This is a genomic window from Salinigranum rubrum (assembly GCF_002906575.1).
GTDB classification, from domain to species: Archaea; Halobacteriota; Halobacteria; order Halobacteriales; family Haloferacaceae; genus Salinigranum; species Salinigranum rubrum.
The window spans coordinates 115343-173013 of sequence record NZ_CP026310.1; the positions used below are offsets into that span (position 1 = coordinate 115343).

The following is a 57671-nucleotide window of genomic DNA, read 5'->3' on the forward strand; positions in this document are numbered from 1 at the left end:
TTCATACACTAACATGAACCAATGTTTGCAGCGCTAATTTGTAACAAGCATTTGTAACACATATTTTGAAGGAGAACTCACTCTTGCATCGCTAGACGCGAGGCGGGCTTGTCGACACGGTTAACCAACAAGGTGATAGAGAGAGCCAATTGTTGGTTAAGCTTGGCGCTCTTACGTAAAGCTACGGAGACGCAACAGAGCAAGCGTCCCGATTCGCTGCTGTCTATCGATGTCTCATATGCTACCCAACATAGAGACTCCAGATCGACTCATTCCGTAGCTTTGCGTAAGAGCGAAGCTTGATCTGCAATAGAAACGCCGGACACGACCCTAAACCCAGAGTTCCACTGCATGGGTCTACGGGCCTGCAACCGTAGAGTGAATGAGAACCGTACGATGTTGTATCTCCTCCCTGCTCGCATCTTTTCTTCGTCGCTCTCTGAAGAAGGAGGCTAGCGCCTCGATTCGGCTAAATCCATCCGCGTACCGATCGCAGTATATACCCAAGTATCACCCCTGTAAACAGGACCAGCGGCCCGTCAGACATCTCGCCTCGATAAACTAGGAAAGCTATGCCGATGTAAAGCACGAGTACGAGTATCGTAGCGGTAATAAGGACAATTACTCGCCAAGCTGTAATTCCTGCATCCTGCAGTCGAGTCTTGGCTACGTCTGTTTGCATATCCATGAATTCTGTTGAGTAGTCATCAAACTCGCGGTTACTCTTCCGAAACAGACTTCCAGCCGATCCTCACTACTCAAGTGAGATTGAACATATATCAGACAACGACTCTCCGAAAACACGGAGCGCCGAATTAAGTGAGTTCAAATCACACAAGAATGGATAATCTCGTGGTATTATGGACATAGCAAGTTCTGCAGAACAAAAGAGTTCGTCAACCGAGTCGCGCTGCGGAATCATGATGACGAGTGTTGCCTGAGGGAGGAAATGCGTCAGCTCAAAGCGTTCATCCGGCTAAATCTACGGTTGGTTGAGGAGGATGCCTTGTTCAGACTGAGAATGACAACTACAAATCGAGGGGCAACTGAAATAATGACAGAAATGGTCTCGAGTGGCCTCACGCCCCGCGCTCAGTAACGAATGAGGAAACTTGGTGGTCAAGTAGTTTCATCAGTGTCCTCGACATCGGAGAGGTTGCTGAGTGCCTCCTGTTGTCGTGCCGTAAGTCCTTCACTCATCCGACCGCGAGACGCTTTGACTGCTTGCTCAAGTTCTTTAGTTTCGTCCGCGTCAAGCGTCCCGAATCCTTCACGCCAATCGGCTGCCGTCTCGTCCAGAAGCCGAGTTATCAAGTCTGTGAAACTCTCATCGTCTCGTTTACGAGCTTTCAGACGTTCATACACGTCTTCTGTAAGATCGATAGTTGTTCCCATGACTTGTGTTTACCCCCGTGGACACAAAAGCAGTGACAAAGCCATCGGAACACCGGGGCGTGGAGCCTAGTTGAGAAGATGCGATGGAGAAATTGAGGCGGATGGAACCTCCACGCGCTGTGTGCGAGAAGAATTCTCGAATTGAATAGGGTATCTTAATCGATGCATCCAGATGCGCACAGGGCGACAACAAGGTCGAAAGAGAGGCTGGCTAGGACTACCAGGACGAGAGGGGCCAAGGACGAACTCCAGTCACCCTGGCAACCTACCAAGAAGCAAACCTGTCGTGGGGAGACTGACCCCCCCACGTTTCCGACGTCTCCGCCGGACCCATCGAACCCCACGTTTCCGTCGTAACTTTTGGCCCCCTCATTTCCGTCGTTTCCTTACGCCTCACCCCACATTTCCGTCGTTCAGGGAGTCCAGTGAGTGGGGAGAAGCTACTCTCGAGTCCAGTCCTGCATCCGACTGTCCTCAAGGATCGTTTCGCGAACGACTTGCAGGTCTTCGATGAGACGGTTCTGAAGATGAATTCCACCTGCACTACCCTTGTTGATCTTTTCAATTTCGATGACCCCGAGGAACGCTTGTTCTTTTAGAATGTCGCGGAATCGTCGAACCGAGAGGATGTCCATATCGAGGTGGTTGCAGATTCGTTCGTACTGGTCGTACACCCGGCTCGTGAGGAAGGCTTCGTCGTTGGAGTTGACGCTTAATTCGGTCAGTGCGAGTAGCGCGGCTTTCGCTTGCGTGGGCGCACCGTTCACGAGTTCTCTAAACCGGTCCTTTTCGGCATGTTGCTGAGCTTGCCGAACGTGTTCCTCCGTCACTTGCTCTGCACCGGCCTCAAATGCGACCTCCCCAGCATGACGAAGAATATCAATCGCCTTCCGAGCGTCGCCGTGTTCCTGCGCAGCAAAAGCAGCTGAGAGCGGAATCACGTCCTCGGAAAGAACGTCGTCCTGGAAGGCGTCCTCCCGATTGAACATGATTTCGCGAAGCTGGTTCGCATCGTACGGTTTGAAGAACAGTTCCTTGTGCTGGAAGCTGCTTTTCACGCGCTCGTTGACGTTATCGACATACTGAATCTTGTTACTGATCGCGATGATGCCTACACTACAGTTAATCTTCCCTGCTTCCTCAGCTCGTGAGAGTTTCATCAGGACGCTATCGTCATTCATTAGATCGATCTCGTCCAAGATGATGATCACAGAATCAAATTGTGCGTCAAGCGTCTTCCAGAGGAGTTTGTAATACTTCGACGTGCTGAGACCAGTGTGAGGGACGGTGATTCCAGTAGTTGATTCATCGTTCAATTTCGCCGCAAGAGATGAGACAGCTTGAGTCTCGGTATTGTCCTCAGCACAATCAATATACGCTGTTCCAATCTCTACACCGTCTTGGGCGGCATTTTGCGCCCGTTGACTGACGTGTTTTGAAACAAGAGATTTACCAGTCCCTGTCTTCCCGTAGATCATCACGTTCTCTGGAGAGTACCCGTGGACAGCGCCGTTGAGACGTTTGGCGAGTTTCGAGATCTCCTCATCGCGACCGACGATCCGGTCAGCTTCCGGAACGTGACCGATTTTCAGGAGATCCTTGTTCGCGAAGATACGATGCCCGGATTCAAACAGTGGGTCGTCGACAGAACTGGGTGAAGAGTCGGGCGTCATTAAGTATCACACGATGTGAGCGGATGGAGTATAAATCTAGTGGAGGAAACCACCCCACGTTTCCGACGTTACTTATCCAGGATCAGCCGTAAAATGGCTTAATTCGGTGAAATCGGACTACTGATAATATAACCGCATTTCCGACGTAGGGGTAGAAAACCTAGAGACGGTAGCGTGGTCATGATTTCGAAGCTCGTACCCACACACCCTACATTTCCGTCGTAATCGCATACCGGCAGGGGAGGGGAGTTGAAGAGGACGTCCACGACGGAAGAACCGGGACAAGAGCGCTATTGCCGTCCACAAATAGACGTCTGAAGGAAGATCTAAAGAGGTTTGTTTCGCCTGAGGAGAGCGAAGTACCTCTTCTCCTTATACCAAGCGAAGCATGCTTAATGAGCGTTTCTCACTGATACTATTTTAATCTATGTCAGACAGATCTTAGTTTATATCTAGATAATCTTTAACATAATATTGCTAATATCTGTATACTACTGATCTTGGTCTCGTCCTACGCTGTCGTAGGGAAACGACGGAAACATGGGGGGTGTGATGGACTTAGTATCGGTCCTACCTCCTTCACAGCCTCAAGTTACGACGGAAACGTGGGTGGGTGTCTTCCCTCCCCAATCGGTCTGATATCTCCTCGAGACGACTCTCACATTCCTTTTTCCCAGACAGCGCTTCGTCTTACGTGGCAACGTCCAAGTCTCTATTGCGAGGCTCGTCGGTGTTACGAGGTTCGCCGGGGGCCGGTGGTTCGTAGGACATCGGTTGCTCTCGCGTCGTTCGTACGTAGCAGCGTGGAGCAGCCCAATATTCGGTGCATTCCGGCGAGTATCGGCGGAATATTTTTTATGTCAGCAGCGTCCGGCCGGTTGATTCGCCAGCGCGGCCAGCGCGTCGAGTGTGGCGTGTTCGAACTGAGAGGGAGCCACTTGATGTGAGCATCGAGCGGCGACTCAAGGAGTTCTGGACGCAGATGACGTGCCCACGTTGTACCATCCGAGCATCCACACGTGAGAATCCTCTGCTTATGGCGTTTCAGTATCTGGATCGTGTCGCTGAGTTGATGCGGGAGGAGAGATTCGGTGCTCTTGATTGAATTGAAATGAGCTGTTGGCAGTTGGTGGTGCGAGGAGTGAAGTCAGACGAACGGCCTTCATCTCTGCAATGGTTGAAGTCACGTTAACTTTGCCGTGAGTTGTGGTAGACTGTTGTCTCCATCGCGGAGACCGTGGAACCAACACCGTGACAATCTCATATTTTAAATCTTCACCCGTCATTAATAGATATCATCTGTCTATTCTGTTTGAAAATAAACATATATAAGGTGTCGACGAATATGTAACTCAAATAGCAAGGCTATGTGAAAGCAATTCGGTGTGAAATTTCACACGCTTTTTCGCTAAAGCCTTTGATCGAGTGTGCAAGAGTGTATTGAAAAGACAAAAATACCTACTAAATTAAAGGTTTTTCATAAAAATGGGATAGTTCTACTAGGGTTTTAACTTCTATCACTCCATACCAGAGACTAACAATGGCAATATGAGAAATGAACGGCCTGGCTGAAATCCAGGTCAACGGCCAGGTTAGTGCTCTCGCTTTGAGAGGCTGTGGAGCACTAACCCGATCGCCACCTCTGTGATAGAGGCGTGCTGGGGCTATACCAGCCCCGTTTAGCGTACGCTTTAGACGGTTAAAAACAATCGTGCATGGAGAGGGGGATTCATCCTGCTTTCTCAATTCCGGAGGTGAAATAGATTCAAATCTAGGAAATTGAACGAACCACAGGCGGATATGGTAGCTGAACTGACGCAAGAAGAGATAATTCTGGTCGGCCTTCGAGCAACTGGGATCAGTGTTTCAGAGTTACAAAAATTCGATATTTCAACTGTTGATGACCTCGGAATAGTTCAAGGGGATACATTGAAAATTGGGGAAATTGATGTGGATAATTCGTCCGAGAAGCAGCGGCTAGTGAACCTGCTCTTGAAGAGTATCGAGAGCAGCCAATTGGCCAGATTTGATATACCATCGGGGAAGGTGCCACGCATACGGTTTCGGGATGGCGCCATCCGCGTAGGTGGACTCGCCCAGCGCGCCGAATTCATCGAAGAACTCGTCGTGATCCATCATCAGTTCGTTCAATCGTTCGCGCTCACCGTCGGACTCCTCGGGCCGTATCGGCGTCGACTAAGCCGATGTTGGAAACGGTTTCGGTGGCCCGTCAGGAGAGAGCGCCGCTTTGCCCTCACGTCTCCGCTGTACCGCGCTTCGAGTGATGTATCGAGATAAGTGTTTAGATATCAAAGCCTCTCTTCGAGGTCCTTCCGTTCGAGTTCGGACGTGATTGCGGTAGGGCAGCGCTCATCGTTCTTCCATCGTGACATTTCACGATCTCGCTCTCTGACGGGAGTCGAAAAAATCGGAATCGGTCGTGTAGTGGGCAACGTATCCCGAGGAGTCCAAGAGTGATCCCACTCAGTATCGCTGGCGAAAATCGTTTTCGGTTCCGACTTGTTTCTCATCACCGGGAGACTGTTCCTCTTCTGTCTGGATACTGCTGTCAAAATTTGGCAGCGAGATAATATACAGAGAGTTCTGTATTCTTAAGTTCGGCACGGCGCTGTTCTCGATCGGACCTATCTATCATACACACATTCGAGTCGTTTTTCATCGACTCGGAAGGATGACGGCGGCGGTCGCCCGACGGCCTGACTACAGGCGCTCGGCGACCGCTTCGATGGGGTGTGGCGGGATATCGTCGGTCCCGTCGCGATCACCTAGCTGCGAACGACACGACCCGCCGGGTGCGACGACCCGTTCGCCATCGCTCTCGTCGACCTCCTCGAACAGGAGGCGACCGATGGCCTTCGAGAGGTCGTAGTGCTCGTCGTGGTACCCGAAGCTCCCGGCCATCCCGCAACAGGTCGAGTCGAGGGGGGCGACGTCGTACCCGACGCGGCGAAGGACGCCAACCGCGTGATGGTCCTTGTTCGTCGCTTTCTGGTTGCAGTGTCCGTGATAGCTCAGTGAGCCCGCCACACCGGACGTTCTGTCTTCGACCGGGAGCGACTCGTCGAGACGGTGAACGTCGAGATACTCCAAGACCCCGTAGGCGCTCTCGGCGACGAGTTCGACGTCTCGGCCGTCGAGCAAGTCTCGGTACTCGTCTTGGAACATCACGGCGTCGGACGGTTCGACGAAAACGATGTCCCAGCCGTTGGCCACGGCGTTCGCCATCCGGTCGACGTTCGTCCGCGCTCGCTCGGCGGCGAGGTCGAGCATCCCCGTCGAGTAGGCGGCCCGACCCGACGGCGCGGTGTCGCCGGGAATGACGACGTGTACGCCCGCCGCTTCGAGCGCTTCGACGGCCGCTTTGCCCGCCGCGGGATACGAGTAGTTCGTGTACGTGTCGGGGAACAGGACGACTCGACGCTCGGCGTCGGCCCGGTCGATCGACGACCCGCCGCGCGCCGCGAACCAGTGCCGAAGGGTCTCCCGGCGGAAGCGAGGCAGTTCCCGCTCCGGTGCGATACCGAACAGTCTCTGCATGACGGTCCGCGCGCCCGGTATCTCGGTCGCCCAGTTCGAGACGGGTGCCAGCATCGATCCCACCTTCGACGCGGTGTCGATGTTTGCGAACAGGCGCTCGCGGAGGTCGACGCCCGCCTTCTCGTGGTGCTGGTGTTTCACTTCGGTCTTCAGTTTCGCCATGTCGACGCCGGTCGGACAGTCGCTCTTGCACCCCTTACACCCGATGCAGAGATCCAACACCTCCGACTGGAATCGATCCGAGTGAATCTCCTCTTCGGGCAAATCGCCGCTGATGGCCGAGCGCAGGAGGTTCGCCCGCCCGCGCGTCGTCTGCACCTCCTCTTTCGACGCGCGGTACGTGGGACACATCACCTCTTCGCCCGTCTGCCGGCAGGTGCCACAGCCGTTACAGAGTTCGACGAGGTGCGAGAATCCCCCCTCCTCGGAGAAGTCGAGCGTCGTCTGCGGCTCTATCGACTGGTACGCCGCCCCGTACCGCAGGTTCTCGCGCATGTCCGCGCCCACGCCGCGGTCCGTATCCGGTCCGACGTCGTCCGAACCGTCGCGGTAGACGACGTTGCCGGGGTGCATCCACCACTCGGGATCGAACGCGGTTTTTACCTCCTTGAACGCCCGCCAGAGGTCGTCGCCGTACATCTTCGGCGTGAATTCGGTGCGAGCCATCCCGTCGCCGTGTTCGCCCGAGAACGAACCGTTGTGTTCGAGGACCAGGTCGGTCACGTCGTCGGTGATGGAGTGCATCGCCTCGATTCCCGCCTCTTCTTTCAGGTTCAGAATCGGTCGGATGTGGAGCGTCCCCGACCCCGCGTGCGCGAAGTAAGCCGCCGACGTGTCGTGATTGTGGAGGACGTCTTCGAACTTCTGGACGTACTCGGCCAACTCGGCCGGTGGAACGGTTGCGTCTTCGATGAACGGGTAGGGTTTCGGGTCGCCGTCCATGCCCATCAACAGCGGAATCGCGGCCTTACGGAGCTTCCAGATGTCGGCTTGCTCTTCGTCCGTGTACGCTTCGACGACGGCGAACGCCTCGCCGTCGTCGAGGAACCGGTCGTTCGTGGCCGCGATGGCCTCCTCGAAGTCCGCGTGGAGTTCCGAGTCGTATTCGAGCATGAGGGCCGCCTCCGTCCCCTCGGGGATCGGTTCGACGTACTGCGCGTAGCCGTCGGAGTCGGCGGCGAGTCGGAACACCTCGTCGTCCATCAACTCGACGGCGCTCACGTCGTACTCGAGTGCGACCGGAACGGCCTGCATGGCCTTCACCAAGTCGTCGAAGCAGTACAGCGCGAGCGCCGTCTCCTCGGGAACGGTCACGAGCGAGAGTTCGGCCTCGACGATGACGCCGAGCGTCCCTTCGGACCCGACGAACAGTTTCGCGAGGTTCATCACGCGCTCTCCGTCGGTGTTCTCGTAGACGACCCGGTCGAGGTTGTAGCCCGTGACTCGCCGTTTCAGGTCGGGGTACCGGGTCTCGATCTCGTCCGCGTTCTCCTCGACCACCTCGCGGACGGTGCGGTAGATGTGCGCCTCGCGGTCGTCCTTCGAGACGATGTCCTCCCACTCCGGAGAGTCGATCACGACTTCGCGGGCGTCGATGACCGATCCGTCCGAGAGAACGGCCGTCACGGCGTCGGTGTACGCGTCGGTGATGCCGTAGCGGACCGAGTGCGCCCCGGTGGAGTTGTTCCCGATCCCACCGCCGACCGTCGCGCGGTTGGACGACGCCGGGTCCGGCGCGAACTTCAGGCCGTAGTCCGCGAGTTCGTCGTCTAAGTCGTCCTGAACGACGCCGGGTTGGATCCGTGCGGTCTGTTCTTCGGGGTCGATATCGAGGACGCCGTCCATGTGCCGCGAGACGTCCAACACGACACACCCGGGACCCACCGTCTGTCCCGCGAGCGACGACCCCGTCCCGCGCGGGAGTATCGGGACGCCGTGGTTCGTCGCCACCTCCACCGCCGACTGCACGTCGTCGATGTCCGTCGGGTACACGACCCCGGCGGGTCGCGCGCTGTAGATACTGCCGTCGGTCGCGTAGAGGACTTGCGTGTACTCGTCGAACTCCACCCTCCCATCGACTCGCGAGCGCAACTCGCTCGCCAGTTCGCGGTACTCCGCGACGTCCGGGCGAGGCTGGTCCAACTCTGTGGCAGACCAAGTAGCTGCGCCGTCTTCGATAGTCATGAATCTTTCTCGTATTCGACAATAAATAAACATTGTGTTGGGGAGGCACACGCGACGTGCTGATATCCCACACATATTTCACGCGCCATCTCTGACATGGGATATGTCCGACGCAACGATACTGCACATGTGTCTGAACGTGGCAGACGCCGCGGAGTCGATCGCGTTCTACGAGCAGTTCGGATTCTCCGAGTCGTGGCAGTTCACCACGGCGGACGACGAGACGACGAACTACTACGTGGCCGACGGGAGCGGCGTCGAACTCCAACTGTCCGAGACCAAGAACGAGACGGAGTTCGAGATGGGTACCGGGTGGGACCACCTCGCCCTCGGCGTCGAGGACGTGGACGAGACGGTCGAACGGATCGACCACTACGGGGTCGAGAAAGAACCCGGTCCCCAACCGGAGGCGGGAGCGTACACCGCGTTCGTGGAGGACCCGGATGGCCACCTCGTCGAACTCATCGAACCGCTCGACGACTGAACAGGCCCGCTACCCCCGTCGGAATCCCGTAACGCGGGAACATCCCGTCTCGCTGGCTTCGAGGAGAGACGGAGACGCTCCCTGTAACGCCGCTCAGTTACCGACGTCGGTCGCGCGTTCGACGACGTCCGATCCGTACATCTCCGCGAGTTCGTTGTGCTGGTCGGGACGGTGCTCGTAGACGTCTTGGAACAGCGTGATCGGTGTCTGCGCCGCCTGATAGGTGGCTTCGTCCCACATCCGGTCTTTGCGTATTTCGACTTCGATGCCGTCGATGACTATCGTCGTCGACTGCGTCATGGCGATAGCGCCCTTCCCGGCCTCCTTGGCCGCCTCGAACTCCTCCATCGAGTCCACGATGTCGTCCATGCTGGGGACGTACGCAGTCATGTCCAGCAGCGTCTCGCGGAGTTCGTCGTCGTCGAGTTCGTCTTCGTCGCTCCCGACGCGGAGGGTGTAGCCGTCGCCCGTCTCTTCGAGAGAGACGTCGTCCCCGTCGTAGACCTGCCGCCCGTCTTCCTCGACGAGTTCGACCGATCTGTTATCGACTTCGAGGAGCCAACTCCCCGTCTTCGGCGGGAGCGGTGCCGTGTTGGCTTCGACCACCTGACCGGGCGTGAGCGACCAGATGCCGAGCATCCCCTTGGCTTGGTTGTCCCGCATCCGTTCGTGGTAGCCTTCGACGTCGCGGATGTCGTCGTAGGGACCGTCGACGGCGATGAGACCGGCCGCACTCGCGCCTCGCGAGGTGTTGTGGCGGAGTTCCGGCCACGCCGGGAGTTCACCGGTCGGCGTCATCGCGCGCATGTCCTTCGTGTAGTCGACTTCGCCGTCGACGAGGAGGAACAGGCGTTCGAGGTTGTTCGAGGGCTTGCCCATCTCCTCGCGGAGGTCGCCCATCGCCAACTCGGCTTCCCCGCTCTCGACGATGACTGACATCGAGAGACTGCCTTCTTCGAGACCGTATTCGTTCTCGACGATGGTGAAGAACTCGTCGGCCTTCTTCCAGTCGTCGATGTCGCCGACTTCGGGGATGACGAAGCCGTCGATGTGTTGGATCGCTCCCTTCTCCGGGTCGGCTATCTCCAGCATGTGCTGAAAGCCCTGATAGCGAGTCGCCGGCGACTCGCGGTGCCACACCATCCGCGGGTGAATCTCACCGGGGAAGTCCGCGCCGTTCTCCGAGACGACGTCGACGATGTTCTGGACACCCTCATCACGCATCGATGGTGCCGTTGCGTCCTCGTTGTCTGGAACCCAGACGTCGGGCGCGCTCATCCCGCTGAGTTGCGACGCGCTTCGGATCATCTTCGCGGAGTCGTCTTCGCCCTTGACCGCCGTCGGCGAGGTGAAGAACGTTCTGACGAACTCTCGTTCGTAGTGCCGTTTAACGCTCATGTGACGTGTGGTCCACCTCACTCGAGACGATTAAAGATATCGCATGGGGGACGAGCGTGTTTCTGCCGGAAGAACTGTTCATCTCCGAGCACGTTCGACGTGAGGAAATAGGAAGGGTTGACTAGATAACTATCGGCGGGGAACTGCTAGTCGTCTGACCGCACGAAGCCCGTACTTATCGATAAATCAGCAGGGAATCGAACGGCGATAGACGGATTTCACCGGATTTTAACGTATTACTGTCGAGTGCGTATACTCATCAGCCATGAGGCTCGTTTCCCCATTCCGAACGGATGCGAGGAGGGGTACATCCGCGTGCGGTCGGATCCGCCGAACAGTATCGCCGACAGAATCCACGCACGGGTCCGAGAGAGGTGGAATCGGATCCCGACGACAACACTTATTCGGTCGGATCAAGATTCGCAAAGTGATGAGAAAGGCAAAGACGGACTCGGTCCGAGCGACCGAGACTTCGTTGGCGGTGCTCTCGGGGATAGAGGCGCGTGACGGCGGGGCGACGCTCTCGGAACTGGCGGCGGATCTCGATTTCGCGAAGAGCACGATCTACAAACACCTCAACACGCTGGAAGAGGGTGGATTCGTCGTCTTCCGCCACGACGAGTACCGCATCGGTCTGCGCTGTCTCGAACTCGGCGGGATCGCACAGCGCTACGACGGCATCTACGAGGTGGCGAAACCCGAGGTGCGGCGGATGGCGGTCGAGACCGGGGAACTCGCCAACCTGATGGTCGAAGAACGCGGCTACGGGATCTACATTCACACGACCAGCGGGGACCGGGCGGTGAGTCTGGACACAAGTCTCGGGAAACGCGTCTATCTCCACCAGACGGCGATCGGTAAGGCACTCCTGTCGAGTCTGTCGGACACGCGCGTCGAAGCGATACTCGAGAGGCACGGACTGCCCCAGGAGACGGACAACACGATCACCGACCGAGAGGCGTTGTTCGACGAACTGGAAGTGATCCGAGAGCGCGGGATCGCCTACGACAAAGAGGAGCGAGTGGACGGAACCGGGTGCGTCGGCGTTCCGATCGAGACCGGTGACCGGCGCGAGGCGGCCATCAGTATCACCGCGCCGATCAACCGGATGACGTCGCCCGACGCCGAGAGCGAGATAATTGACACGGTCAAACAGGCGGCGAACGTCATCGAAGTCAATCTCGTGTACGACTAGCCTCTCTGTTCAGACGAGTCCCGACGGGCGTGTTCTGCCGAGTCGCACGAACCGACGACTGACGAGGTCGCTCCAAGGTCGGTCGACGAGATCAAAGCGTTACAGACGTATGGTCGTAATACCACTGGCGGAGTCGCGTCGAGAACCGGGCCGGTGAACGCCGACCGACGAATTCACGTCCGGATTGCCTGAAACGACCGTCTGACGCCAATAAGCCGAAGAACCGTGTCTGTTTCACCGAAAGAAAGTCCCGCGTCAGGCGTTAGACGGCGAACGTCCTGACGGGCGTCCGCTCCCGCTGCCGACAGTCGAGCGTATCGGTGTCTACCAAGTGTTTAAACAGGTCTGGGAGTACATGCGTCACTAGCTCTTCGACCTGTTCATTCCTTCACTAGACGGTGCCGCCGTCCACACCGAGTCAGCGTCTCCGGGCAGGTACCGGTCGAGCAATCACACGATTCGCTAGACGAGGTGAACGGGAATCGACCGATTCAGCGGATTCTCGGTGCGATTTCCTACAGGGATGGCGCCACCCAATGGATGCACGCCGAACATAACGGTGTCTCGCAGAAAACGAGGTGTAGTCTCAACTTCCCTCGGCCGCGAATTGGTATAGCATCCTCCCGCTGTGAACGGTGGTTTCACGTACGCAGGTGGGGCATTCGACGCGTAAGGAGGTCTGACATCGTGCCGTTCGCGCGGCACCGTCCAGTTAGACCAGTTTGAGACGCGAGCCTCAGAAATCTACGATCTCTGAGACCGGCGCAGCCGACGTGGTCGCGGACGACGAACCCGCTGATAAAAATGGACGGCGAATGGTCGTGGTTGTATACGGCAATACAGCTGACTCGACGTTGTTGCTCGCTGTCGACCGCTTCTACACGTGGGTCGGAAGTCGGGTTCTCGTCGCCCGTGATATTGCATTTATCTTACGCTTCTACCCCGTTCAACGACCGCAGCGAGCGCTCGATGAGCGACCGCCAGTCGACGTCGTTGGCGAGACAATCCTTCGGCTTGTTCCAAGTAATCTGTCCCGCGGTGTCGCGGGGTCACACTCTTCGTGATATCTGCGGAGCGAGTCGAGGTCCTACAGGCAAAAACGGTTCTATTCTCTTTCCTGGTCTCATAGCAGATAAGCATGTGCTCACGAGGGTGAAGCCGTTGGTCATCTCGAACCCTATACTTACAGTTGTATGCGTGTAATCTATGGCCGCACCAAGAAATTACACCTAAACGTAAGTAATTCTCTGCTCTCTCCGTTATCTGACAGCCTGCTCGACGCTGTAGACTGCAGCGGCGAGTGTAACTTCACGGAGACACTTCAGTCGCGACCGAGCATCGGTCTTCGAGAGTGCTAACGGCGCACTCTCGTGTTCTCATCGAAGCGGGTGACGACACCGAAGAAGGAGACGAAGCGTTCGTTCACCAGACTGGTCGGGCGTGACGGTGCCGCGGAACTCGATATCGAGGGCCGAGGGCGATAGACAATCACTTTCACAGTGATTTGATAATAACAATTCGATACAGATCAGTAATCGAACCGATATTTTTCCCACTACATCTATTACTAGTTCGTATTTCACACGGTATATCCAGAAAAATCTCCTGGAATTTGTCTGCACTGTATCTAATGATAAAATATTGTATTTGGTATAGTCAATAACATCGACTCGGCGGTCGTTGCGTCCTCGATCGCGAGTGTGGACGGTGGATACGAGTAATCACCCCCGTTCGGAACCTGTTTCGTCCGATTGAGCGTTGATTTTCGGCCAACGAGTGGTGATATTATCGCCGACTCTCCGGCGTCTCGTTGTATCCGATCGAATCCATATGGAATGAAGATGAATATTTGGTATTACCAATACACTCTCGATATGGGCTTTCGGACTGACACACAGGTCGTGGTACGGTATGGAGAAACCGACGTACGTCGAAAGGGTCGACCGGGATCGGGGGGCCTCGTGTTTACGCTCGTCTCTGACACTGACACACGACGATCACCGATCCACGCGGAGAACGGGTTCTCGGCGGAGCAGGTGTCTCCTCGGTCCCGACACGGGTTGCGTTATCGCCCGCCAGACGGCGAGTGGCCCTTTCGATTTGATATTACCAATACACTTTTGCCGGTTCCCCTCCAAGCGATGCCGTGACGAACAATACCAACCCCCGGACCATAAAATCCGTCGCTCAGACCACCAACATCATCAAACTCATTCGGGAGCTGCAGGGAGCGACGGTTTCCGAACTGACCGAACGGGTGCCCCTCTCCCAGCCGTCGGTTCACACCCACCTCGCGACGTTGAAACTGGCGGGGTTCGTCGTTCAAGACGGCCACACGTACGACCTCGGTCCGCAGATGCTCACCCTTGGAGAGTACGTGCGCAACCGGTCCGATCTCTATCAGGCGTCGAAAGATCAGGTCGAAAAGTTAGCCCGAGAGACGGGCGAATGTGCTCACCTCGGTATCGAGCACAACGGCCAGATGTTCTACCCCTACGAGCACTACGGTTCGGAGGCAGTTGGGGCCGAGTACCACGAGAAGAAACGGGAAGGGCCACTTGACCACCTCCACTGTACTGGTACTGGAAAGTGTATCTTGGCCTCTATGTCTGACGACGAGGTACATGCCATACTCGACGAGCGGGGGATGACTCAGTACACCCGGAACACGATCATCGACCGCGACATCCTGTTCGAGGAGTTAGACGAGGTCCGAGAGCGGGGCCACGCCTACGGTGATCAGGAGTTCATACACGGCATACGGGCGGTCGGTAAGTCGATTGTCGGACCCGACGGCGATGTCGCCGGGGCGATCGCCGTCACTGGCCCGGTGAGTAGGCTCCAGGGCGAGCGGTTCGAGGAGGAACTGCCACAGCAGGTGATCAACGCGGCCAACGTGTGCGAAGTCAACCTCCAGACCGTGACGTACGAGTAAGTGTCCGCTCCTCTCGGTGGCGTGGATCCACAGCTGTTTGGTGTCGCTCCACTCGACCAGTGAGCTTTCGGCCGTCAGCCCTTCCTCACACCGCAACCGGGTCGGTTCGGTGTCGAACCGTTCGGCGAGCACGTTCCCACCTTCCGTCTAATCGCTCCTTGGTTCACCCTCGACGAGGAGCGGCTTTTCGAGACGGAGGGAGAGCCAGACGATTGTGACGACGTCGTCTTCTCCGACGTAGTCCCCCTCGTCCATGACCTCTCGGAGACGCTCCTCGGGAAGATTCGTCGATGCCGGCGACGACCTCCGGGAGGTCATTCACGGGACCACGATCGGCCACTGTCACCTACGTGTATTCGAAGTACAGACCCAACAGGACACCGAGAACGCTGCCGGCTGCTGGGCCCCACGGACCGCCCAACGTCGAGACGTCTCCCACCGATATCGCCGCTTGACCGACGATGAGTCCGAAGACGAGGCCGAAACTACCGAGGATGAGCGGCCAACCGAGGAGGCGCGATGTCATGCGTAGTCAACTATTCGTACGGCGAAAATAAGTGTAGCGGCGATTCCGGACGAGCCGCGAGGAACGGTGTGTAGGACGGTTGCATCGGTTTCACGCCGTTCGAGCCGTCGAACTGGACTGGAGAACCCAAGTTTCACTCTCGTGCTGGCGACTGGTCGGACACGCGTACGAGAGAAGCCGAAACTACCCGGCGGCCATCAGGATACTGTTCACCTCCCAACCGTGATTTTACGAACTATTAAATAGTTGAACGCCAAGATTCGTCACATATATAATGTTGTGTGTATACATCCCGGCAGGGTAATCCCCATGGTAAATGATAGCAATCGAACTGCGCGGACCGACCGTAGCGTAAACCGGCGAACGTTCCTGAAGACCACCGGCGTGGGTGTCGCCGGAATCGGTCTCGCGGGATGTACAGGCAGCGATGGTGGCAATGGTGGGAGCGGTGGTAGTAATGGCGGCAATGGTGGAGACGGTGGTAGCGATGGCGGCGGTGGTAGCGGTGGTGGCGGTGGTGGCGATGGTGGCGACGGAGGAGGCAGCAACGGTGAATCGACGGGCGGCGGTAGTAACTTCCCCGACGAGGTGACGATTACCTACCCACCGACGGGATGGTGGGCGGTTCTCGGGGACATCATGGAAAACGAGGACCTGATACAGAAGTACAAGGACGAACACGGTGTCGATACCACGTTCAACGACGAGCGAACGTGGGACGACGTGCCGCTGTTCTCCTCCGGCCAGGCCCAAATCGCCCAGTTCGGTTCGCTCGAAGCGAGTCGACTCGGGCCGAACGAGGACATCCCGATCACCGTCTTCGGCAAAGTCGTCCCGCAGGCCGCCGAACTGGTGGTCGCGGGCGGCGGCGACTACGACCCCGACAACACGGGAAGCGTGGAAGCCTCCATCGACGCCCTCGCCGAGTCGGGCGAACCGTTCGGTATCGACGGGTGGGGGTCCGGTTCGACGCTCGGTGTGCAGATCACCATCGAGGAGAACTACGACTACACCTTCCAGCAGGAGGATGCCGACTTCAACATCGTCACCGCGGACTACTTCGCGATGTGTCAACTGGTCGTGGAGGGCGAACTGGCCGCCGGTCTCTCCTCCCCGATGCTCGGCGGCGCACCGTTCTATTCGACCTCCCCACCCGAGGCAGTACCGCTGTTCCACTTCGGCGAATCGCTGAGCGAACTCGGCTTCGGTCAAGTCCCGCTCGAAAACCAGGTGACTCGAACGGAGTACTTCGAGGAGAACACCGAGGTCTGTCAGGTGTACCACGACGCGATGCGCGAGGCGATGAAACTCTTCCACGAGGACCCGGTCGGGATCGTCACGCAGAGCGACGCGATGATCGAGGCCCTCGGCGTCGCAAACGAACAGGAGGCGACCTTCGCGACGGAGTACGAAATCCTCCTCGAGAACAACACGAACGACCTCGAACCGCCCGAGATGCCGTCCGTGTACGAGGAGTACGCGCTCGACGACGAGTGGATCCAGACCGACCGGAACGCGCTCGACCGGTTCGTGGAGATCGGCCAGACGAACGAGAACTGGGCCGAATACATCACCTACGAGTCGATGGCCTAACGGTGACGACCGAACCGCATTCGGCGTGACCTCGAAAAACCGGACGACTTCACGGCAGCCACTTGGTCGCCTTGTGGCACCATCGATCCGTACGTCTCGTCACATCCATCGTCGTGACGGGGACGCCATCGACGCTACGAGAGTTCGAGGGGAAAGCCCCACCTTCGGTGTCGATCCTCCGCGTTGTCACTCCGACGGGGTCTTCTGACTGGCCGTCCCGATCGGTGTGACTCAGCCGCTAGCCGTCGCCTGTCGGTCCGAAACTCCCGCATCCTGTTCGTGATCCGACCAGAACGCCCGAGACTCAGGCACCCGGAACGAGGACGGCCCTGAACTCGACCGCCTGATCCTTCATCCGTTGATAGGCAGTCTCGGCCTCGGCGAGGGGAAACGTCTCGACCATCGGCGCGATCGATCTGAGAGCACTGAATTCGAGCACGTCCTGTGACTCACGTGCCGTCCCGGACGAGTGACCGTGCACCGATCGCTGGTTCTCGATCAGGTCGACGACGTCGACGCCGAACCGGTTCTCGGGCACGCCCAGCGGATAGAGCTCTCCTTCAACTGCTAGTCCCGGGAGCGCTGTTTCGATCGCCTCCGTGGACGGCGCGGTCGCGATGACGACTGACGCGCCGCCGAGAGCCATCAGTTGCTCGGCCGGGGACGACGCAGCCGCGTCGATGTAGTGATCCGCCCCGAGGTCCAACGCGAGGTCGTGTTTCTCTCTTCCCCGTGAGATCGCGACCGTTTCGAATCCGCCCGCCCGGGCGAACTGGATGCCGAGGTGACCTAGCCCCCGATCCCGACGACTGCCGCCACGTCGCCGATCCGTGCGTTGCTCTTCCTGAGGACGTTGAAGGTGCTGACCCCCGCACACAACAGCGGTGCGGCGTCGATCGAGTCGAGGTCGTCAGGAACCCGTGCCAGTGCGTGCTGTGACGCGATCACGTACTCTGCGTAGCCGCCGTCGGTGTCGATACCGGTCACCTGCTCGTTCGTGCAGTCGATGAACTCCCCGCTGCGGCAGGGGGCACAGGTGAAGCAGTGAGAGCCGTGCCAGCCGACTCCGACCCGCTCTCCCGCGGACCACTCCTCCACGGCATCGCCGACAGCGTCGATGCGGCCGGCCACCTCGTGGCCGGGAACGCGGGGATATTCGATACCGGACCACGATCCTTCTCTGACGAACGTATCGCTGTGACAGACGCCGCAGGCTTCGACGGAGACCCGGACCTCGTCGGGACCCGGGACCGGAATCTCGCGCTCGACCAGTTCGAACTCCGCGCCGGGGCTGGGCACCTGTGCGACCTGCATGGTATCACTACTCATCGGCTCTCTCTCCACCTTTGGGTGCTAAAGTCGTTGTGTTTGCGCCCACCTCACACACGTCCGGACGGATCGCCAACCGAGACGGGGTGATGCTCGGTACTGGTTCCGCGAGAGCGTTGTAACGGACGATGGGTGTTGAGGAACGGACGAAGGGATCCACTGGGAGCCACCGTCTCCAGCATAAAAACATCAAAAACACAGTCGAACGCGACCGACGGCGACCTGATCGTGAAGGCGATGAACTCGTCGGTCGGAGATGGTCCCCTGGCAATGCGATTGGGAGTACTCGGCCGGTTGTGGCCAGATACGAAGGGTGGTATGACTGCGTTGGCAGGTCGTGTTCCGAGAGTCTCCCCGTCGGATCTCACCGTTCTGCCCGTCCGACCCTCCCACAATTTTATCATAGCCGGGTTGGATACCGTTCCCATGCGGATAGATGTGCACAACCACTGTACGCCGGAACCGTTCGTTGATCTCCTCCTCGAGTGGGAGACGCCGGTCGGTATCGAGTCGGTTGACGACCAGCTGTATATGGTCCATCAGCGGTCCGGTGCGGCCGGTATCGGCGGCAACCGAATCCCCCTCGACGAGGGGTTCTACGACATGGACTCGCGACTGGAGTGGATGGACGAACACGATATCGAGAAGACGGTGGCCTCGGTCTCGACGCCGAACCCCATCTCCGACGCGTTCACCCCGAGCAGTCGACAGAACTGGTCAGGGCTATCAACGACGGGTACGCCGATCTGGAGTCCCGTTATCCGGACGCGTTCGCCGGACTCGGTATGCTCCCGCTCCGCGAACCCGAGCAAGCCCTCGTCGAAGTCGACCGGATCGCCGGCGATCTGGATCTGAGCGGCATCGCGTTGCCCACTTCGATCAACGGCGACAGGTTGTCGGCCCCGGAACTCGCGCCGGTGTTCGACAGGGTTGACGAACTGGGGCTGACGGCGTTCATCCATCCCCACGGTAACGTGCTCAGCGACACGCTCGGGCCGGCGGAGACGATCCTCAATCCGCTCGTGATCTTTCCGACTGATACGACCCTCCAGGTCGCCCGGCTGATCTACGACGGCTTCTTCGACGCCCACGACTTCGACCTCGTCATCTCGCACATGGGCGGCGCGTTGCTCCATCTGGCCGGCCGGATCGACAAGGGCCGCCGCGAGATCAACGACCCCGACGCGCCGCCGACCAAGCCGTTCGTCGAATACCTCCAGGAGTTCTACTACGATACGATCTCGTTCCACCAACCCGCCTTGGAAGCGGCCCTCAAGACCGTCGGAATCGACCGCTTCGTGTTCGGGACGGACTACCCGTTCGACATGGAGGAGTTCGACACCGCCGTCGGGGACGTCGAAGCCGTCGTCCCGGCGGCGGCCGACCGGGAGAAGATCATGTCGGAAACGGCCAGAGACCTCTTCGACTTCTGAGGGTGGGTATCACCCGACCGCCCGGTTCCGCGGCGGTCCTCGAAACCCTAGAACACCTCGATGAGAACGGACCCCCCGACGATTGCGAGGACGCCGACGAGCACCGTCGCGGACCGGGGGACCTCGCGTGCGATGGCGTACGTCAGGACGAGCACGAGCAGTGGAAAGGTGTTGAATAACGGGATCACGGTGACGGCGCTGCCGAGATCGAGCGCGAAGAAGTTCGCGAGTTGCGCGCTGGCGGTTACGACGCCGGCGACCACGAACAGCCCCAGCGCGGGTCGGTTGACCGAGCGGACTTGACGCCTGGCCCCCGGCGACCATAGGAAGATGCACAGGAACGCGGCGAGGGCTGTCGTCTGCGCGACAGCGGTTCCGGCGACAGGGTCCGGGAACCGGTTCAACCCGAACTTGATGACGACGTACGAGATACCGAAGACGGCCATCGCGACGACGGGAGCGAGGAGCGACCGGGTATCGGCCGCCGCCACGTGCCGCGCCACGAGGTCCAAGTCCCCGCTCCCTTCGCCTCCGTTCTCACGCTCGCCGGCAGCGTTCTGTACCGACTGGATGATCACCCCGCCGCCGACGATGCAGAGCATCCCCAGACCGGTCGCCGCCGTCACCGTCTCGCCGAGAACGGGAACGGCGAAGACGGTCGCGACCAGCGGGTTCATCGCCATGAGCGCCGCCGCGACCGGGGCACCGACTTCGTCGATTCCCTTGAAGTACAGCAGCCGGAAGACCGCCGGATTGAGTATTCCGGCCACCACGAACGGACCGGCGTTCGCGAGCGAGAACACGCCCCTCGGCACCCCCTGTGCGAGCAGCAACGTCCAGAAGATACCCACGCTGACGACGATGGTCGTGAACGCGGCCGTGAAGGCCGGTGACGCCGTCGTCGTCTCTCTGGCTTTCGCACTCCCGTACTTGATCGTGACCGCCTGAATCGCGGTACAGACCGCACCGGCGAACGCGAGTGCCGACGCAGGGGCAATAGGTGCCATCCGGACGCACGTTCACCACCATCGCATAAAACGATCGAGGGTTCCCGTCCGGTCCGGCGACGTAACGGCCCGCGCGCTCGGTCGACGGAGACGCCGGTCACGACGACTCCGACACGGTTTCGCCTCGGCCCACGCTTTCTCTTCGCCTCACGTCGCGTCCTGCCGGACGCTTCCGTTCGACCGAGACGGAGTCCTCACCGACATCGTTAATATTCGCCCCCGTGAGAGTACGTTACAGTCACGGTCGACGACAGAGCCGAACTGCGGGCTGTCCGGCCGTTTCAGCAAACGAAACCATGCTTCAACGGGAACGCTTCATCGAACTCGGCCTCGCGATCGCTATCTTCTCGGTCGCATCAGTGGTACTGGTCGCCCCGACCTGGATCGTCGGGGTGTTAGCGCTGGCACTCGCCATCGGACAACTCGTTCGCGCCCGGCGTGCGGAGGGCTGGGCTATCGTCGACACGGGCTTCGGCGTGTTTCTCCTCCTGCTCGGTGGGACGACCGTCGTGACGCCGGAGTGGGGCGTTCCGCTGCTCTATATCGCCGGCGGAATCCAGCTCACCCGGGCGATCGGTGAGGTGGGGATGGCGATCAACCTGGCGCTGCTGGCCGCCCTGGCCTTCGCACGAGAGACTCCCGATTGGGCAGTCGCGATACTCGTCATCGCCGCCGTCGGGAAGGCCCTCTGGGTACTCCAGGAGTCGCTCCGTGACGGGTCTTTCGCCGAATCGATGGCGACGTAGCCGCTCACTCGTCGGGTTTCGGTTCGCTCTCGCGTGTCACTCCGAGCGGCGTCAGCAGGAGTGTCCGGATTCGATTGGGCGCGTCATCAGAGACTCGGATTCGTCCCGTCGATACGGGTGACTTCGGCGCGCTGACGGCGGTCGTGCGGTTCGGTCCTCTTCGCTCCTCTTTGTTCGTTTTCGACCTGTCCGGGCCTTGAGTGCCCGGGTCTACTGTCACGAAGCCTCAGATAACGATGAAAAGGTTTAAACCAGTTTGTGTGTCTCTTTCTAGCGAGATGAGTCAGGACACGAGAGACGGATTGGTATATACCTTGGCTAGGATCCGGCTGACCGACTCGCGGGTGATCTTCGTCGAGTCGGCAATCGTCGTCGTCCTGTCGTGGACACTCGCAGCCCACATCTTCGACATCACGAACGTGATCTCTGAGCCCACCGCGATCGGGGCCGTGATGTACGAACTGGTCGTCACACGGGAGTTCCTCGACCACCTGGTCCCGACGCTGCGGCGGACGGTGTACGGCCTTCTGGTCACGATAGTCATCGGGACGGCATTAGGCATCGCTATGGGGATGCGTGAGTGGGTCGAGAAGGTCTTCCAAGACTACGTGACCGTGGGACTCGCGATGCCCGGCCTCTTCATTGCCATCTTCACGGCGATGTGGTTCGGGATTAGCGACGTCACGCCGACGGTCGCGGCGGCGATAATCTCGTTCCCGTTTCTCACCCAGCAGGTGTACGAAGGCGTTCGAAATATCGACAACGACATCCTGCAGATGTCGAGTTCGTTCGGCGTCTCGAACTGGCGTGCCATGCGTCGGACCGTCATCCCGGCGGTCATGCCGGAGTGGTTTGCCGGCACCCGGTACTCGCTGGCGATCGTCTGGAAAACGGTGACGCTCACCGAACTCGTGGCTGCTTCGGACGGGATCGGCTGGATAATCCGATCTCAGCTCGAACGGTTGGACTTCACCGGCGCGATGGCGTGGACCATGCTGTTCGTGGTCGTCATCCTGACCGTCGAGTACGGGATCGTTCAGCAACTGGAGAATCGCATATTCAAATGGCGGCAGGAGGTTAGCGGAGTGATGGCACTATGAGCTCATCGAACCAGAAAGTAGACGGGGCGTCTCTCGGCGTCGACAGCGGTCGAGCCGGGTGGATTCACATAGAGAACCTCACCAAGGAGTTCGACACCCAGCAGGGGCACGAACTCGTCTTCGAGGACCTGAACATCGACATCGAACCGGGAACGTTCGTCACGCTCTTGGGCAAGTCCGGCAGCGGGAAGTCGACGCTGTTGAACATCATCAGCGGCGTGCTCGAACCGACGGCGGGACAGGTCCGGTTCGAGGTCGAGGGCGCTCCGGGTGACGTCACGCTCGGGCACGTCTTTCAGTCCCCGCGGCTCCTCCCGTGGAACACGCTGATCCAGAACATCGAGTACGTCCACGAGAACAACCCCGAGTACTCTCGGGAGCTGGCGGAGGACTACCTCGATCTGGTCGAACTGACCGAGCACTACGACAAGTACCCCACCCAGATCTCCGGCGGACAGAAACAGCGGGTGGGGATCGCTCGTGCGCTCAGCATCGATCCCGAGATCCTGCTGATGGACGAGCCGTTCAGCGCGCTCGACGAGATCACGGCCGAGGAACTGCGAACACAGCTCATGAACATCTGGAAACAGCTCAACAAGACCGTCTTCTTCGTGACCCACGACATGACGGAGGCGATCGAGCTGTCGGACCGGATGTTGATGCTCGGTGACGGGCGGATCTACGCCGACTTGGAGGTTCCGCTCGACCGCCCCCGTCGACTCGACTCCGACGAGTTCCTCAAGTTCAGGCAGAAAGCGCTCGATAAATTCCACAGCATCGAGGACTGACATGGCGACACGAGACAAGCGCGTACGGCTGCCGGCGCTCGGAACGGTTGACGGCTGGATGGCTCGCGCCGGCGGTGTCTTGCTGTTCTTCGTCGGGTGGACGGCGCTTGCGTCCGTGTTCCCCGAAAACCTGATGCCGTTTCCACAGCAGGCGCTCGGGGACGCCTGGGAACTCGTCCAGAGCGGGCAGGTCTGGAGACACCTCGCGGCCACGATGGCGGCGATGTTCTGGGGGTTCATCGGCGGAATGGCGCTCGGCATCCAGATGGGCGTGTTCATGGGAATCGACGACTACCAGCGGAAGTTCCTCACCCCGCACGTGATTCTGAGCCTCTCGATCCCGCACATCTCGTGGGGGATTACGGCGACACTCGTCTTCGGGTTCGACATCTTATCACCCATCTTCGCGACGATCCTCGTCGTCTTTCCGTTCGTCGCGGTGACGATCTGGAAGGGTGTCGAGAACATCGACGCCGACCTGCTGAGAATGAGCAAGTCCTTCGAACTCTCGTTCGGTCGGACCCTCCGGCGCGTTATCATCCCGAACATCGCGCCGTCGCTGCTCTCCGCATCGCGTCTGGCGCTGGCGCTGTCGTGGAAAACCGTCGTCATCACCGAGGTGTTCGCGGCGGGGCAGGGCATGGGATACAAGATCTTCTCGGCGTACGAAATCATCGACTTCGACGAGGCGTGGGGGTGGGCCGTGATCTTTATGATCGTCATCCTCATCGTCGAGTACGGTATCTTCAAACCCGTTCAGCGGAAGGTGTTCGCGTACCGTCAGGACGCGGACTTCTCGATGTTGAGCTGAATCGGTGTTCGCTCCTCCCTTCTCGGCTCTCTCACGGTCGATGCGCCGGAGCGGTATCGACCGCCATCGGACGCGTCGATCGGTCCTCGTCACACGGGAACAAGGCACGAAGATTTAATTACGTGGCCTGCAATGGCAAACCTGCGCATGAACGTACTACCACCGTGGTTACTGGTCGTTAGGAGGTGGTGATATGCCCGTCGAAGCGTATCATCGTCCGACGACACTCGACGACGCCCTCGCACTGAACGCCGAACACGCTTCGCTCGAAGTCATATCCGGTGGCACGCTCACGATGCCGGCGGTGAACGAGGGCCACCTGTTTCCGGCTCACGTGATGGACCTTCGGGGAGTCGGCCTCGACTACGTCGACGAAGCCGACGGCCACCTTTCCCTCGGGGCCACGCTCACCATGACCGAGGTCCTCGACCGGATCGACGTACCGATCTTACGACAAGCGGCCCGCCACACGGGCAGTTGGGCCGTCCGGAACATGGCGACTGTCGGCGGGAACCTGTTCGCGCCCCCACCGCTGGGAGACTTCGCTGTGGCGCTCCTCGCCCTCGACGCAGCAGTCGAAGTCCGAAGTAGCGACGCTGACCGACACCTCCCGATGGCGGACTTTTACACCGCGGACGGCAACGCGCTCGCCCCCGACGAACTCGTCACGGAGATCCGAATACCGGTGCCCGCGGGCGAGACGGCGTTCCTGAAACTCACTCGCAAGCAAGAGCCCGCCCCGCCCGTGGTCACGGTCGCAGTCGACCTGATCCGCGACGGCGACACCGTCGACCGGGCCCGCATCGCGATGAACGGTGCCGGCCCCCACCCCACCCGGATGGCGGAAGCCGAGTCGGTGCTGGAGGGATCCGGTTTGTCCGCTTCGACGATCGAACGCGCGGCCGACGCGGCCACCGAGGCGGCGAATCCCCCGGAAGACGCCGTGGCGAGCGCGTGGTACCGCCGGAAGATGGCCGGGACCTATCTCACGAAGGCGCTCGATCAGATCTCTCACGGGGAGGACACACAATGAGTTCACAAACCACCAATTCCAAAGTTGTCGAGTTAGAGATCAACGGGCGCACGGTCGAAGAGCTCGTCGAACCGCTGGAGCCGCTCCAGTCCGTCCTCCGGGACAAGCTGGGAAACACCGCGACGAAGATCGGCTGCAAGCAGGGAGGCTGTGGGAGCTGTACCGTCCTCGTCGACGGCGAGCCCGTGGTCTCCTGTCTCCTCCCGGTCGAGGAGGCGCAGGGCCACGAGATAACCACGCTGGAAGGCATCTACAGCGGCGACGACCTCCACCCCGTTCAGGAGGCGTTCGAGGAACACTTCGCTATGCAGTGTGGCTACTGTACCCCCGGGATGATCATGGTCGCCAAGGCGCTTCTGGATCGGAATCCCGACCCCTCGCGGGAGGAAATCGAAGACACCATCTCCGGCAACGTCTGTCGGTGCACCGGGTACGATCCGATCGTCGACGCGGTGGAGGCGGCCGCCGAGACGATGAGCGGCCAGGACGGTGAGTAACCGATGAAAGAACTCAAATCGGTCGGGACGACGATCAAGCGCCGCGACGGTGAGGGCCACATCAAGGGCCAGACGGAGTACGTCGACGACATCCCCTTCCAGAACCTGAAACACCTCCACGCCGTCCGAAGCCCGGTCGCACACGCCGAGATCAAGGGGCTAGACTTCAGCGCCGCCGAGGAGGTCGACGGGTTCGTCGACTATCTCACGCACGAGGACGTGCCCAACAACCTCTACACGATTCTCCGACTCGTCGGCGTCGGGCCGGACGAGGAACCGTTGCTGGCCGAAGACCGGGTCCGATACGAGGGCGAACCCATCGCCGCGGTCATCGCGGACTCGAAGGGGGCCGCGATGGAGGCCGCCTCGAAGGTCGAGGTCGACTTGGAGGAGCTACCGGCCGTCTTCGACGTCGAGGAGGCCCTCGAAGACGACGCACCGATCCTCAAAGACTGGGGAACGAACCACTTCGAGTTCGAGGGACACCACTGTCGGCGCGTCCGGCGGGGTGACGTCGACGCGGCGTTCGAGGAGGCGGACCACATCGTCGAGGGCAGATACCAGACCAGCCCCATCGAACAGGCCCCGACGGAGACGACTTCGGCGACGGCGAAGCCGGAGGCGAACGGTCGCTTCACCGTCCACACGAACACCCAGGCGCTGTTCTTTTCGCTCGACAACACCGCGATAACGCTCGATATCCCCTTCGAGAAACTCCAGTTCAAGGGCGGGACCGTCGGCGGCGGCTTCGGCGGCAAGGTCGACGTCATCGTCGAGCAACTCGCGACGCTGGGGGCCAAGAAGACCGGCTACCCCGTACGGTACAAGTTCACTCGCGAGGAGGAAATGAAAGTCTCCTCGCCGCGGGGCGCGTGGCGGATGTACTTCAAGGACGGCGTGACCGACGACGGCGAGATCATCGCACGCGAGGTCACCAGCTACGCCGACGCCGGTGCGTACAACCGGCACACGCCGTACGCAGTGACGAAACACGCGGCGAACCTGGCGGGGCCGTACAACATTCCGAACGCCAAGTTCGACTGCTACTGCGTGTACACGAACAAGCAGCCGTCCAGCGCGATGCGCGGGTTCGGGGTCACACCCTGTTCGTTCGCCATCGAGAACCACATGGACAAGATCGCCGACGAACTCGGTCTCGATCGATGGGAGGTCCGCTTCAAGAACGCGTACAAGAACGGGGACATCACGCCCCACCGCAAGGAGGTCGAGGACGCGAGTCTCATCGAGTGTATGCAGTCGACCGCGGAGATGATCGACGTCGACCTCCCGGAGGAATTCAAGCAAATGAGTTCGCTCGAAAACACGGAGGAGCACAATGTCTAAGCAACGCGGCCGCGGCATCGCAGCGGTCAACTATCCGACCGGGATGAACCTCGGTGGCGACCCGACCCAGGCGCTTATTCACAGCACGACGACCGGTAACTTCGTCATCACCATCTCGAGCACCGATCTCGGGCAGGGAGCGAAGACCGCCCTGGCGCAGATCGGTGCCGACGCGATGGGAGTTCCGGTCGAGAACGTCATCATCGACACCGGTGACACCGACACTGGTCCTCACTGTATGGGGACGTTCGCCAGCCGACTCACACACCGGGCCGGGAACGCCATCATCGAAGCCGCCGACGAAGCGCGGGAGGTCATGATGGAGGTGGCCGCCGAGGAACTCGAGTCGTCCTCCTCGGACCTGGTCACCGACGGCGAGGGGAACATCCACGTGAAGGGCGCCCCGGGTCGCTTTATCACGGTCATGGACGTCGCGATGGCCGCCCACTTCCAACAGGGGAAAACCATCTCGGGGCGTGGTATCGGCTTCAAGCCCAAGAGCGACGTCGATCCCGAGACCGGCGAGATGGACCCGGACTCCTCGGAGGCTCACGCGTGTATGATCGCGGACGTCGAGGTCGACACCGAGACCGGTGAAGTCGACGTCCTCAAAATCGCGTGCACCTACGAGATCGGGCAGGTGGTCAATCCGGCGCTCGTCGAAGGCCAGATCGTCGGCGGCGCCTGGATGGGTATGGCTCACGCCCTGTACGAGACGACCGAGCCCTACTACCCGTATCCGGACAACAAGCCGAGCAACTTCGGTGACTACAGCCTCCCGGGTCCCTCCGAGGTTCCCGACATCGAGCACCACGTCCTCGAAATGGGCTCGCATACCGGTCCGTTCGGTGCCAAGGGTATCGGCGAGATGTCCGCCACGCCGCCGATCCCGGCCATCGTCAACGCGATCAACGACGCCATCGGCGTCCGGATCACGAAGGTTCCCGTGACGCCCGAGGACGTCCTCAGGGCGTTGGAGGAGAAAGAGGAGAACGACGGGGGCGACGCGTCCGAAACGGCGGAGACACAGGAAGCATAAGAATCATGTCCGAACGAGATACGAAGGCTCGAATTCGAGGTGGTCGATGACGCGAATCGTCGATCTCTCCGTGACTATCGGCGAGGAGACGCTCAGTCCTCCCTCGGTCGACAAGCGTCTGGAACTGACGACCCACACGATGGAGGGCAAGAGCCACTGGCAGGGGAGCGAAGTCAGCATGCTGTTGCACACCGGTTCGCACGTCGACTTCGAGTCCCACACCGTGAAAGGAGGTGAGACGGCCGCGGACGTCTCGCTGGACCGCGTCTGTGGCGACGCGTTCGTCGTCGACCTCAGTGACGGCGGACCGAACTACGAGATCACTCTCGCGGACGTCAAGGAGCACGCTGCTCACGTCCGCGACGGCGACATCGTGTTGATCCGAACCGACTGGTCCGACGCCGAGTGGGGTAACTACCCGACGTACTACATGGACTCGCCGTACTGCGCGCCCGAGGCGGCCCAGTGGCTCGTCGACAACGGCGCGAAGGCGGTCGGCTTCGACTGCTTCAGCGAGTATCCGGCTCGTCTCCCCGACTTCGAACCGGAGGACTTCCAGATTCACAAGGTGATTCTGGAGAACGACGCCATCCTCATGCAGCACCTCACCAATCTCGGTGCGCTCCCCGCGGCGGGCCGGTTCCAGTTCTTCGGCCCGTTCATCAAGATGGCCGCTGCGGAGGGGGCACCGAGCCGGTTCTTCGCCGTCCTCGAATCCTGACACCCACCACAGACCACGTGATGTTCACCCCACCACGTGATATTCACCGCTGATGCCCTGTTCGGCGCCGCTTCTGGGCGTCCACGTTTCGTTCCGTTCTTCGGCCGGCGCTCGCGTAACGCGAGCCGTCAGCTTCGCCGCGTTCGGTCGCTTTTACGATATAGTAGATCCGTCCTTCCGATATCTTTATGTGTCGTTGTTGATTCATTGAGAACGAGCAACATGGCTTACCAACCAAGAGTACGTGTCTCTCAAGTGATCCCGAGTTCGGCGCCCGCCGTCTGGGACGCCGTTCGCGAGTTCGACAGTATCGACGAGTGGCATCCCGTGATCGAAGACTGTACCATTGACGAGGGCAAATCCCCGGTACAGATCGGCGCAGTCCGGGACTTCACGGCCGGCGACCGGACCGTCCGGGAACGGCTCGAGGCTCACTCGGACGTCGATCGGTACTACCAGTACTCCATGGAAGGGGAAGGCGGCGACAAGGTCGACTACCTCAGTGAGCTTCGGATCCAGCCGATCACGGAGACGAACGAGTCGCTGGCGACGTGGACCGCCCACTACGATGTCGTCGAGGACGGTGATCCGGAGGGAGAAGCCGAACACCTGACCAAGGTCTTCTCCGGCGGACTCAACACGCTACGCGACCAGTTCTCGGAGTGAGACCCACTACGCTATCGAGCCGCGTCTGACGGCACCGATCCGTGTGAGTAGCTCATACGACGGACTTGCAAGCACTCTCCCGTCAGGTCCGACCGTCGGTGGCGTTCGCTCATCGAGCGCTCGATGCGGTCGTTGAACGTCATAATAGTACGAGAGATGTGCAAGACCGAGGGTGACGAGAACCCGACTTCCGACCTCCGGGTGATCGACGCGGTCAACCCTCGTTTCGAGCGTGCGAAGCCACTGTACGACGCGGTTTCGGCCCACGTCGTCCAGACAACCGACCTCGTCTACTCGAATGCGGGCGGTCGGGTCGTCGTCGCTATCGACGAGAGGGTCGGTGTCCGAGAGGTCGTCTCTCTCGGTGAGTCGCTGGAGAAACGCTGTTACTGGACCGATGTCTCGTCGTTCGAAGCGGTCGACGCCGGGAGTCGCTTCGAGCCGTCTATATTGCAGTGTACGATCACGACTACTCGCCGTCGATTTTACACGCGGTCCCGCCGACAGCGACCCGCGTCGGTCGTGCCGTTCGCGGGAATTCGTCACTCACGGCGACAACGACAGCTGGAACGTCCGCGAGGGCGTACTGTTCGAGCCGTCTCTCGATGCGCTTCGTGATCTCCAGCGGAGACAGACGACGTGACACCGGGGGTGAATCGGTTTCGCAGATAGCGAGTCGCGTGAGGCGTTCTACGACCTCCTGCACGACCTGAACCACGAGGGTATGACCGTCCTCCTTATCGAACACGACATCGGAATCGTCACGACGCACGCCTCGGAGGTGGCCTGTCTCAACCACGAGTTGTTCTTCCACGGCGACCCCGAGACGTTCGTCGAGACCGACGCGCTGTCGAAATCATAGTAGTGGACGAGCACTGCAAACCACTGGCGGACGCTCAGCCGACTGCCGACCCACGAGTTGTGGAAGCGGCCGACGTGCATCTTCGGTGTTTGAAACCACTTTCAATCAGGTTTCGGTCGGTGTAGTCGACCTGGCCGGACAGTCCTAATCGAGCAAATGCAGTCCGGTAGCCGAAGGCATCGGCCAGAAACACTGTGTTTGTACAGTCGTGTTTCTCGGTGACTGCATGGAGAAATGCAGTCGCCGGACCGGTTCCATGTTGCTCGAACACGGCGACGTGCAGAATCAACTTTGTGTCGACGTTCATTGCAACATATGAACAAGACCATTCGCCGTTGATCTTGACAGCGGTCTCGCGACCGCCTCGGCTGCGCCGTCCTCAGAAATCGAAGATTTCTGATGGGCTGCACGAGAGCTTTGCTCTCGTGAACGACGTCGGGTCGCAACCACTGTCAGCGATTCGATGTATCCATTGGTGAATCGTTTGAAACGAGCGTTTGACGCCGCGAATTCGAAGAACCGCTTCTGTTTCTCGAAGCGAAAGTCCCGCCGCGTGGAACCGGACGGCGAACGCCCTGATGGGCGCCGCCGTCCGCTCACGCTCCCAACATTCTTCGTAATCCGCCGCAAAATAGTGACTGAGCAGGTCTGCGGGCGACATTCCAAATTAACTTACCATCTGCTCGTTCCTCAAACTGGCCTAACTAGACGTGCCTGCATGTTCCATGTAGAACAGCGAGCAATAGATCCAGTGCAGAGGGGTTCTTCAGTCGTCAGACGACTCCGTGGAGAAGTCACGATGGAACATCTTGTACGAGTTGGTGATCGGAACGACCGAGTAAGACTCCGCGATGTCGTTATCGTGAAGCAACTCGCGGACGTGTGCGTTAATCTCGCTGAGCGAGGACTCCCAGACACGAAGCATTAGATCGTGTGTCCCCATACACTCGGCCACCTCGTACACGAGGCCATCGTCGAGCAACTTCTGGATGAATTGGTCGATTTGCTCTTGGCTCGCGGATACCGCATACGTTATCTGGACTTCGGCGTACGTGTAGTCGGCCTGTTTGAACACGAGCAGAGCGAATATCTCGAGGATTCCTTCCTCCTGTAACCGTTTACGACGCCGTCGTGCCGCGGATCGAGAGAGTCCGACCCGTTCTGCGAGTTCAGTGTCGGAGAGTCGACCGTTTTCGTTGAGTTCGCGGAAGATGAGGTAATCCTTGTGGTCCATCCGCTCTTCGAGCAGGTCGACGACACGCGGGTCCTCGATCCACTCACGCGCATCAGGCATACTCATATCTATGGTCATCCGTACATAGGTCCTGTCGTTGTGTTCGGCTCGACGGGCGCCTTCCTGATCTCACGGCCACGACGCTGCGTCCGTGTTGTGGATCGATCGTGCTCCACGGGTGTGATCGGCAAGTGAGTGCTCGTGGGTGAAATGCGGTGCGGTTTCGGCGGGCGTCGGCCGCCATGTCACTTGTCCGGCTCTTCGTGGGTGAACGCGTAGACGACCTTCCCACCGGATTCGATCGTCTGCATCCCACCAGAGGTGGCGAACTGTTGGGCGCCGGCGTACGCCCACAGGTAGCCATCTTCGGGCATTTCGACACGTTCGATGCGTTCGCCGTGAAGGTTCACGACATCGGCTACAACCTCGCCAGCCTCGATGAACGTTCCCGTCTCCGCCCGGGGATAGAGCAGTCCGCCGTGTTCGTTTCGGAGCATGCCGTACGCCCGGTTGACGCCACTCCCACCGGTGTACCGACAGGGGACCAGCGAGATATCCTCCTGTGGGCCCTCCTTGGCAGCACCCGGTAGGACGTCGAATTCCCGGAGTACGTTCATCGTGCCGGTGACACCGACGTCTAGACTCTTTGAGTCGAGGTATCGGCCGTCGATGAATTCGATCATCAGCTCGGGGATTCCTTTCGCGGCACCCTTGTTGCTCAGGGTCGGGATACGGTCCGCACCGATCGGACTCGGCCCCGATTCGACGAGGTTGTCTTTTCGGATCGTCGTCACTCCGAAGGCCTTCGCTGCCCGCTCAAGATCGGCCTCGGTCTCCGCCGTCGGCTCGATGATTTGGAAGTACAGCGAGTCTGGATGGTCGTTACAGTGGAAGTTGAGGACGATGTCCGCGTCGCTCCACGCCTCGCTCCAGATGGCGTTCGCCATCCGCTCAGTCGTGTTCCCGTGTGGGTTCTCGACACTCACATAGCCCAAGTCGCGGTTATCTATCCACGTCCGGTAGGTAGCGTGCATAAACGCGAGTGGGTTCGCGACAGGGATGCCCACCACCGCACCGGCGACTAATTCAGGCGACAGTTCGTCGTGCATCAGGCGGTGGACCACCTGTGTCCCCTGGAGTTCTTTCCCGTGTTGTGTCGAGAACAGAAGCGCCGTCGGACCGTCTTCAACTCCGTTGAGCACGATGACGGGGATGTCGATTCGGTCGCCGGTCGTCAGTTCGACTCCCGGGATGTGGCCTGTGGCCAGCTCGCCGGGGGCCGCGGTCGCGTCACCGACCTGAATAGTGTCTGTCATGGGTGTTCGTGTCGCGTTGACGTTCGGTCAGTCGTCTCTTCACCGGGCCGTACCGCGGCCGCCGCTATCGCCCCCATCGCAACGACCGGGTCGATGATTGGAACGCCTGCCCGTCGTTGGATGTCCGCCAGCACACCGGATGTTGTGAGTCCAGTGCAACTCGGAGCGACGACGTCACAGCCGGCCTCTACGAGGCGCGTGATGGCCTCATCGATCGCCGCTCGGCCCTCTCGAGTCGTCAGGTAGTTCGTCGTCTCTGCGCCCTCGACCGTCTCGGTAGCCTGTAGCTGGTCACCCAGGATATTCCTGATCACGCTCGGCGTTCCGCCCTCCAGTCCGAGCGTTCCGACATTCCTCCCGCGTGCGAGGGCGCTTCCAGCGACACTCGCACCAGCCCCGACGACGGGGATATCTAGCCGTTGGTCGAGCGTTGAGACCCCCGGGTCGAGTGCACAACTGATCGCCAGCGCGTCGACCTGCGCCCCCATATCGGTACCCAGTTCAAGAACGTACGGCAGCGCGTCGACCTCGGCCTCTGCGCTGGGGATTCCGTCGGGATGGTTGGGGATACACCGCGAGCGCGTCGATGCATGCGGGAAGTGCTGCTCGATAATCCGCCCATGTAACGCGACGTCTGCCTGGTCGTCGAGAGTCAGTACCCGGAGTACGCCAAGTTCAATTGTCTCGGCCCCCGTCATGGCTGTGTAGTGTTCTCGTCTGCTCGTTCGTCGATGCCGCGGGCGGCGAAGAAGCCCTGCTGGCGGAGCGCATCGAGCAGCGTCCGTTCACGCCTGTTCATGAACCCTTCGGGACCCCAGTAGCGTTCGAGGGTCTCTTGCCATTCCCGCGTGGAATCGCCGTAGACGCTCTCGCCGTACATCGCGTTCATCGACCGGTAACACTCCTCCAGCAGTTCCGTGGACGGGTCCTCGTATCCGTCCTCATGGAGGACGGCGTCGAGGGGGACCCGCGGCGCGTTCTCGGTCGCTTCGCCGTGTTTGGGCACGCCGATGCAGAGTCCGTAGAGAGGGAGTACCCCGGACGGCAAGTCGAGTGTCGAGGCTATCGCACCGAGGTTGTTCAGGATGTTCCCGATTGGACAGACGCCGTAGCCGCGACTTTCGGCGGCCACCATTATCCCCATCGCCGCCAGCGAGGCGTCGATAGATCCTTCCAGGACCCCCATCGTCGGGGCTAGCTGGAACTCCCGGTTGCGGTGTGTGAGGAGGTGCTCTATACGGCGCAGGTCGATACAGACTACGAGGAAGTGACTCGCCTCCTCGATCTGGACCGTCCCACGGTCACAGAGGTCGTGAATTTGCTCGCGGACCGACTGGTCCCGGACCCAAACGAAACTGTACATTTGGGTCGTTCCACTCGTCGGCGCTTTCCGGCCGGCGTCGACGAGTTCCCGCACCTCCGACTCGGAAATCGTCGCCTCCGTGTCGAACTCTCTGACTGTGGCCCGCGAGGCGAGCCACGGTGCGAGGTCAGGCACCTCGAGTCGCTCCCCGTACCGTGTGGCGCGATCGGAACTTCCCGTCCCAGTCACACGATCACCTCGCCACCGCTGACGACGAGTTCGTCGTCGAGATACACCTCCGGCTCGAGAACGATACCGTCGAGGTGTGAATCACACTGGATCGTCCCACCAAAGCCGTGGTTGTCTCCGAACGCGACATGAGCGGTTCCGTACACTTTTTCATCTTCGAGAACGGTCCCGATAATCTCCGCTGCGGGGTTCGTCCCGAGCCCGAGTTCCCCAACCCGCCGGGCACACGGATCACCAGTGGTTGCCTTTAGGAACTCGTCGGCTGCCGGCCCTTCGACGTCGGTTATTGTCCCCGACTCGATGTCGATGAACAACGGGTCGTTGAGGACGCCGACGCCGGCGAGTCCCCCGTCGAAGACAATAGTGCCGTCGGCCGTGTCCTCAACGGGTGCGATGTAACTCTCTCCGGACGGGAGGTTGCCGGACTCACCTGGCTGTCGGATCAGTCCGTCGCTCGAGATTCCATCGCGACCTTCGATGGACATCGTCAGCACCTCCCCAGCGGACTCCAGTCTGACCTCCGAGGCGGCCGTCAGTCGGGACGTCAACGCAGCGGTGAGGCGCTCGACCTCGCCGTAATCGGCGGTGATCGCCCCCTCGCCGAACATTCGTTTGGTGATACCGGGCATCGTCGCCACGCGAGCGCCCGAGTCGGTCGCGGCCTCGCGCGCACGGGTGTGTGTCAGTGAGGCCGCTGTCGGACAGACGACGATGTCTGCGTTCCGCATGGCCGACGAGACGAATTCCGGAGGCTCGACGCCGCTCCGCTCCAGAGGTTGGATTTCGAGCAACCCGGCGACGAGGTCGAGGTCATCGCCGGCCGCAAACAGCGCATGCCCGATGTCTATCGTCTCGGTGTCGGTGACGACGAGTAGTGAATCGCCCGCCTGCGCGCCCATGTTATCAGTCAGGACCCGGCGCGCGACCGAACGGAGGTCGGAGGCGTCGCCCATCGTTACAGCACCTCGGTCATCGTCTTTGCCAGCACTGACCGGCCGAGTAACACGCTGGTGTTGGTCTGTTCGCGAACAGTCGCTTTCATCGCTGGCGTGTACCCCATACAGTCCATCACGATGAGGTCCACGTCGGTGCCGATCGACTGTGCTGCCGGGGTGACCTCGTCCTCGTCGACGTACGGCGACCCGGCAGCGGTGCGCAGTTCGAACCCCTTCCACTTCTCGAAGGTCTGGTCGACTTGTTCCTGTTCGGGGACGATAACCCCGACGGTGCCGTCGAGCGCGATGCTCGTCGCCCACCCGTGGAGCAGGTCGCTCGGTTCGAGGATCGGGACGGAGGCCTCGAAGTCGGGGAAGTGACCGGTACAGAGGACGCCGATAGCGGAGACCTCCTCATTCGCGGCGACCTCGTCGATACGCGCCTGGACGAGGTCGACCACGGACGCACGATCGACCGTGACTGACGACCCGTCACGTAGGCGAGTGACGAATATCGGCTCCCCCTCCGTCGGTCCAACGGCAGCCTCGATCGCCTCGCTGGAGTCGAACTCGTCGAGCGCGCCGGCCTCAACGACGTCTACGCCGTCCGGCAGGAAGTCGACGATGTCAGGGGTGATGTCCGTTCGTGGTGCCTGCCCAATGGTGATGAGGCCGATCGTCGTCATCGCTCTGTCCCCATCGTCTGCAGTCGGTCCATCGACCCGTACAGCGCCTGCAAGCGTTCGAACTCGGAGCGGTCGTACAAGGTCGCCCGACCCCGGGTGAATTCCTTCGCTGTCTCGACAACGAACCCGGTCGCCTCCAAGAGTTCCGGGAGGTAGTTAGCACCTGTCCCCGACCCTGGAATCGGACTTGTGCTCGTGGTGGCGACACCGACAACGGGTGCGTCCGTCGCGGTCGCCGGTTGCATGAGGCTGTTTATGTGGTGGACGTCGTTTCCGTACGGGGTGATGTCTTGGGTCGTGAGCGTTAGCGTGCTCGGTGGCTCTCCGGTGACCCGCTCTTGAATGTCGAGGAGCGCGTCGCTGGGTGGCAACAGCCACCCCTCCTTCGCCGTGGGCGTGATGGCGAACCCGCGCTCACAATGGACTCGGTTGCCCTTGGTTGCGTCGACCGAGAGGACAGCGTCCATCTCCTCGTCGACCTCGTGGCGATTCATCGTCGCCATGTCGACGGGGCTTCCCATGAACGGGACCGGGTCGTGTGGCTGGGTCGGCGCGTCTGGACAGACATGTGTCGCGATCTGCACCTCCCCGGCCAGGTGGTCTCCCCGCTCGTACATCTCCGCGAGTTTGAACGCCGACGCGAGCGCCACGATGGCACCGTCCGCATCGGAAACCATCCCCACCTCTTCAGGACGGGCGCCGACACCGCCGAGTCGGCCGACGACGCCGAGCGTCGGTGCGTCCGGGTCCTGGCCCGGGACGGTGACGCGCACAAAGTCCGTCGACCCCTTGTCGGTCTCGATCGTCGTTACGTCCACCGCGATGTCGGTTCCTCCCATGGCGTCTTGAACGGCAGCCCCGTCTGCTTCCGGGTGGTCGAGTACGCTGTACGCTTGCTGTATGTTATCTAACATTATCTCGTGTCACTCCTGAGTGAACGCGTAGTTGATCACTGGTCTATCGACGGCCGCCTCAACCGGTTCGAACAGGGTCGGGTCCGCCATGCCCGCGCCCAGTGCGAGTGACGCTCCCGGTGCGGTGAGTACCGAGACTTGCTGTCCGACTTCGATCTCTGCGGTGGATATTGGGCGACCCGACTCAGCGTCGAGAGTCGTGATGAGGTCGGGGAACGTGGAAACCCGCGTTCCGTCGTGGTCGAGCGTCATATACTCGTTCCAGAACGTCAGCTCGTAGCCGTCGACTGTCACCGTCCCCACGTCGAACCCGCCGGTGGTTTCGAGCGCACAGGAATCGACGGTCCCGGTGACGACGACGTTGCCGTCCAGTTCCTCGGCGATGTTCTCTGCCGCCGTCACGCCGTCGGTCGCAGTTCGGACCGCAGCCCCGACTGTCTCGGCCTGTTCGTACACACCGACGGCAGCGTGTTCGGTGGCGTAGTCAGCGGTGACCGGATTCCTCGCGACGGCGACCAAACCCCCCGCTGCCTCAGCAGTCCGTCTGATCGTCGACGCCGCAGTACCGAGTTGAGCCCGAACGATGACTTCGTGCCGGCGCTCCGTCTCCGGAACGCCGCCGACGCCCGACTGGAGTACGCGCGCGTCGTTCGCAAGGCCGATCGAACCCATTGGTCCGGTCGGGTGTGCCCGGCCGTTACACGCGGCGTCCACGAGCGGAAGTCCGGTCACGGCCGACTGTAGGAGGCCGTTCACCGACGCGAAGCCGCCCATCTCGTTGGTCATCAAGGCGCCGACAGTCGATCCTTCCTCGGCGAGTCGGTCGACGAGCAACTTGACCGCGCGGACGTAGTCGGCTGGGTCGACGTGGCTCTCGGTCGCCGCCGGCGCGCCGACTCCGCTCACCGTTAACACGACCTCGGACGGGTCGAGCGAGTCGAGCGGGACGACAGTCGGCGTCCCGTACTCAACGGCGAGTTCGCCGAATTCGATTCCTTCTCCGAGCGACCCGCCGCCGCCACCACCCAGCACCGCCCCGCCCGTAGCGACGTCCGTCACCCACTGTTCTGTGATATCGTACTCTCGTGTCGTCATTATATCTCTAGTAAGCTATGTTCTGTCATCGTCGCTCACCGCTGGCTGTGCACCGGTGAGTCGAACGAACGTGTTCGGAAACGCACGGTCGGCGGTTCGAAAGACCCCCTCATTCCGGGCGCGTAATCGTCTCATTCCACTCTCGAGGAGGTGATACACCTGGTCGCGGCCCATCGACTCGAAGAGATCTTGAGACTGTGCAACGGCGGTCGCACACACCTCGTCCTCCTCGCAGGGTCGTGAACAACCGGTACAGGTCGATTCGGTGGCTTTGAACGTGACTGGGTCCGAGGCGGCACGCAGGAGTACCTCCGCGGTCCACGGGCGGTTTTCGCGAGCGCGCTTGAGAGCGGCTTTCCGTTCCTGACCGTGTTCGGGGGACGTCACCAGTCCGGCACCTCCGCGAATTGATCGTCGTGGAGGTAACACCTGGCGAGGTGGTCGCCGCCCCGGTCGTACATCGCCGGTTCCTCCTCAGCACAGGCGTCGAACTCCCACGGACAGCGCGACCTGAAGGCACACCCGCTTGGTTTCTCCCGCGGGTCGGGGATTTCGCCTTCGAGATACACGCTCTCCGGTTTCGCGCGTTCATCCGCTTCGCTGACGGTCGAAATCGCCGAGAGGAGCGCCCTGCTGTAGGGGTGTTCCGGTCTCGTGAACACCGACTCGACGTCGCCGATCTCAACGAGGCGACCGAGGTACATCACCCCGATTCGGTCTGCGACGTTTCGCAATAGCGAGAGGTCGTGCGTGATGAACAGGTACGTAATTCCGTACTCGTCTTGGATCGACTGGAGGATGTTGATGATGCGCGCTTGAACCGAAACGTCGAGCGCACTCGTCGGTTCGTCGAGGACGACGAACTTCGGGTTCAGCGCGACCGCACGGGCTATACCGACCCGCTGTTTCTGCCCCCCGAGAGCTGGCCGGGATACCGGTACATGAACTCACGCGGGAGGTCGACCATGTCGAGCAGTTCTTCGATCCGGTTCAGCCGCTCTTTGGCTGTCCGTAGTCGTGGATCTTGAGCGGCGCCTCGATGATAGTCTTCACGCGGTGACGCGGATTGAGGCTCGATGTCGGGTCCTGGTGGACGATCTGCATGTTGCGGCGGAACCGCTTGAGCTCCGCCTGAGAGAGATCGACGACGTCCTGGCCGTCGATCTCGATCGTTCCGGCCGTCGGCTCCGTCAGTCGGAGCATCGACCGACCGGTGGTCGTCTTCCCGGACCCGGATTCGCCGACCAGTCCGAAAGTCTCACCCTCTGCGATCGAGAAGCTGACCCCATCGACCGCCCGGACCGCCCCGACGCGCCGCTGGAACACCCCCTCCTGGATCGGAAAGTGCTTCTGTAACCCCTCGACGCGAACCATCGCGTCCGCCTGGTCCACGCTCTGCTGTGCGTCTGGATCGTCTGTGGGTTCTGTGAGACTCATTGCTCTGATCCTCGGTTGACGACCGTGTCGGACGGCGCCTCCTCGTCGGAGCGAGACTCCCACGGTGGGGGCCGATGTCGATGGACGTGCTCGTGGTTCCCCGGTCGCGACTGTACGCTGCCGGCCCATCGAAGAGGTGACAGCCGACGGCGTGGCCGGACGTCGTCTCACGAAGGTGGGGAAACACCTCCGTACACTCCGGTTCCGCGTGGGGACACCGACTCGCAAACCGACACCCAGACGGTGGGTCGGTGTAGTCCGGTAGGTGCCCCTCGATGCCCGTCCCGATGCCGGTCGATAACATCGGGATGCTGTCCAGTAGACCGCGCGTGTAGGGGTGCTGTGGGCTTGAAAAGAGCTCTGCAGTCGGCGCCTGCTCGACTATCTCCCCGGCGTACATGACGTTGATGAAGTCACTCACCTCTCTCGCGACCCCAAGGTCGTGCGTGATGTACAGAACGCTCGTGTCACGTTCCTCGACGAGTTCGTCGAGTAGGTCAAGGACTTTGGCCTCGGTCGTGACGTCGAGCGCTGTGCCCGGTTCGTCTGCAATCAGCAGGTCGGGTTCCGAGAGGAGCGCGATAGCGATCAGCACCCGCTGTCGCATCCCGCCGGATAGTTCGACGGGGTAGCTGTTGAACACGCGTTCGGGGGCCGATATCTCGACGCTGTCGAGCATTCGTATCGCTCGGTCCCGGTACTCGCCGTCGGAGCCGGAGCCCGAGCCGACCTTGTCTCGGAGCCACTCCGTGACCGACAGCCGTGGCTTCCCCTGCCACTTCAGGACGTCGATCATCTGCTCGCCCACCTTCAGGACGGGGTTGAGCGAGGTCATCGGGTCCTGCATTATCATGCTCATCTCCTTGCCGCGTCGTGCGTGACGCTGCGAATCGGAGAGGTCGAGCACGTTCTCCCCCTTGTAGATGATCTCCCCCTCGGGGATACGTGCAGAGGGTAGCAGTCCCATGATGGCCTTGACCGTGACGCTCTTGCCACAGCCGGTCTCGCCGACCAGCGCGGCGGTCTCACCCCGGTCGAGGGTAAAATCGACGCCGTTGATCACCTCGGCGACCCCGTCATAGGTGTCGAACTCTACGTGGAGGTTTCGCACCTCCAAGATGGGATTGTTCATCTCAGTTCACCTCGACGTCGAGGATGTCACGGAGGCCGTCACCGATGAAGTTGAACCCGAGAACGGCGAAGGAGATCGCCAGCCCGGGGAAGACCGCGATCCACCAGTAACTCGTGACGTAGTTGCGTCCCTGAGCAATCATGGCTCCCCACGTCGGTGTCGGGGGCTGTGCCCCGAGTCCGAGGAAAGACAACCCGGCACCGACGAGGATGACGAACCCCATGTCGAGGGTTGCCTTGACCGTGATCGGACTCACAACGTTCGGGAGGATTTCCTTGAACGTCGTCCGGAACCACCCGGACCCGAGAGCTCGACTCGACTCAACGAACTCGTCTTCTTTGATCGAGAGAACCTCCCCTTGGACGAGTCGGGCATACCACGACCACCACGAGAAGGCAATCGCGACCATCACGTTGAACAGTGACGCCCCCGTCGCGGCCACGACCGCCATCGCGAGCAGTGTCGGTGGAATCGCGAGGAAGATGTCGGTCGTTCGCATGATGACGACGTTCGTCGTGCCGCCGAGGTAGCCCGCGACAAGCCCGAGGGTCACGCCGATAGAGATGGCGATCGAGAGGACGATGACGCCCATCAGCAACGAGAGACGCGCACCGAAGAGGACGCGACTGAAGATATCACGGCCGGTAGTGTCGGTCCCCATCGGGTGGTCGAAGCTCGGTGGCTGACTAGCCCGATCGAAGTTGACGCCAGCTCCAGCGTCCTCCGGGTATGGTGCGATGACGGGTGCGAAGATGGCCGCTAGCACGAGCGCCACGATCATGGCCAGCCCGACGACCGAGAGCTTGTTCTCGGTGAAGCTCAGAAAGCTCCGGCGCAACTGTTCGATCCGCTCTTGACGGGCGATATCGTCCGAGCCGAAGACCCCGTCAGTGGATTCTGTTTCGGTGGCCATCTATCCGTCCTCCAATCTGACCCGAGGATCGAGGTAACCGTACAGCAGGTCGACGATGAAGTTGGCAGTCACGAAGCCGATACCGACGACGATGGTGACGCCGACGATTGCGTTAAAGTCCTGATAGAGGATCGCTTGGACGCCGTAGCGAGCCATCCCCGGCCACGCGAAGACGATCTCCACGAGGAACGCGTTGCCGAGCAGGAATCCAAAGGCGAGTCCGATCACCGTCAGTGAGCTGGTGAACGCGTTCCTGAGCATGTACTTGTACTCGATCAGGTTGTTCGGGAGGCCGTAGGCTCGAGCGGCCAGCACGTAGTCCTTCCGTTGCTCGTCGATCATGTCCGATCGGATCAGACGCATGACCTGGGCGAGCGTCGCGAGCCCGAGGGCGAACGCTGGTAGAACCAGGTGTGTGGCCGCGTCGATGAACGTCCCGAACTGACCGGCGATGAGACTGTCGACCAGATAGAGGTGCGTCACGCTCGGTGGGGGTGTCACCCCGTCGCTCAGACGCCCGGACAGCGGGAGCAGCCCGAGTGAGACCACGAAGATGATCTGCAAGACGATCGCCACCCAGAACCGGGGCATCGACACGCCGAACAGTGCCGTAACCCGGGAAACGTGGTCCTGCCAGCGGTCCTTATTGGTGCCCGCAACAACACCGAAGGGTATCGCGAGCAACACCGCGAACACCAGCGTGACGGTCGTCAGTTCGAACGTCGCCGGGAGTCGCCCGACGATGTCGCTGAACACGTTATTGTTCGTCCGCAGCGACATCCCCCAGTCTCCCTGGACGACGCCGACGAGCCAGTCGAAGTACTGGACCGGTAGCGGCTGATCTAAACCCATCTCAGCCCGCAGGGCCGCCACTTGGCTGTCGGATGCCTCGGGGCCGAGTGCTAACCGTACAGGATCTCCCGGTATCACCCGAGAAATCCCGAATATGAGCACCGACAGCCCCAGAATCACGGGAACTGACTGGAGTGCTCGTTGGATGAGATAGTCTACGTATGACATGTGTATGTTGTGTTGTTGTACTGGACTGTCGAACATCGAACAGCCCGGTGCAGGATGTTATGCCCTTCCGTCACCCGTCCGGGTCATCGAATGGACGTCCCAGTCGAAGGACATGACCCCCTGGTAACTCCAGCCGCCGACGTTCTCGTTGATTCCGATTCGGTAGGGGGGATTGGCGACGTAGACGCTGGGCATCCCCTCGACGATCAGGCCCTGTGCTTCCGCGTACTTGTTGAGGCGCTCTTGGAGGTCGGTTGTTTGCCGGGCCTCCTCGAGGACGGCCGTAATCTCGTCGGTCGTGTACCACGACTGTGAGATGTACGACCCGAACGACGACGGGTGGTACATGAGGTAGGTGTGGCTGTCCGGCGAGGGCATCTTCGCCGTGTGGAAGATGTTGGTCACGTGGGCGGTCGAATCCGCGTTCGTCGCCCGGTCGGTGAGCGTGGCCCACTGTTGTGGGTTGATTTCGAGTTCGATTCCCAGTTCGTTCAGGCCCGCCTGATTGAGCAGACCAATCTGTCGCTGGAGTTCGGTGCCGGCAACGACAACGTGCTCGAGGCCGATTTCGTTGATCTCATCAACCGTGTAATCGGACCTATCCAAGAACTCCTTCGCCCGGTCGAGGTCCTGAGACATCGGAGACAGGTCGTCGTTGTGGCCGGCCATCTCGCGGGGCACCGGCCCGGCCGCGACGGCGCCGCCACCGATGATGCTCTGGACCGCGCTCTCGTAGTCGAACGCGTAGGCGATCGCTTTCCGAACGTTGATATCGTCTGTCGGTGCCTTCTGGCAGTTCAGGGGGAGGTGGAACAACTGGAGTTGCGGGACTTCGGGGACACGGATGTTGTCCATCGACGCCATCTCCTCGTAGGCCTGCGTTCCCATATACTGGTCGGTCATGTCACCGTTGCCTTGACGCATCGTGTTGATGATCGTCGATTGCTCGGTGATGACCGTTGACCGGAATGTGTCGAAGCTGTTGTCCTCCCAGCCCTTCCAGTAGTCCTCGTACGCCGACGTCTCGATCGAGTTGCCCTGCTCCCAGCTCTCCAAGACGTACGCTCCGGAGCCGGCCGAGTTCTGTTGCAGGTAACTCTGTCCGTAGTCGCCATCTTGTTCGTTCTCCTGTACGACGGCGCTGTTGACGATGTAGAACTGTACGAACGTCGCCAGTGCCGGCCCGTATGCTTGCTTGAACCCGAACTCGACGGTCTGTTCGTCACGGGCGACGACGTCATCGGGGTTGAGGTACGCGAGCCAGAACGACGAGTAGCCTGCTTCGAGGTTCAGCATCCGGCGCATCGAGTAGACGACGTCCTCTGCGGTCAGTGGCTGTCCGTCGGTGAACGTCACATCGTCACGGAGGGTGAACACCCACGTTTGACCGTCGTCCTCGGTGTCCCAGCTGTCTGCGATGTGGGCGACCGGTTGCAGCGAATCAGGATCGACGGTGATGAACTCGTCGTACAGGTTCTGTGCGGCGAGCCCCTGGGTGTAGTCGACCTGTGCGGCCGGGTCGAGGGTCCCGAACACCTGACCCGCGATGAAGTGGAAGTCGTTCCCACCGCTCGAACTGTCGTCGTCTTCGGAGTCACTCGAAGAGCCGTCACCCGACGAACCGTCCCCTGATGCGCCGTCCCCCGACGACCCATCTCCCGACGATCCACCCTGGCCCGATTCGTCGTTGCCAGAGCATCCTGCGACGGAAATCGAGGCAGCACCAGCCCCCAGCAGCTTTAGGAACTTTCGACGGTCTTTGTCATATGATGGCATTGGACAAGTATGTTAAGTACAGATATATAAATATTTCGTCGATGACTTAATTTCGTGCGTGAGATAAGACGAATTATTGTCTTACTCGATAAAATGCGAACGAAATGTTCGGACCATGTAACGATTTGAACACAATAACGAATCAGCGATTAAATACATCTGTATCTTCGATTGTGAATCTATACGTTCTATTCTCATCAATTGTTGTAGTTTCGATCAAAATATGAGAACAATTATTCACTGCTTCGGTTATTTCTGAGTCTCTCGTTGGGTCGTAGAAGACGGGGAGGAAGACAGCGCGTCGGAACGACGCCGCCTGCAAGACCACGACGTAGAAAGTCAGGTCGTCGGTCGGCGCGTGGTACACCTCAAACTCGTCGAACGACGCTTCCGTCTCCCCGACGAGGTCCTCAAGCGCCTCCAACTCGGAGGAAGGTACCACGAGTCGGAACCCGGGGCTATCGTCACTCACGGTCCCGGCTGTCACGTCCCCCGGATGGAGTACCACGGTATTCCAGCCCGACGATTCATACTCCTCTCGTAATTGCGCTATCTCGTCTGTAATCTCATTCCAGTGGAGGAGGGCTTTGTTCATCCGGTTGATCTTGTCACGGCTCATCGTCTCTTCCAACGAGCAAGGGGCTACAAAACAATTATTGCGGTAGGACGGGTCGCGTTAAGTTGAGAAGTCAGAGTGGGGTGAGTGTGATTTCTACTAGTCCATGGCGGAAATCACACGCCTCAGCGGACGTATTGACTGGACCGACTTGAGGTTCACAAAGCGACAGCGGGCACCACCGCAGCTAATGAAGCTCGCATTGCGGCGAGCGCGATGAACAACGCGAGATTTCGGTAGCGAATGTCTCCGTTCACGGAGTACGGTTCGATGTTGGAAGATGTAAGCGCGGGAGTACGCAAATGGGAAGTCGGCAGGAGATTTTATATTGTAGTAATGACCGCCGACGCCGAGACGGACACCGACTGGCAGCGGACATGGAACGATCTCTGGAAAATACTCGGTGCAAGTGGACGTTTCATCTCCTCCGAGTGCTTTCAATAGAACCGTGCGGATTCGACGAGATGGAACGGTAGAATCCACAATCTCGTCGGTGTCAGCGCTCTCTGGGTTGATTCTGTACTCATAGTTGAGGGTAAGAGCAGTCACTAGGAGTGGAGGATAGGAGTCGAATCGAAGATGCAGCAGATCGACTCTACCTCTCACTCAGTCCCTTACGGGATGATAAATCTCGACTATCGAACGCTAGTCCCGAGGTACGGTCCACAAAGATAGAACAACGGCCACCAAGGGTCACTGGAGCCGAACAGTACCCCCGTCGCGCTTGAGAATATGCTGGTCGACCAAGCTATCAATAGCATCGTCGACTGCGTGCTTCTGGTCGTCCGAGAGCATTCTCACACTCGAGAGGACGCGCTCTCGGATTGTCTCGACATCATCTATCCCAACATCAATTGCCCCCAGAACAGTATACTCGACTTCGAACTCCGTCGCTTCCTCGACGGTTGCTTGCGAATGTACCGGTGTCTCGCCGGTGAGCACGTTCACTGGGGTTTCCGTCTCGTCGGTGAACAGGACGTCTTCGAAGGTGTGTGTCCCGAGGATCGCCTCGGGATCCAACTCGCAGTCGTGAAACGGGTCGTCACCTGAGGTCATCGAATCACGAGCCTACGGCGGGACTCACCCATTCCAGCCCACGAAGAACAGCAGCTGTATCGAATTAAATCCGATACCGAACCCTAGATTCGGGACGGTTTGAATCGGGAATCCTGTTCCTGCTCTTTAATTCACGTGTCGGAGAAGTGGTCGGGCTCGATCCGTGACAATCGCATTGCGTTCCCGGTGACGCCGAGGCTCATCCCCATGTCGCCGACCACGACCGCCAGCGCGACGCTTACGAGTCCCAGCGGCACGCCCAGCGCGAGCAGTGCCTTCACGCCGAGGCTCGTCCAGATGTTTTGCCGGATCACGCCGTTGGCCGTGTGCGACAGTTCGTACAGGTAGGGGAGCTTCCCGACGTCGTCACCCATCAGTGCGATGTCCGCAGTCTCGAGCGCGGTGTCGGTGCCGGCCGCGCCCATCGCGATGCCGACTTCCGCGGTGGCGAGCGCGGGCGCGTCGTTGATCCCGTCACCGACCATCGCCACCTCGCCGTACTCCGCCTGCAGTTCCTCGACTGCATCGACCTTCTCGTCGGGCAGGAGCTCGGCGCGGTATTCGTCGACACCGACCTGCTCGGCGATGGCGCGGGCGGTCCCCTCGTTGTCGCCGGTCAGCATCACGACGCGCTCGACGCCCAACTCGTGCAGGCGCTGGACGGCCCGCTTCGAGGCCGGGCGCACCTCGTCGGCGATGGCGATGGCTCCCAGCAACTCGGTCTCCGTTCCGACGAGAACGACCGTCTTGCCCTCCCGCTCTAGTGCGGCGAGCGCGTCATCGGCGAACGCTCCGTCGTCGGACTCGGCCGTATCTTCTGCCACGACGCCTCCGTCTGTCTCGCGGCGCGTTCGCGAGAGGTCGAAGCCCAGCTCCTCGAAGAGTGCGGGCTTGCCCGCGTAGTACGTCTCGCCGTCGATCTCCCCGCGGATGCCCTTGCCCGTCAGGCTCTCGAAGCCCGATAAGTCGGGCAGATCGCCCACGCCCGCCTCGTCGGCCCGGGCGAGAATCGCCGCGGCGATTGGATGCTCGCTGCGCCGCTCCAGTCCGGCGGCGTGCTGGAGCAGTGTCGCCTCGTCGGTGTCACCGAGCGGGACGACGTCGGTGACGGCGAGCTCGCCCTTCGTGAGCGTCCCCGTCTTGTCGACGGCGACGGCATCGACCTCGCCCATCGCCTCCAGATAGTTGCCACCCTTGATCAGGACGCCGTTCTTCGCGGCGCTGGTGATGCCTGATACCACTGAGACGGGCGTCGAGATGACGAACGCGCACGGGCAGGCGATCACCAGCAAGGTGAGCCCACGGATGAACCACGTCTGCCAGTCACCGGCGAAGCTGATCCCGTACCCGGCCACGTTCATCGACACCGGGTCGGCGATTACCAGCGGCGGAATGGCGGCGGTTAGAATCGCCAGTACAACCACGAGCGGCGTATAGTAGCCCGAGAATCGATCGACGAACTGCTCGGTCTCGGTCTTGTTTGCCTGTGCGCCCTGTACCATCTCGATGATGCGCGAGAGCGTCGAGTCGCCCGCCGTCGAGGTAACCTCAACTTCGAGGTAGCCCTCCTCGTTGATTGCACCAGCGTACACCTCGTCACCTGCGGTCTTGTCGACGGGGACACTTTCGCCGGTGATTGGCGACTGGTCGACTGCACTCTCGCCCTCAACGACCGTCCCGTCGAGTGGGATCTTGTCGCCGGGTCGGACGACCACGGTCTCGCCCACCGCCACCTCGTCGGCGGGCACCGTCACTTCCTCGCCGTCTCGCTTGACGGTGGCCTCGTCGGGCGACAGCTCCATCAGCTCGCGCAGGGAGTCCCGCGCCCTGTCCATCGCGTAGTCTTCGAGCAGCTCGGCGATGCTGAACAGGACGGCCAACGTCGCGGCCTCGACGAAGTAGCCGATGCCGGTCGCGGCGATGATCGCCGTCCCCATCAGCAGATCGATGTCCAGACTCCGGTTCTTCGCGGAGTAGTAGCCGCCGCGGACGACGGGAATCCCGCTGGCCGCGACCGCACCGAGGAACAGCACGTCAGCGACGTGGAGCGGATAGTCAAGGACGCTCGCTACCGCAACGTTCTGGGCAGTAAGGAGAAACTCGAAGAGGAGTCCAAGGGTGACGAACGCCGCGCCGATCCACGTCTTCTTCGCCCGAGGGCCGGTCCAGACCTCCGACGGCGGTGCGATGTCGACGCCGTCATCCGCCTCGGTTCGCTCATCGCCCTCAGAGTCAGAGCCCCCGACGACCTCATAGCCGGCGCCTTCAATCGCTTTGATAACGTCGGCTTCGCTAGTGCGCTCAGGGTCGTACGTGACGGTGGCCGTGCCGGTGGTCGGCTGGAGCGTCGCGTCGACGACGCCGTCGACGCGTTGCAGGCTCTTGTCGACCTTCTGGGCGCAAGAGGGACAGTCCATCTCGGGGACGGTAAGGCGGGCGGTCAGCTCCCGTCGCTGACCGCCCCCGCTCGCCTGTCCCGCTACATCCGGATTCTCTGTCATCACTCTACGGTAGGAGCGGGAGTTCGATATGCCTTTGTTGGAATATTCCAACTCCGCGTGTCAGCGCGATATTAGCCGTTCTTCCGTGACCCGCTCGCCGGCAACGTGTTGCTTCGCTAAATGTTCCTCCGCCCGACGGAGTCGGTAAGTAAGTGTTGACCGCGGCACGCCGAGATGCTCAGCCAGCTCACCGACGTCAACCTCTCGGGGCGACTCGTAATAACCGTGTTCGACGGCAGCCTGGAGTGCGGCCTCTTGAGCTGGAGGCAATCCACTCGGTGTCCCGTCGCTTCCCCCGGCTGATGTGGTTGTATTCGCGGTGCGGAGCATCTCCATCTGAGCGCATTCTCCGACGGCGACCTCGAGGGCGTGAAAGAACGCAGCTACGTCGCCTTCGCCGGCGTGGATGAGCCGCCACGTGTAGTGGCGTCCCTCGTGACGCGTCTCGAACAGCACGCCGTCGCCGAAGTGGTCGCGAGCGATGTGGGGGACTGAGGCGCAAGTGGGGGTGCGCTCCCAGTCGGAGTAGAGGATGAGTGTGTCGTCCGCCCGATCCAGAATACGAGTGGTCTGCGTTGCGCCGCAGTCCTCGGTCGCGAGACAGTCAGCGTAGTAGTCGGCGCTGAGAAAGGCGTCCTCAACGGCGTCGAGCGCTTCTGGAGTTCCGGTGGCGTGGTCGACCCGCCAGAGGCGGTCGGCAGTGGCGTGCAGCGAGAGCGAGCGGACACGGGCGTCGGGGTGGTCGGCGAGGGCGTCCGCCACCCTGTTGCAGCCTGGCTCGTACTCAAGGGCGAAGACGAGTTCGCGCATACCCTCGCGTACGGCCTGCTACGACATAACCCATGGCCCGGGGCGTTATTCTACTGGTGGGGATCAGATCACGTCATCCGGGTCGTGTACTTCCTGCATTCACCGGGCTTCGGCCGCGTATTGTTTTTGGAGGTCGGGGTCATCGACCATGCCGAGATTGTCGGGTTTAGCATCAACTTCTGCGGTCGTATCTCGGACATCAGTGAAGGACGTGAGTGCCCGTTCCTTCCGATAGTACTGTTCCCCATCGGGCGTCGCGTACGTGAGGATGATCAGGTTCTGTTCGTCATCGGAGTACGTTCGTTCGACGAGCCAGACACGAACGTCGTCTTTTGAATGATTTGACATACTTGTGCGTTTCCCGCTATCCACTAAGAAATGGGTGTTAGGGCTCGCTGCGGCTCGACTTCTCGAAGGGTGATTTTCCGGTCGGAATGAGCAGCTCCTTTCGGTCTCCGACCCGCTCAGCGAGCTTCCGTTTCAGGTACTGTCTTGCTGTCGATGGCGTGAAGACGCCGTTGTCGATCATATCGCCGACGACGTCTTTGAGGGCCGCGAACTGTCCCTGCAGGTGGCCGTCGCCGACCGGCTCGCCCTGTTCAACCGTCTCCGAGTCGTACTGCAGCCCGAACCACAGTGTCCGGTACGCGGTCACCTCGAACGTGGTCGATATTCACCCACTTGGAGTCGGTGTCTTCGCCACCGAACGGCGACTCCGCCGAGATTCGGTGCTTGAGATTCAGGTTCGCTGCGCCCCAGTGGCTGTAGTGGAGCGTGTACTGTCCGTCTGTACGTTCATACGCAACGAGTGCGCGGTGTCCCATCGAGCAATCACCTCGCAGGGCGACCGCGACTGGATCGCCCCGCATCCCTCCCGGGGACGAACAACGCTACCAGTAGCTGCGACCGAGGCTTCTTTATTCGGGATGAGTAATGAAATCGGGGTGGTTAAATCGGTAAGTGGAATCACCTACTTAATCTACAAAGCTAAGGAAGCTGTAGTAAGAATAACTGTCCAAAAGGCAATGGAGACTGTCATCCACAGCAAAGCCTTCCGTCTCTTCGCACCCATTGTAAGAACCAGAAACGCGGCAATGTGGACCCCGACCAGGAAGGGTGCGCCGACAGCGAACCCTGGAAGCCCATATTTTTTGAAGAACTTATAAGATCGTTTTCTCGACTTGGCTGGGTTTTCGCCAATGTATTCCCTCGCTTGCAGCCAATTTTTGATACGGGTGAAAAATATAATCACGAGGTATACTGGTATAATATTCCCCAAAAATCCGAATATGGCTACTCCAAGTGGATTCATTCCCAGTGCGATTCCGATTGGAATCACTGCCCACAGTTCCAACGCAGGAGTCGCCGCGAAAATGAATACAAGCACGTATTGGACAAGCGGACTGGTGTTTCGAAGACTCTCTTCGATAGATAGGTCACCAATGAGGAGGGGGTTTACTCCTAGTGAAAACGTTGGGTCTAGGCCTGTGAGATGAATCGCTAATAGAACCCCTCCACCAACGATTGAGAAACAACTTCTCGGGCGACTACGTCCTAATAAGCGAGATACTAATTTCTCCTTCACACATTGATGTGCCGTTGGTAGTGTATACCCTTTCTCGAATAATCCGAAACATTATATCTGTTTATTTACTAATATAGGGTGGTAAGAAGCTCGCCATGTAGTGATCTGATGACATTAATCCATTTACTCGTGGGTCCCAGAGACAGGGTATGGCGAGTTTCTGTGATCTCGGGCTATCAAGCTATGAAGAACGAGTATATACTGCCCTTCTTGAGCTTCGCACCGGCACAGCAGAGGAGATCGCAGATCAAAGCGATGTCCCCATGGGACGGATCTACGATGTGCTGAACAGCCTTGAGTCACGTGAAGTGGTGCGGAGAAACCCGAATTCACGTCCTCGAGAATACAGCCCTGTCGATCCCGAACTGGTCGTGTCCCGCCTGCTGGAGCAGCGAAAACAAGAACTGGACGTCAAACAAGCACAGTTAGAGTCGACTGCAGCCGATCTTCTTTCACAGATCGGTCAAAAGGCTCCCATCGACGGGAAGTTCTGGATAGCAAATGAGGATGAACGGTCATTGTTTGATGGCCTCGTCAACCGAGCCAACCGTGTGACAGATGAGTGGATGATGACGTGGACGGCGAGCGCTGGAGGGCTGTTCGGTCTTGAAGATCCTAATGATGAGATATGGCCGTATTTTGGGGATGTATTAGAGAAAGAAACCCAATTTAAACTACTTATGACCACCCAATTGATTAACATACTCCCAAACGACTTTGTCGAGGAAATGGCGGACGCGATTGATGATTATCCTAATTTCGAAGTCCGAATTACCGACGGTGTATATAATTCACTAGATATAATCGATCAAACTGATCTCGCCGTCTACGTGGCTGACCCGTTTGACCCACAATCGATCCTTGGTATAACTCAAATAAATAATCCAGAATACATTAAATTGGTCAAGTCCTCATTTATTACCCATTGGAATGGAGCAGAGCAGTTCAAGAAGACCACGGGTCAGGGAGACGCGTAAGCTCACCGAAAAACAACAGAAGTAGTTAGAACAAATACTTCAGCAGACACCTACTGACCCAGGAATCGACGTGCCGGCGTGGACGCCGGAGCTTCTCCGCGAGTTTCTCGAGGAAACGTTCAACGTCGAGTACTTAACCCCCAGTTGTCGGCGGTTGATGAAAGAGCTGGGATTGAGTTATCAAAAGCCTCGTCGAACAGCCGCCGAAGCTGAGCCTGAAGACCGAGAGGAGTTCCACGACGACCTCAAAAAAAAGTGACGAGAGATGGACGCCACGGTAGTCTGTATCGACCAAACCAAAAAAATCTGTCCGAACTGAGCCGCTTGCCGCGCGGAAACCACGCGGCACGCGGCCGTCGGTCGAACTCTCTAGTCAGCATGACTGGACGTGCGTGCTTGGCGCGATCTCCGAGAACGGTGATCGCTTCTTCTCGCGATTCGAAGAGTACGTCACCGCCGAACACGCGAACCATTCATTCTGGCTCTGTGTGAAGGAGTCCAAGATTATCTGTTCATCACCCTCGATAAAAACTATACCTCGCGACGTCGGCCGTCACGGACTTGGCGCCCCGTGACGAACTTGCCTTAGTGAGATTCCTAGCGTATCCATCTTAATTGAACCCGGTTGAAGAGTGATCGACGAAGCACTCGTCCGAGTTACTGTCCAAACATGGGCAACTATTTTTGATTATTACTATTGAGTTGTCAGGGAGCTCGCTCTCGTCTGGGCCGATCTCCCCCGAGAATTTGTGGCATTTTGCTCAAATAGTCCAGGGCGTCACGGTACGATGAATCGAGGCAGACCCACAGAAGGTGAAGGGACACGAGTGCGTAGTCGGCTAAGCCGCCACCCCCCTTCGAGTGCGGTGACTTCGCCTCACCCACCAACAGCGATTTAATTAACGTGACTGCGTTGCTCGTGAAGCGAGAGAGTTTCCACATATACCATCGACAATATCCCGATTCAACTCCCTTCTTCTGGCGGATGAGTCCGACGCAGTCTGGTGGTTTACCAAAGCCGTCGCATACACCTTTTTGTCACCACAGCCTACTTGGCAGGGACCTTGTCTGAATTCGTCCGGTCCTCGGTATACCAAAGAAAGGACCAATTGCTCTTAATATCTGGATATGTCCTCTCAAGGTTGTACCTGACAGACTGCAAGTCCGAGACGTAACGGCCGGATTCCACTCGTTGGTGAACGAACTCGCAGGGTCTTCGATGGCGGCTACCACGAGTCCAGCTCCTTGCGCTGCAACGCACGCTCGACCGTACGCATCACTTTGATGCAGACAAGGGTGTTTTGTAATGGTGTACGGTAATACTAGAATTCCCACTGCTATGAGATATACATTACAGATGTATGATTGTAATACATTCTACTAGGGACGATTTGATCGGTATGCTACGCGGGAGAACTGAGGCACTGGTTTTACCATCCAATACAGTAAGGGCAAAATCTCCTGCAACACAACATCACATATCAGCCTTCGAGCGACCGATGAGGAGGAACGAACCCCCGAAAAGACCACCCCCCGATCATCGAAAACCCGGCCACCGACGGGGCTCTCGAAATCGATCCATCTCGGTCACACTAAAAATTGAGGTCAGTGTTTAAATTGTCGCGGACAGGGTGAACGCAGTCATCGCTTAACTCTACCCTGAGCGTAGCTGGTTTTGCGATTCAAAACAGAGTCACAGAATTGGCTAGTACCGGTGTAGCGTGTTCAGATCGAGGGAAGTCATACTCTCGGACACAACTCTACTGTAGCAAGAGAATAACTGGGTGATGTAACCGGTGAGTAGGTGGAGGGAAGAAGTGTCCATGATTGTCCGAACGGAGAGAGATGAGGCGAAGGATTAGAGACAAACCAGATGTGCTGGCGTCAGAGTTCGCGGTGGATGAGTCCGTGGTACGCTTCGATCTTGCGTAGCGGCTGCGGGCTCGTCAAGTAGCTCACGGCGACGAATACGACGATGTTGAGTACCGACGCGGTGACGAGGCCAGGCACGAGCGGCGTCACGAACGGGTTCGGAATCATCTGCACCTGGAAGAGGAGGAGTGCGACCGCCCCCACTGCGGGGGAGATAATCGCCGCTTCGGTGGAAGCACGCGGCCAGGCGACCGCACCGATGAGAGGCGGCAACAGCTGGACAGTGACTCCGCCAACGATGAGCGCAAGCGGCGTGATCAAACCAGGGTAGAGAAGCGCGCCGACGATCCCGGCGACCATCGTAACGACGATGACAACCTTATTCAACAAAAGCTCTGACGACTCGGTGAGATCCGATTTGACGAACGGTTTCACGAAGTCGCGGACGACGGTGGCAGCCATGACATGAGCGTAGGAGTCGGTGGTCGAGACGATAGCGGCGAGGATTCCGACGAGGAATAGTGCGGCAATAGCAAAGGGCATGACCTCGAACGCGAGCAACGACGAGACAGTATCCGGGTTCGTCCCGCCGGGCATCACCGACCGGCCGTAGATGCCGATGAAACTCGTCCCGAACACGTAGATGAGCGTGAAGATGCCGACCATCGTCGCCGCGATCCGTGCGAAGTTACGCTCGTTATCGACCGTGTACATCCGCACCCACGAGGCGGGGGCCACGAGCGAGTTCCCGACGGTGACGAGGATACCGAACAGGACGATGACTTCCGGTGTGAACAGCCCTGTCAGTCCGGGAACTGTCGTATAACCGCCGAGCGAGCCGCCGAGTCCGGTGAACACAGTTTCTACTCCGCCGGCGTGGATCACGATGAAAATGCCGAACGCGCCAAGGAGCACGGAGATGAGTGCCCCGTTGAACGTGTCGAGGTACGCGATACCGCGCATGCCGGTGCTGATGACATGCAGCACGACGACGATAGCGAGGATGAGGACGCCCGTGGTGAACGGGACGATACCGCCGGTGAGGACCGTCAGGATTAGACCACCCGCAAGTAACTGTGCGACGATGTACGTCGTATTGAATGCGACGCTCGCCAGTACGGTGTACAGGCGAATCGTGTCGCTCTGGTAGTAGTCACCCAAGAGGTCACCAGGCGTGTTGAGGTCGTACTCCTTGCCGACGACCCAGATACGCCGTCCGAGGTACCAGATCGCCGGAGCCGTCGCGGCATAGCCAACAATGATCATTGTGATGAACGGAATCCCCACCGCATAGACGGTCCCAGGGAAGCCAGCCATCCCGACCCCACTGAGCACTGTCGCAACGAGTGTGAGCGAGGCGACGATCCAGCCGAGCCCCCGCGACGCGACGACGTAGTCCGAGAGGTCTTCGGAATAATTGCGCCGGGCGAGGTACGTTATCGTGAGGAACGCTACGATGTACGCCCCCAGCACGGCCAGTGCAATCGGCAGTCCGCTCGCGATCTCCTCCGCAAACCTCTCCGGAAGAATCTGCAACGGAACCGTCGATAACTCAGTCATCCCCGGCCTCCCCGCCTGACTGTACCTGTGTTACGTCTTTGACGACGCCCTGGCGGGCGAAACTGATGTACAGTCCCAGCATCACCAGTGCTGAAACACCGACTGTCAGCCACATTAGTGCGGGAATACCGGCAATCAGTGTCGGTTCGCTCATGAAGCGAAGTGCGAAGTACGCGACACCGATGATGCCGGCAAAGTAGCCGATCATCAGGTTCTCTCTCATATTTGCGGATAGTCTGTACTCTTCGGGTATCTGACTGGTGTCTGGACGGTCCTCTGACCGCCAGCCTTCACTCCAAGCCATGGCTTAGCAAGGTACACCATACTATTTAATATTATCGTTAGTGACAAACTGACAATCGTTCTCGAAAGAATCTACAGGAGTGAACCAAAACACGGCGATATCTAACTATTCATTTGTTTTCGACCGATTGACCGTCTCATCTCGGTGTTCAGACGGAAGACTACGTGCACGAATGAGTTGGCTCTCTAACCTGGGCGATAGTTATGGTCCTCCTCCGCGCTCGAACTGGGCGGCGAGTGACGACATCTCATCTTCGACTTGTTCGACGTAGATCGGACACGGCATTTTCGGATTCTGGACGAAGTACTGAACGAGTACCGTGTTGAGTCTATGGGAACACGACCCCTTGAACAGGTTTCGATGCGGGCAGAACTGACAGCAGCTAGGCATTTCCACGTCATGTGGTGACATGATATGTGGTCAGTTCATCATTAGACTATATAAATGTTTCTCAGCGTGGAAATTCCCGGCACGTATCTTCAGCACCGTAGACAACTGAACCCCCGACAGTCCGGGTACACAGCGGCAGAAATCGATCGGTACCCGGTAAGACCGGTCACGGATCGGTGCTTGTAGGAATTATCAAAGCAGTTCATTGATCCGGCGTCGTCGAATCGCGTCACGCGGACGATCGGCGTGTGGTAAAACTTCCAGCTGGGCACGATAGTTCTATCAGTCGTCGATTTCGTCACTGATGAACGAGAGCGCCCGACCCGAGACTTCACCGATGTCACGTACCGACCGGCCGAGGTCCGTCCAGATAATAATCGGTCATCGGCCGGGATCAGTCAGCTGCCACGAGGGGAGGTACGCACCAGTGTACTCATTCGGTTCGAGAACCACGTCTATTGGATCAACCGAGGAGTTCAACTCCCGGCGAACGACCTCCCTTCGAGTCACCGGTCGAGGTGGTGGCCTTCATCGCACCGAGTCCCGTGGTTCCACCAAACCAATAGTCCCGAACCAACGAGACCAACACCGAACGACATACCGGCGCAGAACGGACACACCAGCAAAAATTACTGGGAGGGATCGAGCCCATCGGTGACGAACTCCGTCGCTCGGCCAGCGACCGATGTGATACCACGGACGGACCGTCCGAGGTCCGCGCGGATGATGGTTCCGGTCATCGGGCGTGAATTCGCCGGCGACGCCAGCAGCACGTAGGCCCCAGTGTAATCTTCGGGCTGCGGTACGATGTTGAGCGGGTGATTGGCGGCCTCAAACTCTTCTGGGGAGACGATGCCGCGCTCACCACCGAGCGAGTCGGTGGTGCTGAGGTCGGTCGGCACGTAGCCCGGGGCGACGCCGTTGACCCGGACTGTCGGCGCGAGCTCGAACGCCAGTTGACGGACGATGCCTGCGATGGCATGTTTCGAGGGGACGTACAGGATACCACCGCCGTCCGAGTGGAAACTCGCCTGCGACGCAGTAAACACCATGCGGCCCTCCGTCTTGACCAGTTCGGGAAGCGCAGTCCGTGCGCCCAGGAGGTATCCCAGCACGTTGACCTCGAATAGTTCGGCGAAGTTCGAGTCGACGTCGTCGAGGTCCAGTTCCGGCAACGAGATGTTGTCGTCGAAGACACCGGCATTCCCGACGAACACGTCGAGATGACCGAACGCGTCCACCGCCGTCGAGACTCCCCGTTCGTTGTCCGCGAGCGACGTCACGTCCCCCTGGACGGTCACGATATCGTCAAACTCGGCCTCTAACTCGTCAAGTCGCTCGCGATCAAGGTCGAGGACAGCAACCTGCGCACCCTCCTCGAGGTACCGTCGAACGACCGCCCGTCCGAGGCCGGAGCCGCCACCTGTGACCAGTGCTACCTGATTGTCAAGCCACGTCATCGTACACCGATATTGTCTGCAGGGTACATAAGTGTGTTCGAGTAGTGAAATGCTGTTCCGACCGGAGGTCGACGGCCCGGGGTGTTGGAGACGGCCACCCTCACGCACGGTCCCACCCCTCCTTGCCCTCCCCCGAAGTCCGTCGTATCTAGAATTCGGTCGGTGTCGATCTCTCCCTCATGAATCAGATACTCGACTGGGACTCGCGTCCAC

At 59.7% G+C, this 57671-nt stretch carries 45 protein-coding genes and 8 pseudogenes; 21 read left to right on the forward strand and 32 right to left on the reverse strand.

Annotation, left to right across the window (positions count from 1 at the left end):
- Positions 1–1119 precede the first annotated feature (1119 nt).
- Both C2R22_RS21530 and orc4 read right to left on the reverse strand, forming a co-directional pair.
- The gene (locus C2R22_RS21530; RefSeq protein WP_103427846.1) at positions 1120–1395 is read right to left on the reverse strand and encodes an antitoxin VapB family protein; all 276 of its coding nucleotides are present in this window, start codon (positions 1393–1395) and stop codon (positions 1120–1122) included.
- Between the two features lie 440 nt (positions 1396–1835).
- Entirely contained in the window at positions 1836–3068 is a 1233-nt protein-coding gene (gene orc4, locus C2R22_RS21535; protein WP_103427847.1) for a DNA replication protein Orc4, read from the reverse strand.
- Positions 3069–3925: 857 nt separating this feature from the next.
- On the opposite strand from orc4, the pseudogene C2R22_RS26605 reads away from it, so the two are divergent.
- Positions 3926–4088, forward strand: a pseudogene (locus C2R22_RS26605) (IS1595 family transposase); the annotation flags it as partial.
- Positions 4089–4868: 780 nt separating this feature from the next.
- Positions 4869–5366 (forward strand): hypothetical protein, encoded by a 498-nt coding sequence (locus tag C2R22_RS25365; RefSeq protein WP_162562609.1) that lies wholly within the window; start codon positions 4869–4871, stop codon positions 5364–5366.
- Between the two features lie 423 nt (positions 5367–5789).
- Here C2R22_RS25365 and C2R22_RS21545 read toward each other — a convergent pair whose 3' ends face one another.
- Positions 5790–8810 (reverse strand): FAD-binding and (Fe-S)-binding domain-containing protein, encoded by a 3021-nt coding sequence (locus C2R22_RS21545; RefSeq protein ID WP_103427848.1) that lies wholly within the window; start codon positions 8808–8810, stop codon positions 5790–5792.
- Positions 8811–8913: 103 nt separating this feature from the next.
- Between C2R22_RS21545 and C2R22_RS21550 the strand changes: the two genes are divergently transcribed.
- On the forward strand, positions 8914–9294 hold the full coding sequence (locus C2R22_RS21550; protein WP_103427849.1) for a VOC family protein: 381 nt from the start codon (positions 8914–8916) through the stop codon (positions 9292–9294).
- Positions 9295–9387: 93 nt separating this feature from the next.
- Here the strand turns inward: C2R22_RS21550 and aceB are convergent, their stop codons facing one another.
- A complete protein-coding gene (aceB, locus tag C2R22_RS21555; RefSeq protein WP_103427850.1) occupies positions 9388–10692 on the reverse strand; it encodes a malate synthase AceB in 1305 nt (434 codons plus the stop codon).
- A 430-nt stretch (positions 10693–11122) separates the two neighbouring features.
- On the opposite strand from aceB, the gene C2R22_RS21560 reads away from it, so the two are divergent.
- Positions 11123–11887 (forward strand): IclR family transcriptional regulator, encoded by a 765-nt coding sequence (locus C2R22_RS21560; RefSeq protein WP_103427851.1) that lies wholly within the window; start codon positions 11123–11125, stop codon positions 11885–11887.
- Positions 11888–14033: 2146 nt separating this feature from the next.
- Entirely contained in the window at positions 14034–14822 is a 789-nt protein-coding gene (locus C2R22_RS21565) for an IclR family transcriptional regulator (protein WP_103427852.1), read from the forward strand.
- 346 nt (positions 14823–15168) lie between these two features.
- Here the strand turns inward: C2R22_RS21565 and C2R22_RS21570 are convergent, their stop codons facing one another.
- The gene (locus C2R22_RS21570) at positions 15169–15348 is read right to left on the reverse strand and encodes a hypothetical protein (protein WP_103427853.1); all 180 of its coding nucleotides are present in this window, start codon (positions 15346–15348) and stop codon (positions 15169–15171) included.
- 384 nt (positions 15349–15732) lie between these two features.
- On the opposite strand from C2R22_RS21570, the gene C2R22_RS26610 reads away from it, so the two are divergent.
- A complete protein-coding gene (locus C2R22_RS26610) occupies positions 15733–16941 on the forward strand; it encodes a substrate-binding domain-containing protein (protein WP_245903054.1) in 1209 nt (402 codons plus the stop codon).
- A 304-nt stretch (positions 16942–17245) separates the two neighbouring features.
- Here the strand turns inward: C2R22_RS26610 and C2R22_RS21580 are convergent.
- Positions 17246–18255 (reverse strand): annotated as a pseudogene (locus C2R22_RS21580) (alcohol dehydrogenase catalytic domain-containing protein).
- A gap of 441 nt (positions 18256–18696) precedes the next feature.
- Here C2R22_RS21580 and C2R22_RS26615 point away from each other — a divergent pair.
- Positions 18697–19125: a hypothetical protein gene (locus C2R22_RS26615; RefSeq protein WP_245903080.1), complete on the forward strand. Its 429-nt coding sequence runs from the start codon at positions 18697–18699 to the stop codon at positions 19123–19125.
- Entirely contained in the window at positions 19017–19703 is a 687-nt protein-coding gene (locus C2R22_RS21585) for an amidohydrolase family protein (RefSeq protein WP_245903076.1), read from the forward strand. The genes C2R22_RS26615 and C2R22_RS21585 overlap by 109 nt, the downstream gene beginning before the upstream one ends.
- 47 nt (positions 19704–19750) lie before the next feature.
- On the opposite strand, the gene C2R22_RS21590 is transcribed toward C2R22_RS21585, so the two are convergent.
- Positions 19751–20710: a DMT family transporter gene (locus C2R22_RS21590; RefSeq protein ID WP_103427855.1), complete on the reverse strand. Its 960-nt coding sequence runs from the start codon at positions 20708–20710 to the stop codon at positions 19751–19753.
- 296 nt (positions 20711–21006) lie between these two features.
- Here C2R22_RS21590 and C2R22_RS21595 point away from each other — a divergent pair, with 296 nt between their 5' ends.
- The 10 genes from C2R22_RS21595 (at position 21007) to C2R22_RS21640 (ending at position 29455) form a co-directional block, all read left to right on the forward strand.
- Positions 21007–21456 (forward strand): hypothetical protein, encoded by a 450-nt coding sequence (locus C2R22_RS21595; protein ID WP_103427856.1) that lies wholly within the window; start codon positions 21007–21009, stop codon positions 21454–21456.
- A gap of 278 nt (positions 21457–21734) precedes the next feature.
- A complete protein-coding gene (locus tag C2R22_RS21600; RefSeq protein ID WP_162562610.1) occupies positions 21735–22556 on the forward strand; it encodes an ABC transporter permease in 822 nt (273 codons plus the stop codon).
- Positions 22553–23344, forward strand: coding sequence for an ABC transporter ATP-binding protein (locus C2R22_RS21605; protein WP_103427858.1), 792 nt, complete (start codon positions 22553–22555; stop codon positions 23342–23344). The genes C2R22_RS21600 and C2R22_RS21605 overlap by 4 nt, the downstream gene beginning before the upstream one ends.
- 1 nt (position 23345) lies before the next feature.
- Positions 23346–24155 carry an ABC transporter permease gene (locus C2R22_RS21610; protein WP_103427859.1) on the forward strand — a complete coding sequence of 270 codons (810 nt, stop codon included), beginning with the start codon at positions 23346–23348 and terminating at the stop codon, positions 24153–24155.
- A gap of 193 nt (positions 24156–24348) precedes the next feature.
- Positions 24349–25188 (forward strand): FAD binding domain-containing protein, encoded by an 840-nt coding sequence (locus C2R22_RS21615; protein ID WP_103427860.1) that lies wholly within the window; start codon positions 24349–24351, stop codon positions 25186–25188.
- Positions 25185–25685: a (2Fe-2S)-binding protein gene (locus C2R22_RS21620; protein WP_103427861.1), complete on the forward strand. Its 501-nt coding sequence runs from the start codon at positions 25185–25187 to the stop codon at positions 25683–25685. Before C2R22_RS21615 ends, C2R22_RS21620 begins: the two co-directional genes overlap by 4 nt.
- Positions 25686–25688: 3 nt before the next feature.
- The gene (locus C2R22_RS27085; protein WP_103427862.1) at positions 25689–27029 is read left to right on the forward strand and encodes a xanthine dehydrogenase family protein molybdopterin-binding subunit; all 1341 of its coding nucleotides are present in this window, start codon (positions 25689–25691) and stop codon (positions 27027–27029) included.
- On the forward strand, positions 27022–28068 hold the full coding sequence (locus tag C2R22_RS27090; protein WP_103427863.1) for a xanthine dehydrogenase family protein molybdopterin-binding subunit: 1047 nt from the start codon (positions 27022–27024) through the stop codon (positions 28066–28068). The genes C2R22_RS27085 and C2R22_RS27090 overlap by 8 nt, the downstream gene beginning before the upstream one ends.
- Positions 28069–28114: 46 nt before the next feature.
- Entirely contained in the window at positions 28115–28789 is a 675-nt protein-coding gene (locus tag C2R22_RS21635; protein WP_103427864.1) for a cyclase family protein, read from the forward strand.
- Between the two features lie 222 nt (positions 28790–29011).
- A complete protein-coding gene (locus C2R22_RS21640) occupies positions 29012–29455 on the forward strand; it encodes an SRPBCC family protein (protein ID WP_103427865.1) in 444 nt (147 codons plus the stop codon).
- Positions 29456–29461: 6 nt separating this feature from the next.
- On the opposite strand, the gene C2R22_RS25370 is transcribed toward C2R22_RS21640, so the two are convergent.
- Positions 29462–30001, reverse strand: a complete 540-nt coding sequence (locus C2R22_RS25370; RefSeq protein ID WP_162562612.1) for a hypothetical protein — start codon at positions 29999–30001, stop codon at positions 29462–29464.
- A 121-nt stretch (positions 30002–30122) separates the two neighbouring features.
- Between C2R22_RS25370 and C2R22_RS21650 the strand changes: the two are divergent.
- Positions 30123–30317 (forward strand): annotated as a pseudogene (locus C2R22_RS21650) (metal ABC transporter ATP-binding protein); the annotation flags it as partial.
- On the opposite strand, the pseudogene C2R22_RS21655 reads toward C2R22_RS21650, so the two are convergent.
- From C2R22_RS21655 to C2R22_RS21760, 21 genes and pseudogenes are all read right to left on the reverse strand, one after another.
- A pseudogene (locus tag C2R22_RS21655) lies at positions 30308–30978 on the reverse strand (IS6 family transposase); the annotation flags it as partial. The pseudogenes C2R22_RS21650 and C2R22_RS21655 overlap by 10 nt on opposite strands.
- A gap of 105 nt (positions 30979–31083) precedes the next feature.
- A complete protein-coding gene (locus tag C2R22_RS21660; protein ID WP_103427867.1) occupies positions 31084–31611 on the reverse strand; it encodes an Lrp/AsnC family transcriptional regulator in 528 nt (175 codons plus the stop codon).
- Between the two features lie 185 nt (positions 31612–31796).
- Positions 31797–32867 carry a succinylglutamate desuccinylase/aspartoacylase family protein gene (locus C2R22_RS21665; protein ID WP_103427868.1) on the reverse strand — a complete coding sequence of 357 codons (1071 nt, stop codon included), beginning with the start codon at positions 32865–32867 and terminating at the stop codon, positions 31797–31799.
- Positions 32864–33565, reverse strand: coding sequence for an aspartate/glutamate racemase family protein (locus tag C2R22_RS21670; RefSeq protein WP_103427869.1), 702 nt, complete (start codon positions 33563–33565; stop codon positions 32864–32866). Before C2R22_RS21670 ends, C2R22_RS21665 begins: the two co-directional genes overlap by 4 nt.
- Positions 33562–34419: a nitroreductase family protein gene (locus tag C2R22_RS21675; protein ID WP_103427870.1), complete on the reverse strand. Its 858-nt coding sequence runs from the start codon at positions 34417–34419 to the stop codon at positions 33562–33564. Before C2R22_RS21675 ends, C2R22_RS21670 begins: the two co-directional genes overlap by 4 nt.
- Positions 34416–35372 (reverse strand): aminopeptidase, encoded by a 957-nt coding sequence (locus C2R22_RS21680; protein ID WP_103427871.1) that lies wholly within the window; start codon positions 35370–35372, stop codon positions 34416–34418. Before C2R22_RS21680 ends, C2R22_RS21675 begins: the two co-directional genes overlap by 4 nt.
- Before the next feature lie 2 nt (positions 35373–35374).
- Positions 35375–36040: an AroM family protein gene (locus tag C2R22_RS21685; RefSeq protein ID WP_103427872.1), complete on the reverse strand. Its 666-nt coding sequence runs from the start codon at positions 36038–36040 to the stop codon at positions 35375–35377.
- Positions 36037–36954 (reverse strand): DUF1177 domain-containing protein, encoded by a 918-nt coding sequence (locus C2R22_RS21690; protein ID WP_103427873.1) that lies wholly within the window; start codon positions 36952–36954, stop codon positions 36037–36039. Before C2R22_RS21690 ends, C2R22_RS21685 begins: the two co-directional genes overlap by 4 nt.
- Before the next feature lie 9 nt (positions 36955–36963).
- On the reverse strand, positions 36964–38049 hold the full coding sequence (locus C2R22_RS21695) for a DUF917 domain-containing protein (protein WP_103427874.1): 1086 nt from the start codon (positions 38047–38049) through the stop codon (positions 36964–36966).
- Between the two features lie 383 nt (positions 38050–38432).
- Positions 38433–39486: pseudogene (locus C2R22_RS27220) on the reverse strand (ABC transporter ATP-binding protein).
- Positions 39483–40618: pseudogene (locus C2R22_RS21710) on the reverse strand (ABC transporter ATP-binding protein). The pseudogenes C2R22_RS27220 and C2R22_RS21710 overlap by 4 nt, the downstream one beginning before the upstream one ends.
- Position 40619: 1 nt before the next feature.
- Positions 40620–41531 carry an ABC transporter permease gene (locus C2R22_RS21715; RefSeq protein WP_103427876.1) on the reverse strand — a complete coding sequence of 304 codons (912 nt, stop codon included), beginning with the start codon at positions 41529–41531 and terminating at the stop codon, positions 40620–40622.
- On the reverse strand, positions 41532–42551 hold the full coding sequence (locus C2R22_RS21720) for an ABC transporter permease (protein ID WP_103427877.1): 1020 nt from the start codon (positions 42549–42551) through the stop codon (positions 41532–41534).
- 57 nt (positions 42552–42608) lie between these two features.
- The gene (locus C2R22_RS21725) at positions 42609–44327 is read right to left on the reverse strand and encodes an ABC transporter substrate-binding protein (RefSeq protein WP_103427878.1); all 1719 of its coding nucleotides are present in this window, start codon (positions 44325–44327) and stop codon (positions 42609–42611) included.
- A gap of 142 nt (positions 44328–44469) precedes the next feature.
- Positions 44470–44946 (reverse strand): DUF7529 family protein, encoded by a 477-nt coding sequence (locus tag C2R22_RS21730; RefSeq protein ID WP_103427879.1) that lies wholly within the window; start codon positions 44944–44946, stop codon positions 44470–44472.
- Between the two features lie 690 nt (positions 44947–45636).
- Positions 45637–45999: a hypothetical protein gene (locus C2R22_RS21735; RefSeq protein ID WP_103427880.1), complete on the reverse strand. Its 363-nt coding sequence runs from the start codon at positions 45997–45999 to the stop codon at positions 45637–45639.
- A gap of 131 nt (positions 46000–46130) precedes the next feature.
- Entirely contained in the window at positions 46131–48500 is a 2370-nt protein-coding gene (locus tag C2R22_RS21740) for a heavy metal translocating P-type ATPase (protein ID WP_173862843.1), read from the reverse strand.
- 60 nt (positions 48501–48560) lie between these two features.
- On the reverse strand, positions 48561–49310 hold the full coding sequence (locus tag C2R22_RS21745; RefSeq protein WP_103427882.1) for a helix-turn-helix domain-containing protein: 750 nt from the start codon (positions 49308–49310) through the stop codon (positions 48561–48563).
- 99 nt (positions 49311–49409) lie between these two features.
- Entirely contained in the window at positions 49410–49658 is a 249-nt protein-coding gene (locus C2R22_RS21750; protein WP_103427883.1) for a hypothetical protein, read from the reverse strand.
- 37 nt (positions 49659–49695) lie between these two features.
- Positions 49696–50134 (reverse strand): annotated as a pseudogene (locus C2R22_RS21755) (DUF6735 family protein).
- Between the two features lie 155 nt (positions 50135–50289).
- The gene (locus C2R22_RS21760; RefSeq protein WP_245903056.1) at positions 50290–50895 is read right to left on the reverse strand and encodes a small multi-drug export protein; all 606 of its coding nucleotides are present in this window, start codon (positions 50893–50895) and stop codon (positions 50290–50292) included.
- A 149-nt stretch (positions 50896–51044) separates the two neighbouring features.
- Here C2R22_RS21760 and C2R22_RS21765 point away from each other — a divergent pair, with 149 nt between their 5' ends.
- Positions 51045–51872, forward strand: coding sequence for a TrmB family transcriptional regulator (locus tag C2R22_RS21765; RefSeq protein ID WP_103427884.1), 828 nt, complete (start codon positions 51045–51047; stop codon positions 51870–51872).
- Positions 51826–52484, forward strand: a pseudogene (locus C2R22_RS26645) (IS630 family transposase); the annotation flags it as partial. The gene C2R22_RS21765 and the pseudogene C2R22_RS26645, both read left to right, overlap by 47 nt.
- Positions 52485–53756: 1272 nt before the next feature.
- Here the strand turns inward: C2R22_RS26645 and C2R22_RS21775 are convergent.
- The 3 genes from C2R22_RS21775 to hcaB all read right to left on the reverse strand — a co-directional run bounded on the left by C2R22_RS21775 (position 53757) and on the right by hcaB (position 57458).
- Complete coding sequence (locus C2R22_RS21775) at positions 53757–55304, reverse strand: sodium:solute symporter family protein (RefSeq protein ID WP_103427886.1); 1548 nt, start codon at positions 55302–55304, stop codon at positions 53757–53759.
- Positions 55297–55608, reverse strand: coding sequence for a hypothetical protein (locus C2R22_RS21780; protein ID WP_103427887.1), 312 nt, complete (start codon positions 55606–55608; stop codon positions 55297–55299). Before C2R22_RS21780 ends, C2R22_RS21775 begins: the two co-directional genes overlap by 8 nt.
- Before the next feature lie 1019 nt (positions 55609–56627).
- Positions 56628–57458 (reverse strand): 3-(cis-5,6-dihydroxycyclohexa-1,3-dien-1-yl)propanoate dehydrogenase, encoded by an 831-nt coding sequence (gene hcaB, locus C2R22_RS21785; protein WP_103427888.1) that lies wholly within the window; start codon positions 57456–57458, stop codon positions 56628–56630.
- Between the last annotated feature and the right edge of the window lie 213 nt (positions 57459–57671).

Excerpts from the sequence above, each read along its gene's own strand:
- C2R22_RS21530 (WP_103427846.1), bottom strand. The coding sequence starts at position 1,395 with ATGGGAACAACTATCGATCTTACAGAAGACGTGTATGAACGTCTGAAA.
- orc4 (WP_103427847.1), bottom strand. The coding sequence starts at position 3,068 with ATGACGCCCGACTCTTCACCCAGTTCTGTCGACGACCCACTGTTTGAA.
- C2R22_RS25365 (WP_162562609.1), top strand. The coding sequence starts at position 4,869 with ATGGTAGCTGAACTGACGCAAGAAGAGATAATTCTGGTCGGCCTTCGA.
- C2R22_RS21545 (WP_103427848.1), bottom strand. The coding sequence starts at position 8,810 with ATGACTATCGAAGACGGCGCAGCTACTTGGTCTGCCACAGAGTTGGAC.
- C2R22_RS21550 (WP_103427849.1), top strand. The coding sequence starts at position 8,914 with ATGTCCGACGCAACGATACTGCACATGTGTCTGAACGTGGCAGACGCC.
- aceB (WP_103427850.1), bottom strand. The coding sequence starts at position 10,692 with ATGAGCGTTAAACGGCACTACGAACGAGAGTTCGTCAGAACGTTCTTC.
- C2R22_RS21560 (WP_103427851.1), top strand. The coding sequence starts at position 11,123 with ATGAGAAAGGCAAAGACGGACTCGGTCCGAGCGACCGAGACTTCGTTG.
- C2R22_RS21570 (WP_103427853.1), bottom strand. The coding sequence starts at position 15,348 with ATGACATCGCGCCTCCTCGGTTGGCCGCTCATCCTCGGTAGTTTCGGC.
- C2R22_RS26615 (WP_245903080.1), top strand. The coding sequence starts at position 18,697 with ATGCGGATAGATGTGCACAACCACTGTACGCCGGAACCGTTCGTTGAT.
- C2R22_RS21590 (WP_103427855.1), bottom strand. The coding sequence starts at position 20,710 with ATGGCACCTATTGCCCCTGCGTCGGCACTCGCGTTCGCCGGTGCGGTC.
- C2R22_RS21595 (WP_103427856.1), top strand. The coding sequence starts at position 21,007 with ATGCTTCAACGGGAACGCTTCATCGAACTCGGCCTCGCGATCGCTATC.
- C2R22_RS21600 (WP_162562610.1), top strand. The coding sequence starts at position 21,735 with ATGAGTCAGGACACGAGAGACGGATTGGTATATACCTTGGCTAGGATC.
- C2R22_RS21605 (WP_103427858.1), top strand. The coding sequence starts at position 22,553 with ATGAGCTCATCGAACCAGAAAGTAGACGGGGCGTCTCTCGGCGTCGAC.
- C2R22_RS21610 (WP_103427859.1), top strand. The coding sequence starts at position 23,346 with ATGGCGACACGAGACAAGCGCGTACGGCTGCCGGCGCTCGGAACGGTT.
- C2R22_RS21615 (WP_103427860.1), top strand. The coding sequence starts at position 24,349 with ATGCCCGTCGAAGCGTATCATCGTCCGACGACACTCGACGACGCCCTC.
- C2R22_RS21620 (WP_103427861.1), top strand. The coding sequence starts at position 25,185 with ATGAGTTCACAAACCACCAATTCCAAAGTTGTCGAGTTAGAGATCAAC.
- C2R22_RS27085 (WP_103427862.1), top strand. The coding sequence starts at position 25,689 with ATGAAAGAACTCAAATCGGTCGGGACGACGATCAAGCGCCGCGACGGT.
- C2R22_RS27090 (WP_103427863.1), top strand. The coding sequence starts at position 27,022 with ATGTCTAAGCAACGCGGCCGCGGCATCGCAGCGGTCAACTATCCGACC.
- C2R22_RS21635 (WP_103427864.1), top strand. The coding sequence starts at position 28,115 with ATGACGCGAATCGTCGATCTCTCCGTGACTATCGGCGAGGAGACGCTC.
- C2R22_RS21640 (WP_103427865.1), top strand. The coding sequence starts at position 29,012 with ATGGCTTACCAACCAAGAGTACGTGTCTCTCAAGTGATCCCGAGTTCG.
- C2R22_RS21660 (WP_103427867.1), bottom strand. The coding sequence starts at position 31,611 with ATGCCTGATGCGCGTGAGTGGATCGAGGACCCGCGTGTCGTCGACCTG.
- C2R22_RS21665 (WP_103427868.1), bottom strand. The coding sequence starts at position 32,867 with ATGACAGACACTATTCAGGTCGGTGACGCGACCGCGGCCCCCGGCGAG.
- C2R22_RS21670 (WP_103427869.1), bottom strand. The coding sequence starts at position 33,565 with ATGACGGGGGCCGAGACAATTGAACTTGGCGTACTCCGGGTACTGACT.
- C2R22_RS21680 (WP_103427871.1), bottom strand. The coding sequence starts at position 35,372 with ATGGGCGACGCCTCCGACCTCCGTTCGGTCGCGCGCCGGGTCCTGACT.
- C2R22_RS21685 (WP_103427872.1), bottom strand. The coding sequence starts at position 36,040 with ATGACGACGATCGGCCTCATCACCATTGGGCAGGCACCACGAACGGAC.
- C2R22_RS21690 (WP_103427873.1), bottom strand. The coding sequence starts at position 36,954 with ATGTTAGATAACATACAGCAAGCGTACAGCGTACTCGACCACCCGGAA.
- C2R22_RS21695 (WP_103427874.1), bottom strand. The coding sequence starts at position 38,049 with ATGACGACACGAGAGTACGATATCACAGAACAGTGGGTGACGGACGTC.
- C2R22_RS21715 (WP_103427876.1), bottom strand. The coding sequence starts at position 41,531 with ATGGCCACCGAAACAGAATCCACTGACGGGGTCTTCGGCTCGGACGAT.
- C2R22_RS21720 (WP_103427877.1), bottom strand. The coding sequence starts at position 42,551 with ATGTCATACGTAGACTATCTCATCCAACGAGCACTCCAGTCAGTTCCC.
- C2R22_RS21725 (WP_103427878.1), bottom strand. The coding sequence starts at position 44,327 with ATGCCATCATATGACAAAGACCGTCGAAAGTTCCTAAAGCTGCTGGGG.
- C2R22_RS21730 (WP_103427879.1), bottom strand. The coding sequence starts at position 44,946 with ATGAGCCGTGACAAGATCAACCGGATGAACAAAGCCCTCCTCCACTGG.
- C2R22_RS21735 (WP_103427880.1), bottom strand. The coding sequence starts at position 45,999 with ATGACCTCAGGTGACGACCCGTTTCACGACTGCGAGTTGGATCCCGAG.
- C2R22_RS21740 (WP_173862843.1), bottom strand. The coding sequence starts at position 48,500 with ATGACAGAGAATCCGGATGTAGCGGGACAGGCGAGCGGGGGCGGTCAG.
- C2R22_RS21745 (WP_103427882.1), bottom strand. The coding sequence starts at position 49,310 with ATGCGCGAACTCGTCTTCGCCCTTGAGTACGAGCCAGGCTGCAACAGG.
- C2R22_RS21750 (WP_103427883.1), bottom strand. The coding sequence starts at position 49,658 with ATGTCAAATCATTCAAAAGACGACGTTCGTGTCTGGCTCGTCGAACGA.
- C2R22_RS21765 (WP_103427884.1), top strand. The coding sequence starts at position 51,045 with ATGGCGAGTTTCTGTGATCTCGGGCTATCAAGCTATGAAGAACGAGTA.
- C2R22_RS21775 (WP_103427886.1), bottom strand. The coding sequence starts at position 55,304 with ATGACTGAGTTATCGACGGTTCCGTTGCAGATTCTTCCGGAGAGGTTT.
- C2R22_RS21780 (WP_103427887.1), bottom strand. The coding sequence starts at position 55,608 with ATGGCTTGGAGTGAAGGCTGGCGGTCAGAGGACCGTCCAGACACCAGT.
- hcaB (WP_103427888.1), bottom strand. The coding sequence starts at position 57,458 with ATGACGTGGCTTGACAATCAGGTAGCACTGGTCACAGGTGGCGGCTCC.